Annotated in this window: 58 protein-coding genes and 1 tRNA gene; 48 read left to right on the top strand and 11 right to left on the bottom strand. The window is 64.0% G+C overall.

The features are described from left to right. Window positions 1-493 precede the first annotated feature (493 nt). Window positions 494-802 carry a GIY-YIG nuclease family protein gene (locus C7435_RS00305; protein ID WP_121209599.1) on the top strand — a complete coding sequence of 103 codons (309 nt, stop codon included), beginning with the start codon at window positions 494-496 and terminating at the stop codon, window positions 800-802. Window positions 803-1,005: 203 nt separating this feature from the next. Here C7435_RS00305 and C7435_RS00300 read toward each other — a convergent pair whose 3' ends face one another. After that, a complete protein-coding gene (locus C7435_RS00300; protein ID WP_121209598.1) occupies window positions 1,006-1,410 on the bottom strand; it encodes a hypothetical protein in 405 nt (134 codons plus the stop codon). A gap of 20 nt (window positions 1,411-1,430) precedes the next feature. Next, window positions 1,431-2,600, bottom strand: coding sequence for an acetylornithine deacetylase (argE, locus tag C7435_RS00295; RefSeq protein WP_075188506.1), 1,170 nt, complete (start codon window positions 2,598-2,600; stop codon window positions 1,431-1,433). Window positions 2,601-2,728: 128 nt separating this feature from the next. On the opposite strand from argE, the gene C7435_RS00290 reads away from it, so the two are divergent. After that, window positions 2,729-4,231 (top strand): TadE/TadG family type IV pilus assembly protein, encoded by a 1,503-nt coding sequence (locus tag C7435_RS00290; RefSeq protein ID WP_121209597.1) that lies wholly within the window; start codon window positions 2,729-2,731, stop codon window positions 4,229-4,231. Between the two features lie 93 nt (window positions 4,232-4,324). Continuing rightward, entirely contained in the window at window positions 4,325-5,884 is a 1,560-nt protein-coding gene (locus C7435_RS00285; RefSeq protein ID WP_075188504.1) for a vWA domain-containing protein, read from the top strand. 43 nt (window positions 5,885-5,927) lie between these two features. Here C7435_RS00285 and C7435_RS17225 read toward each other — a convergent pair whose 3' ends face one another. The 3 genes from C7435_RS17225 to C7435_RS00270 all read right to left on the bottom strand — a co-directional run bounded on the left by C7435_RS17225 (window position 5,928) and on the right by C7435_RS00270 (window position 11,466). Then, window positions 5,928-6,632, bottom strand: coding sequence for an FKBP-type peptidyl-prolyl cis-trans isomerase (locus C7435_RS17225; protein WP_233350635.1), 705 nt, complete (start codon window positions 6,630-6,632; stop codon window positions 5,928-5,930). A 24-nt stretch (window positions 6,633-6,656) separates the two neighbouring features. Next, on the bottom strand, window positions 6,657-9,521 hold the full coding sequence (locus C7435_RS00275) for a M16 family metallopeptidase (protein WP_121209596.1): 2,865 nt from the start codon (window positions 9,519-9,521) through the stop codon (window positions 6,657-6,659). 85 nt (window positions 9,522-9,606) lie between these two features. After that, on the bottom strand, window positions 9,607-11,466 hold the full coding sequence (locus tag C7435_RS00270) for an ABC transporter ATP-binding protein (protein ID WP_121209595.1): 1,860 nt from the start codon (window positions 11,464-11,466) through the stop codon (window positions 9,607-9,609). A 240-nt stretch (window positions 11,467-11,706) separates the two neighbouring features. Between C7435_RS00270 and C7435_RS00265 the strand changes: the two genes are divergently transcribed. After that, complete coding sequence (locus C7435_RS00265; RefSeq protein ID WP_147422583.1) at window positions 11,707-15,141, top strand: PAS domain-containing protein; 3,435 nt, start codon at window positions 11,707-11,709, stop codon at window positions 15,139-15,141. 12 nt (window positions 15,142-15,153) lie between these two features. On the opposite strand, the gene C7435_RS00260 is transcribed toward C7435_RS00265, so the two are convergent. From C7435_RS00260 to C7435_RS00250, 3 genes are read right to left on the bottom strand one after another with little or no spacing between them, the layout of a single operon-like run. Beyond that, entirely contained in the window at window positions 15,154-16,389 is a 1,236-nt protein-coding gene (locus C7435_RS00260; RefSeq protein WP_075188500.1) for an ABC transporter permease, read from the bottom strand. After that, a complete protein-coding gene (locus tag C7435_RS00255) occupies window positions 16,386-17,066 on the bottom strand; it encodes an ABC transporter ATP-binding protein (RefSeq protein WP_075188499.1) in 681 nt (226 codons plus the stop codon). Before C7435_RS00255 ends, C7435_RS00260 begins: the two co-directional genes overlap by 4 nt. Next, complete coding sequence (locus C7435_RS00250) at window positions 17,066-18,547, bottom strand: efflux RND transporter periplasmic adaptor subunit (RefSeq protein WP_170150286.1); 1,482 nt, start codon at window positions 18,545-18,547, stop codon at window positions 17,066-17,068. The genes C7435_RS00255 and C7435_RS00250 overlap by 1 nt, the downstream gene beginning before the upstream one ends. A gap of 182 nt (window positions 18,548-18,729) precedes the next feature. On the opposite strand from C7435_RS00250, the gene C7435_RS00245 reads away from it, so the two are divergent. From C7435_RS00245 to C7435_RS00225, 5 genes are all read left to right on the top strand, one after another. Then, on the top strand, window positions 18,730-19,047 hold the full coding sequence (locus tag C7435_RS00245) for a hypothetical protein (RefSeq protein ID WP_121209592.1): 318 nt from the start codon (window positions 18,730-18,732) through the stop codon (window positions 19,045-19,047). Window positions 19,048-19,051: 4 nt separating this feature from the next. Next, window positions 19,052-20,101: a helix-turn-helix domain-containing protein gene (locus C7435_RS00240; protein ID WP_121209591.1), complete on the top strand. Its 1,050-nt coding sequence runs from the start codon at window positions 19,052-19,054 to the stop codon at window positions 20,099-20,101. Between the two features lie 83 nt (window positions 20,102-20,184). After that, entirely contained in the window at window positions 20,185-20,712 is a 528-nt protein-coding gene (locus tag C7435_RS00235) for a hypothetical protein (RefSeq protein ID WP_121209590.1), read from the top strand. An 89-nt stretch (window positions 20,713-20,801) separates the two neighbouring features. Next, entirely contained in the window at window positions 20,802-21,149 is a 348-nt protein-coding gene (locus C7435_RS00230) for a zinc ribbon domain-containing protein YjdM (protein WP_075188497.1), read from the top strand. A 109-nt stretch (window positions 21,150-21,258) separates the two neighbouring features. After that, a complete protein-coding gene (locus tag C7435_RS00225; RefSeq protein ID WP_121209589.1) occupies window positions 21,259-23,991 on the top strand; it encodes a M16 family metallopeptidase in 2,733 nt (910 codons plus the stop codon). A gap of 89 nt (window positions 23,992-24,080) precedes the next feature. Here the strand turns inward: C7435_RS00225 and C7435_RS00220 are convergent, their stop codons facing one another. The 3 genes from C7435_RS00220 to C7435_RS00210 form a co-directional block, all read right to left on the bottom strand. Beyond that, the gene (locus C7435_RS00220) at window positions 24,081-24,443 is read right to left on the bottom strand and encodes a hypothetical protein (RefSeq protein ID WP_147422582.1); all 363 of its coding nucleotides are present in this window, start codon (window positions 24,441-24,443) and stop codon (window positions 24,081-24,083) included. A gap of 509 nt (window positions 24,444-24,952) precedes the next feature. Continuing rightward, a complete protein-coding gene (locus C7435_RS17375) occupies window positions 24,953-25,246 on the bottom strand; it encodes a TM2 domain-containing protein (protein ID WP_407658332.1) in 294 nt (97 codons plus the stop codon). A gap of 95 nt (window positions 25,247-25,341) precedes the next feature. Further along, complete coding sequence (locus C7435_RS00210; protein ID WP_121209587.1) at window positions 25,342-25,968, bottom strand: helix-turn-helix transcriptional regulator; 627 nt, start codon at window positions 25,966-25,968, stop codon at window positions 25,342-25,344. A gap of 24 nt (window positions 25,969-25,992) precedes the next feature. Here C7435_RS00210 and C7435_RS17370 point away from each other — a divergent pair, with 24 nt between their 5' ends. From C7435_RS17370 to C7435_RS00005, 39 genes are all read left to right on the top strand, one after another. Continuing rightward, the gene (locus C7435_RS17370; RefSeq protein ID WP_407658326.1) at window positions 25,993-26,346 is read left to right on the top strand and encodes a BcepMu_gp16 family phage-derived protein; all 354 of its coding nucleotides are present in this window, start codon (window positions 25,993-25,995) and stop codon (window positions 26,344-26,346) included. Beyond that, window positions 26,339-28,270, top strand: coding sequence for a transposase domain-containing protein (locus C7435_RS00200; RefSeq protein ID WP_121209585.1), 1,932 nt, complete (start codon window positions 26,339-26,341; stop codon window positions 28,268-28,270). Before C7435_RS17370 ends, C7435_RS00200 begins: the two co-directional genes overlap by 8 nt. 81 nt (window positions 28,271-28,351) lie before the next feature. Next, window positions 28,352-29,329, top strand: a complete 978-nt coding sequence (locus C7435_RS00195) for an AAA family ATPase (protein WP_121209584.1) — start codon at window positions 28,352-28,354, stop codon at window positions 29,327-29,329. Next, window positions 29,329-29,673 carry a DEAD/DEAH box helicase family protein gene (locus C7435_RS00190; protein ID WP_121209583.1) on the top strand — a complete coding sequence of 115 codons (345 nt, stop codon included), beginning with the start codon at window positions 29,329-29,331 and terminating at the stop codon, window positions 29,671-29,673. Before C7435_RS00195 ends, C7435_RS00190 begins: the two co-directional genes overlap by 1 nt. After that, the gene (locus tag C7435_RS00185; protein ID WP_147422581.1) at window positions 29,658-29,936 is read left to right on the top strand and encodes a hypothetical protein; all 279 of its coding nucleotides are present in this window, start codon (window positions 29,658-29,660) and stop codon (window positions 29,934-29,936) included. Before C7435_RS00190 ends, C7435_RS00185 begins: the two co-directional genes overlap by 16 nt. After that, window positions 29,936-30,265, top strand: coding sequence for a hypothetical protein (locus C7435_RS00180; RefSeq protein ID WP_147422580.1), 330 nt, complete (start codon window positions 29,936-29,938; stop codon window positions 30,263-30,265). Before C7435_RS00185 ends, C7435_RS00180 begins: the two co-directional genes overlap by 1 nt. Before the next feature lie 14 nt (window positions 30,266-30,279). Next, on the top strand, window positions 30,280-30,942 hold the full coding sequence (locus tag C7435_RS00175; protein WP_121209580.1) for a DUF3164 family protein: 663 nt from the start codon (window positions 30,280-30,282) through the stop codon (window positions 30,940-30,942). Further along, entirely contained in the window at window positions 30,939-31,487 is a 549-nt protein-coding gene (locus tag C7435_RS00170) for a hypothetical protein (RefSeq protein WP_121209579.1), read from the top strand. The genes C7435_RS00175 and C7435_RS00170 overlap by 4 nt, the downstream gene beginning before the upstream one ends. Next, window positions 31,484-31,786: a hypothetical protein gene (locus C7435_RS00165; RefSeq protein WP_121209578.1), complete on the top strand. Its 303-nt coding sequence runs from the start codon at window positions 31,484-31,486 to the stop codon at window positions 31,784-31,786. Before C7435_RS00170 ends, C7435_RS00165 begins: the two co-directional genes overlap by 4 nt. Window positions 31,787-31,991: 205 nt before the next feature. Continuing rightward, on the top strand, window positions 31,992-32,663 hold the full coding sequence (locus tag C7435_RS00160; RefSeq protein ID WP_121209577.1) for a gp16 family protein: 672 nt from the start codon (window positions 31,992-31,994) through the stop codon (window positions 32,661-32,663). 219 nt (window positions 32,664-32,882) lie between these two features. Beyond that, window positions 32,883-33,239, top strand: coding sequence for a helix-turn-helix domain containing protein (locus C7435_RS00150; RefSeq protein WP_121209575.1), 357 nt, complete (start codon window positions 32,883-32,885; stop codon window positions 33,237-33,239). A gap of 132 nt (window positions 33,240-33,371) precedes the next feature. After that, window positions 33,372-34,133 carry a lysozyme family protein gene (locus tag C7435_RS00145; protein WP_121209574.1) on the top strand — a complete coding sequence of 254 codons (762 nt, stop codon included), beginning with the start codon at window positions 33,372-33,374 and terminating at the stop codon, window positions 34,131-34,133. Between the two features lie 79 nt (window positions 34,134-34,212). Then, window positions 34,213-34,437, top strand: coding sequence for a TraR/DksA C4-type zinc finger protein (locus C7435_RS00140; protein ID WP_121209573.1), 225 nt, complete (start codon window positions 34,213-34,215; stop codon window positions 34,435-34,437). After that, window positions 34,425-34,745: a DUF2730 family protein gene (locus C7435_RS00135; RefSeq protein ID WP_121209572.1), complete on the top strand. Its 321-nt coding sequence runs from the start codon at window positions 34,425-34,427 to the stop codon at window positions 34,743-34,745. Before C7435_RS00140 ends, C7435_RS00135 begins: the two co-directional genes overlap by 13 nt. A 1-nt stretch (window position 34,746) precedes the next feature. Continuing rightward, entirely contained in the window at window positions 34,747-35,043 is a 297-nt protein-coding gene (locus C7435_RS00130) for a VpaChn25_0724 family phage protein (protein WP_121209571.1), read from the top strand. 2 nt (window positions 35,044-35,045) lie between these two features. Beyond that, window positions 35,046-35,642: a DUF3486 family protein gene (locus C7435_RS00125; protein ID WP_121209570.1), complete on the top strand. Its 597-nt coding sequence runs from the start codon at window positions 35,046-35,048 to the stop codon at window positions 35,640-35,642. Then, entirely contained in the window at window positions 35,639-37,255 is a 1,617-nt protein-coding gene (locus tag C7435_RS00120) for a hypothetical protein (RefSeq protein WP_199288350.1), read from the top strand. The genes C7435_RS00125 and C7435_RS00120 overlap by 4 nt, the downstream gene beginning before the upstream one ends. Next, a complete protein-coding gene (locus tag C7435_RS00115; RefSeq protein ID WP_233350634.1) occupies window positions 37,248-39,332 on the top strand; it encodes a phage portal protein in 2,085 nt (694 codons plus the stop codon). Before C7435_RS00120 ends, C7435_RS00115 begins: the two co-directional genes overlap by 8 nt. Window positions 39,333-39,335: 3 nt before the next feature. Continuing rightward, a complete protein-coding gene (locus tag C7435_RS00110; protein ID WP_121209569.1) occupies window positions 39,336-40,085 on the top strand; it encodes an HK97 family phage prohead protease in 750 nt (249 codons plus the stop codon). A gap of 38 nt (window positions 40,086-40,123) precedes the next feature. Continuing rightward, window positions 40,124-40,187, top strand: a tRNA-OTHER gene (locus C7435_RS00105). A gap of 514 nt (window positions 40,188-40,701) precedes the next feature. Then, window positions 40,702-42,030 carry a phage major capsid protein gene (locus C7435_RS00100; protein ID WP_121209568.1) on the top strand — a complete coding sequence of 443 codons (1,329 nt, stop codon included), beginning with the start codon at window positions 40,702-40,704 and terminating at the stop codon, window positions 42,028-42,030. Between the two features lie 137 nt (window positions 42,031-42,167). Next, a complete protein-coding gene (locus C7435_RS00095) occupies window positions 42,168-42,431 on the top strand; it encodes a hypothetical protein (protein WP_121209567.1) in 264 nt (87 codons plus the stop codon). A 9-nt stretch (window positions 42,432-42,440) separates the two neighbouring features. Beyond that, on the top strand, window positions 42,441-42,953 hold the full coding sequence (locus C7435_RS00090; protein WP_121209566.1) for a hypothetical protein: 513 nt from the start codon (window positions 42,441-42,443) through the stop codon (window positions 42,951-42,953). A gap of 10 nt (window positions 42,954-42,963) precedes the next feature. Then, on the top strand, window positions 42,964-43,533 hold the full coding sequence (locus C7435_RS00085) for a hypothetical protein (protein ID WP_121209565.1): 570 nt from the start codon (window positions 42,964-42,966) through the stop codon (window positions 43,531-43,533). A 112-nt stretch (window positions 43,534-43,645) separates the two neighbouring features. Further along, on the top strand, window positions 43,646-43,858 hold the full coding sequence (locus C7435_RS00080) for a hypothetical protein (protein ID WP_121209564.1): 213 nt from the start codon (window positions 43,646-43,648) through the stop codon (window positions 43,856-43,858). Next, complete coding sequence (locus tag C7435_RS00075) at window positions 43,858-44,187, top strand: hypothetical protein (protein ID WP_121209563.1); 330 nt, start codon at window positions 43,858-43,860, stop codon at window positions 44,185-44,187. Before C7435_RS00080 ends, C7435_RS00075 begins: the two co-directional genes overlap by 1 nt. Before the next feature lies 1 nt (window position 44,188). After that, a complete protein-coding gene (locus C7435_RS00070) occupies window positions 44,189-44,533 on the top strand; it encodes a hypothetical protein (protein ID WP_121209562.1) in 345 nt (114 codons plus the stop codon). Further along, window positions 44,533-44,721 carry a hypothetical protein gene (locus C7435_RS00065; RefSeq protein ID WP_121209561.1) on the top strand — a complete coding sequence of 63 codons (189 nt, stop codon included), beginning with the start codon at window positions 44,533-44,535 and terminating at the stop codon, window positions 44,719-44,721. The genes C7435_RS00070 and C7435_RS00065 overlap by 1 nt, the downstream gene beginning before the upstream one ends. 147 nt (window positions 44,722-44,868) lie before the next feature. Next, a complete protein-coding gene (locus tag C7435_RS00060) occupies window positions 44,869-45,675 on the top strand; it encodes a DNA adenine methylase (RefSeq protein WP_121209560.1) in 807 nt (268 codons plus the stop codon). A 2-nt stretch (window positions 45,676-45,677) separates the two neighbouring features. Further along, window positions 45,678-46,103, top strand: a complete 426-nt coding sequence (locus tag C7435_RS00055) for a phage morphogenesis protein (RefSeq protein ID WP_121209559.1) — start codon at window positions 45,678-45,680, stop codon at window positions 46,101-46,103. A gap of 118 nt (window positions 46,104-46,221) precedes the next feature. Next, entirely contained in the window at window positions 46,222-46,647 is a 426-nt protein-coding gene (gp17, locus tag C7435_RS00050) for a tail completion protein gp17 (protein WP_121209558.1), read from the top strand. After that, entirely contained in the window at window positions 46,648-47,259 is a 612-nt protein-coding gene (locus C7435_RS00045; protein WP_075188590.1) for a hypothetical protein, read from the top strand. 198 nt (window positions 47,260-47,457) lie between these two features. Further along, entirely contained in the window at window positions 47,458-47,901 is a 444-nt protein-coding gene (locus C7435_RS00035) for a hypothetical protein (RefSeq protein ID WP_121209556.1), read from the top strand. A gap of 14 nt (window positions 47,902-47,915) precedes the next feature. Further along, window positions 47,916-48,149, top strand: a complete 234-nt coding sequence (locus C7435_RS00030; RefSeq protein ID WP_075188592.1) for a hypothetical protein — start codon at window positions 47,916-47,918, stop codon at window positions 48,147-48,149. Further along, on the top strand, window positions 48,142-50,301 hold the full coding sequence (locus tag C7435_RS00025) for a phage tail length tape measure family protein (RefSeq protein ID WP_170150284.1): 2,160 nt from the start codon (window positions 48,142-48,144) through the stop codon (window positions 50,299-50,301). The genes C7435_RS00030 and C7435_RS00025 overlap by 8 nt, the downstream gene beginning before the upstream one ends. Next, the gene (locus tag C7435_RS00020; protein ID WP_121209554.1) at window positions 50,298-50,888 is read left to right on the top strand and encodes a hypothetical protein; all 591 of its coding nucleotides are present in this window, start codon (window positions 50,298-50,300) and stop codon (window positions 50,886-50,888) included. Before C7435_RS00025 ends, C7435_RS00020 begins: the two co-directional genes overlap by 4 nt. Then, on the top strand, window positions 50,888-51,532 hold the full coding sequence (locus C7435_RS00015; RefSeq protein WP_121209553.1) for a hypothetical protein: 645 nt from the start codon (window positions 50,888-50,890) through the stop codon (window positions 51,530-51,532). The genes C7435_RS00020 and C7435_RS00015 overlap by 1 nt, the downstream gene beginning before the upstream one ends. Beyond that, window positions 51,529-51,954: a DUF6950 family protein gene (locus C7435_RS00010; RefSeq protein WP_121209552.1), complete on the top strand. Its 426-nt coding sequence runs from the start codon at window positions 51,529-51,531 to the stop codon at window positions 51,952-51,954. Before C7435_RS00015 ends, C7435_RS00010 begins: the two co-directional genes overlap by 4 nt. After that, the coding region (locus C7435_RS00005; RefSeq protein WP_121209551.1) for a hypothetical protein at window positions 51,947-55,896 on the top strand (3,950 nt) is incomplete at its 3' end. The genes C7435_RS00010 and C7435_RS00005, both read left to right, overlap by 8 nt.

Below are 55,896 nucleotides of genomic sequence, written 5' to 3'. Positions count from 1 at the left end.
TTTGTGCGCGCGCGACCCTCTACCGTCATCCTGACGAAAGTCAGGACCCAGACCGGCGCGATTCCATCAAACGGTCCGCCATCTGCCCGAGACATAAATCCGCCTTCACGCCGGCGAACACCACCACCTGGCCCCACCGCCCCACTGGGTCCTGACGTGCGTCAGGATGACGGTGTTTGCTGAGCCATAATGTTGTGAAGGCGTGACATCGGTCACAGCCTGCCGCCACCGCCAGCCGTCATCCTGACGAAAGTCAGGACCCAGACCGGCACGATTCCATCAAACGGTCCGCCATCTACCCGAGACATAAATCCGCCTTCACGCCGGCGAACACCACCACCTGGCGGCACCGCCCCACTGGGTCCTGACGTGCGTCAGGATGACGGTGATTTGTGAGCCATAATGTTGTGAAGGCGTGACATCGGTCACAGTTTGCCGACACCACCAGCCGTCATCCTGACGAAAGTCAGGACCCAGACCGGCTGAGGCTTGGATGGCGAAACACCCCTGTGTCTACATACTGGCGAGCCAGCGAAACGGAACGCTTTACATCGGTGTCACCGGCAATATCGCCATGCGGGTGATGCTGCATCGCGACGGCAAGGGTTCTGCCTTCACGCGCAAATATGGGGTCCACCGACTGGTCTGGTACGAGTTTCACGAAGATTTCGGCTTCGCCATTGAGCGTGAAAAGCGCCTGAAAAACTGGCGGCGGTCTTGGAAGCTCGAATTGATCGAAGCCACCAATCCGGACTGGGATGATCTCTACGACACCATCCAGATGTGGGCACCGATGGATTGAGATTGCCGCCCTTTTGATCCCGAGCCTTCCCACACACCGCCATTCCGTCAAAATCCGGACGCCAGGCCAACCGCCCCACTGGGTCCTGACGTGCGTCAGGATGACGGTTGTGGAATGGCCCCCGAGAAACATGCGCCCCCCGAATTGGGTCGGGCTCTAGTACGAAAACGGCGCCTCACGGGGCCCGGATTTTCGGGCTCGGCCTAACGGGCCTGTACCACCGACTGCAGCAGCCAAGCCAACGCTTCCGGTTCGGTGTCGAAGACCGCGAAAGCGTGATGCTCGTCCTTGTGGGGCAATTGCTCCCAGACCTGGATGATCGGCGAGTTCCAGCGCGCCGGGATGACCCAGGCTTCTCGCGTTCCCCGGCCGCGGATATCACGGGTCGCATCCATATAGGGCATGGCGACCTTGAGATATTTCTGCAGGGTCAGGGCGCTCAGATCGGCATCAATATCGAGATGCGTCAGGATACGGCGCGAGTCGGCCCATTGCGGCTCACCGATTATCTCCCGATCCGACTTCAGGATCTCTTCCATATCGACCCGGCCTTCGAACCGGATCCGGAAGGCATTGATCTCCGTGTCAAAGGTGTAACGGTAACTCATGGCTGTCCCCGGCCGCGATGTCAGGCCTCCATTTTCCGCACCATTTTCTCAAGAAATTCACAACAGGCGGCCAGCTGATCGATCGCCACGAACTCGTCCGGCTGATGTGCCTGGTTGATCGAACCGGGGCCGCAGACAACGACGGAAAGACCCGCCGCCTGGAACTGGCCGGCCTCGGTGCCGTAGGAGACCACGCGGGTGGAATTGTCGCCGGTGAGCTGGCGGGCAAGGCGCTCGGCAGCCCCGTCATTTTCCGGCGCGAAGGCGGGCACGTCGGAACGCACCGTGATCTCGATCGCGGCGTCCGGTGCGGATTGTCTCATCGCCGCCTCGATCCCGGCCGCCCGCTCCCGCAGACCGTCGGCAATTGCGTGCGGGTCGTCCCACGGGCAGGGCCGCATCAGCGTGCCGAACTCACACTCGAGCGCCAGGATATTGAGTGCCGTTCCGCCCTTGATCTCGCCAATGGTCAGCGTGCCATGGGGCGGGTTGAACGGGCTGTCGGCCGGGGCCGACGCCTCCATTTTTCCAGCCTCATCGACCAGGTACTGCATCAGCGGCACCGCATGGGTGATGGCACAGGCGCCATCGCGGACCAGTGAGGAATGGGCTTCGCGGCCACGCACTGTCACGGTCAGCGAGAACAGGCCCTTATGGGCGGTGACGACTTGCATGTCGGTAGGCTCGCCCACCACGACCATGGCGGGTTTGACCGGGCCCTCCATGATCCGGTCGATCAGCGCCGGCGCACCGAGACACCCGACCTCCTCGTCAAAGGAAAGCGCGATATGGATCGGCGTCTTGAGGCTTGCCGCGGCGATTTTCGGGGCCAGCGCCAAAATGCAGGCGGAGAAGCCCTTCATGTCGCAGGTGCCGCGACCATAGAGCCGGCCATCACCCTTGTCGGTCAGCACCCAGGGATCGGACGTCCAGGGCTGGCCATCGACCGGCACCACATCGGTATGACCGGACAGGACGACACCGCCATCGACCGCCGGCCCGAAACGGGCATGCAGGTTGGCCTTGGTGCCGTCTTCATTGGGGATGCGCTCGCAGACCGCGCCGAGGGCCAGGAGCTTGGCCTCGACATGGTCGATCAGCGGCAGGTTGGAATTGCGCGAGGTGGTGTCGAAAGCGACGAGATCGCGCAGTTCGGCGATGGCGGTATCGAGATGGGCAGAAGCGGGCATGGGAACAATCTGATCCGTATTTGGCTGACAGTGTTATGAGGTTTTTTACAGCGTTATCAAACACCGCTCCGCTTGTCCGGCCTGCTGGTTCACCCTGTCCCTTGCTCACAATGGGACCAGACCGCGACATGTTGCGACACTTCTTCAGACGCCTCGGCGACTTCCCGCGCAATCGCCGCGGCAATATCGCGATACTATTCTCGCTCCTGCTGGTCCCGATCACCGTCCTGTCCGGCGGGGCGGTGGACATCAACCAGGCGCTCAATGCCCGCGCCCGCCTGTCACGCGCGCTCGACGCGGCGGCGCTGGCGGTCGGCGTGCGCACTTCGATCAGCGAGAATGAAGCGACCGCCCTGGCCCTCGATTTCGTCGATGCGAATTATCCCGACCGCGAGATCGGCGCGATCCAGAACCTCACCGTCCATCTCGACCAGGACAATGACCGCGTCACCGTGCGCGCCGAAAGCCGGGTCGAGACGATCATTCTCGGCCTGATCGGCATTGAACACATCACCGTGCACTGGGAGAGCGAGGTGCAACGCGCCCGGTCTTCGCTGGAACTGGTGATGGTGCTCGACAATACCGGCTCGATGGGCGGCTCGAAAATCTCCAGCCTGCGCTCGGCCGGCCTGCTCCTGACCGACATCCTGTTTGACGGCGCCGATGCCGACCGGCTGAAGATCGGACTGGTCCCCTTCTCGGCGACGGTGAATGTCGGCACCCAATATGACCGCGCCTGGTGGCTGGATCCGGACGCGCAGTCACCCCTGCATTCGGAGAATTTCGACCCGTCGGCCAATCGCTGGGACCTCTATGACAGTATACAGAACCGCGCGTGGGAAGGCTGTGTCGAGGCACGCGCCATCCCGCATGATGTCGAGGACACATTGCCCACAACGTCCGACCCGCAGACGCTCTTCCTCCCCTATTTTGCCCCGGACGAGTCCAATTACGCCAATAATGCCAGCTATTCGAACTCCTATCTCAATGACGGGATGGGTGGCTCGAATGAGCGGGCGCGGATGCGCAACACGCCAAAATACACCAACGCCTCGATCAATTCGTCGAGCCGCGGCCCGCAATGGGGCTGCACCGCACGCCCGATCACGCCACTGACCAATCAACGCTCGACCATCGACGACGCGATCGAGGACATGATCGCCAACGGCACGACCAATATCCCGATCGGGGTCAGCTGGGGCGTGCGGGTCCTGTCGCCCGGCATGCCGTTCACCGAGGGCGTCGGCTTCGACGAGGACGACACGATCAAGGCGATGGTGGTGCTGACCGATGGCGAGAATTATCTCGATGGCCGGAACAATCCGAACTATTCGAACTATTCCGGCTATGGCTTCATGCGCGACGGACGGCTGGGCATCCAGTCGCGCTCGGACAATACGATCCGCAACGCGCTGGACGACCGCACCGAAGCGGCCTGCGAATACGCCAAATCACTCGGCATCCGCGTCTATACGATCACCTTCCAGGTCTCGTCGAGTTCGACCCGCGACATGATGCGCGACTGCGCCACCCACCCCAGCCTGTATTATGACAGCCCGTCCGACACCGCCCTGCGCTCGGCCTTCGAGATGATCGCCGGCGATCTCACCAATCTGCGCCTGTCGAGATAGGTCCGGGATTAACCACTGAATAACCGTGCCTTATAACGCCCCCTTAATCCCGATCCGATAAGATTTTAGCGAATTCTGTATTGGATCCCTGCGATGCCTTTCCAAGGCCTGTTCAACCATTGCTCCCGCTTCTGCCGCGAAACGCGCGGCAATGTCGCGACGATTTTTGCGCTGTCCCTGGTCCCGGTTGCCCTGCTGTCGGGCGGCGCGGTTGATCTCAGCCAGTCGATGAATGCCCGCTCGCGCCTCGCCCAGGCGCTCGATGCGGCGGCACTTGCTGTCGGGGTCAACACCTCGCTGTCGAATGCCCAGGCAACGCAGATCGCCAATGATTTCATCGCCGCCAATTATCCCGGCCGCGAGCTTGGCGTGGTCCAGAACATCAATGTCAGTGTCGATGATGTCACCGACACGGTCACCGTGACGGGCGAGGCCCGGGTCCAGACCACCATGCTCGGCATGGCGGGGATCGATTACATCACTGTGCACTGGGAGAGCGAAGTCCAGCGCGCCCGCCAGCGCCTTGAACTGGTCATGGTGCTCGACAATACGGGCTCGATGGGCGGCTCCAAGATCCGCAATCTTCGCGACAGCGCCGAGCTTCTCACCGAAATCCTGTTTGACGCCGCCGATGAGCCCGAGGACGTCAAGATCGGCCTCGTCCCCTTTGCGGCGACGGTGAATGTCGGCACGAATTACGAGCGCGCCTGGTGGCTCGACCCGCTGGCGGCCTCGCCGCTCCACGCCGAATGGGCCGGCGGCAGCACCGTCGAGGTCGAGACCTGCACCGGTCGGGGCCGACGGCGGCGATGCACCACCGAAGAAGTCCTGATCAATCATTGGGACTTGTTTGACGATCTGCGGAACACCGAATGGGAGGGCTGCGTCGAAGCGCGCGCCATCCCGATGGACATTGACGACACCCCGCCATCGGTCGGCAATCCGGAAACGCTCTTTGTGCCCTTCTTCGCCCCCGACGAGCCGGACAATGACCGGGACTACAGCAATGACTATTTGGACGATGGCATTACATCCAGCCTGTTGGGTCGCCTGATCAACCTGCTGAAGTATGACAATGGCCGCCCCAGCGGTGGCGGTCCGAACAGCGCCTGCACGACCACACCGATCACGCCCCTGACCTCGAACCGCTCCCGCCTGCTGAACGCCATCGACGACATGGAGGCGAACGGCACCACCAATATCCCGCAAGGCGTGGGCTGGGGCATTCGTGTCCTGTCACCGCAGGAACCCTTCACCGAGGGCACTGCCTATGATGATCGCGAAATCATCAAGGCGATGGTGATCCTGACCGACGGCGACAATGTCATGACCGGCCGGTCAACCGATCTGCGGTCGGACTACTCGGCCTATGGCTTCTCGGCGCATGGCCGGCTCGGCACGACCTCGTCGAGCAGCAGCACGTTGGGCAACCGCCTCGATGACCGTCTGGAGGACGCCTGTGATTATGCCAAGGCCCAGGGCATCCGCGTCTACACGATAACCTTCCAGGTCAATTCCAGCTCGACCCGTGACCTGATGCGCGGCTGTGCCAGCAATCCGAGCCTGTATTTCGACTCGCCCTCATCGGAGGCGCTGGAAGATGCCTTCGAAATGATTGCCGGTGACCTGACAAACCTGCGCCTGTCGCGGTAGGCGACAGGCGGCAGGCCGTTTCAGTCAAATTCCGGACGCCGGATCAGCCCGGCAGGTCGAGCAATTCCAGCTCGAAGACCAGCGCCATGTTGGGGCCGATCGGGCCGCCCGGCGTACCGCGCATGCCATAGGCCAGGTCGGGATGGATGAAGAGTTCCCAGCGCTCGCCGACCCGCATCAGCGGCAGGGCTTCGACCCAGCCGGCGATCAGGCGGTCGGACGGGAAGGTGGCGGGCTCGCCGCGCGTCCACGAGCTGTCGAACTCTTCGCCATTGAGCAATTGCCCGCGATAATTGACGGTCACCATGTCGCCGCGCATCGGGCTGGCGCCGTCGTCGGAGGCGGTACGGATGCGGAAAGCCAGTCCCGACGGCAGCTGGAACACACACGGTTCGCTGACGATATTGCCGAGATAGTCTTCGGCCAGGGCGCCATTGGCGGCCGGATCGGTTGCATCTTCGGGCAGATCGGCAAGCGGAATGGTGACGCCGTCATCGACCGGACACGCACGGGCAGAATCGACAACCAGTTGGCGGGCGATCAGCTGGTCCAGATTGGGCACAACCCGTTCGGCCAGTGCGAGGCGGGCGCGCAGCGCGGCTTCATCGCCGGTCGCAATCGTGTCGGCATTGGTGGATTGAGTGGTCATGGTCTCGCTTGAATTGGCATTGGAAGACGACGCGGCCGGGTCGGAACAGGCCGACAGCGCCAGGGCGCAGCAGGTCGCGGCAAGGGCAAAACGGGTCATGAAATCTGTCCTGTCAGCTGGATGTTATTCGGCGTCGCGCGGCAGGATGGTGACACGCCAGCTGCGCTCGGGCGAGAGGTAGGTGGCAGCCAGCTCGACAAGTTGAGCCTGCGTCACGGCCTCATAGTCGGTTCGGATCGTGCGAATCCGGTCAAGGCGCTCGGGATGGGTCCAGGACTGGGACAGCCAGCTCATCCAGGCGGCATTGTTTTCCATCGCATTCTCGATCTGCTCGAGCATCGGGCGGCGCGCCCGCAGGACTTCGTCCTCGCTGATCGCACCGGAGGCGAGGTCCGCCGCCAACTCATTGATCGCGGCATAGGTCTGGTCGACGGTCTCGATGCGGACATCGGCACCGACATAGAGATAGCCATAGTCGGGATAGACATCCGACTCCGACGCCGCGTTGGAGGCCGAATAGGTCAGTCCTTCGCGTTCGCGCAGGCGTTCGGTCAGCTTGAGATCAAACACCGCATTGAGCAGGGCCATGGCGCGGGTCCGGGCCGGATCACTGTCGTCAAAGGTCGGCCAGTAGACATTGGCGCGGGCCTGATCGGCCGGACCGTTATGGTGCAACACGACCGGGTCGGCGACGGCATCCGGGAAGACGATGGTGCGGGCCTCGTCATAATCGGGCCAGCTGCCGGCCCGGGCCGGCAAGGCGCCCAGCGTCGGGGCGAGCGCCTCGATGAGCGCCGCCTCGGAGACATCACCCACAATGGTCACTTCGATCGGCGCCTGCTCCAGGGCCGGCGACAGGAAGGCCTCGATCGCCGCCATGTCGACACCGGCGACCTGTTCCGGATCGGGCAGGCCGTAGCGTTCATCACCGGAGCGAATCAGACGCGACACTTCCGCCGACATCACGCCGCCCGGCGTGGAATAGGAATTGCGGCGGATTTCCGGAATCACGGCACGGAACTGGTCCAGCCCTTCCTGACGCCAACCCGGATCAGTGATGAAGGCCGTCAGCAGGTCCATCTGGATGCGCAGATCCCCCGGCGTGGTCGCCGTGTTGAAGCTGAAACTGTCATCCCCGACATTGAAACTGTAGCCGATATTTCGACCGGCCAGCACGCGGCCGAGATCGTCGGCGGAATGCGCGCCCAGACCGGACGCGGTGAAGACGGAGCCGGCAATGATATCAACCGCCGGCATCGCCCGCGGCTCTAGCTCGCCGCGACCGAAATCGAGACGGACCCGCACGGTGCGGTCTTCGAAATCGGTCGGCTTGAAGGTCACCGCAACGCCGTTTTCAAACTGCAGGCGGACCAGCCCAAGATCGGCGATTTCCTCGCGCGAGGCGATGACGCCGGCGGCGCCGAAATCGGTATAGGCAAAGCTCAGTGCGCCGTGATCTTCCGGTGCCTCGACGGGTTCGGCGGCACTGGCCTGCCAGGTTTCGATCAGACGGGATTGGGCATCCTCCATCTCGATCGAGGTGGCGAGGAAAAGCAGCGGCTCGACACCGTCCCATCGGGTCCGGAAAGTGGCACTGACCGCCTCCGGCGTTACCTGCGGCAAGCTTGCCTCAAACCGCTCGAGCATGGATTGCGGCGTGGTCAACACCTGATCGGAACGCCAGCTCGACCAGATCTGGTCGGACAGGTTGGCGGTCTGCCGCGTCCCGGCCTGCTCAGCCGCATCGCGCAGGCCGGTGTGCATGTTCGCGATCTGCTCGTCCAGCTCGGCCTGCGTGAAGCCATGCTCCAGCGCCCGACGCAATTCCTGCTCGACGGTGGTGACCCCCTCTTCCCAGCGATCCGGCCGCACAATGGCCAGTACGGAGGCGCGATCGGCAACGCCGAAATCCGTGCCGCGATTGGCCGCTGCCTGGATCAGGGGTGAGTTGCCGGAACTGGTCAGGGTCGCGAAACGACGCCCCAGAATGGCATCGCCGATATTGGCCAGATTATTGTCGAAGCGGGTGGCCGCACTGTCCAGCACCGGCTGGTGCGGCCGCACGGCGTCGACGGTGAAGATGGTGTAGAGTTCGGGATCATGGAAATAGCCGGCCGAAATCGGGCGGTCGGCGCTCACCGAACCGATATCGGGATCAGCCCGCGGATCCTCGATCCCGGCCCAGTCGGCAAAGCCGGCTTCGATCCGGGCAACCACCGCCTCCGGGTCGATATCGCCAACCACGACCACCATGCCCCGCTCGGGCGTGTAGAAATTCTCGTAATAATCGACGAAACGCTCGCGCTGTGCCGTCTCAACCACTTCGGTCGTTCCGATGGCATCGCGGTCGGGAACCAGCGTGTCGGGCAGGCGGAAGCGCCACAGCGCGTTGTTCCAGCGCCGGATCGGCGTGTTGCGGACACGCTCCTCGGACAGGACAACGCCGCGCTCGCGGTCAATCGCGTCCGGATCGAGCAGCAATTCACTCGCCGTCTGACGCATCAGGAAGAGCGCGGTGTCCAGCGCGTCTTCGCCGGCATCGGGCAGGTCGAGCTGATAACCGACGGTCTCATAGCCGGTGAAGGCATTGGTATCGGGGCCGAACTGCAGACCATGGCGCTCCAGCAGCGGCACCATCTCGCCCTCGGGCACCTCGGTCGAGCCGTTGAAAGCCATGTGTTCGATGAAGTGTGCCAGACCGCGCTGGTCATCGGCCTCGCCGAGCGAGCCCATATTGAAGACCATGCGGACCGAGGCGACATTGGGCGGCGTCTGGTTGGCCCGGACCGCATAACGCAGGCCATTGTCGAGCTGGCCGTAAATGATGTCCGGGTCGGCCGGAAGATCGGTGACGTCGTGCACGAAGGCATAGTCGGTGGGAAGGTCGACAGCACCGACCGGATCCTCCCGGGCCGGCTGACAGGCAGCCAGTCCGAACGTCAGCGCCAGCGCCGCAATGCCCAGTCTCCAACCACGTCCAACCGTCATCACATCTCTCCCAAGGCTCTGTGTTCGATCCGGAACCTAGTGGCCACGGAGCGGCTGTCGAGTGAATTAGCGGCAAGCCGGCCGATCAGCCCGAGACGCGCTCGAAAGGATCATGCTCGGCGACCCAGTGACCATCGGCAATTTCAACCAATTGCGGGCGATACTGCTCGGCGTCCGGATCGTCCACCAACCGCGATTTCATGAAGCGCAGCTGGGCCCGCGTGTCCATCGGCGACGGCAATTCGCCGTCCAGTTTGACGCGAACCCGCGCCTTCTCGACGACAGGGTCCGGAACCGGCACGGCCGAGATCAGCGCCTGGGTGTAGGGGTGGCGGGCGTCTTCATAGATCTGGTCACGATCAGCCAGTTCAACGACCCGGCCGAGATAGAGCACCATCACCCGGTGCGAGATCTCGCGCACCACCGAAAGGTCGTGCGAGATGAAGATCATCGACAGGTCCATCTCCTGCTGCAGCTTGATCAGAAGCTCGACAATCTGGGCCTGGATCGACACGTCAAGCGCCGACACGGCCTCGTCGCAGATCACCAGCTTGGGACGCAGGATCATGGCGCGGGCAATGCCGACCCGCTGGTTCTGGCCGCCGGACAGCTCGTGCGGATAGCGGTTGATCATGTTCGGGTCGAGACCGACCTTCTCCATCATCTCCTTGACCATCACCTCGCGTTCCTTGCGCCGCATCGACTTGCGGAAGGTCAGCATCGGCTCCTCGATCGAGGCACCGATCGTCATCCGCGGATCGAGCGAGGCGAGCGGGTCCTGGAAAACGATCTGGAAATCCTCGCGGGATTTGCGCAGCGCGTCGCGCTTGAGACCGAGCAGATCGCGGCCGATCCACGACACGGTCCCTTCCTGGGCGGGAACCAGGCGCAGCACGGCGCGGGCCAGGGTCGACTTGCCGCACCCGGATTCGCCGACAACACCCAGCGTTTCACCGGGCTGGAGATCAAAGCTGATCCCGTCGACCGCACGCAGCGTCTTGTAGGTCGGGCGAAGTCCGCCGGAGACCTGGATCGGGAATTGGACCTTCACATTGTCGACCGACAGCAGCGGATCGGCATCGGCATCGCCGGCAACCGGTTTCAACGCCGTGTGGCCCGGCCGGTCAGGACGGTCCAGGCGTGGCATCGCGTCGAGCAGCATGCGGGTATAGTCGTGTTGCGGATTGGCGAAGATATCCTCGATCTTGCCGCCTTCGACATAGACGCCATGCTTCATCACCTGGGCACGATCGGCCATGCGGGCGACGACCCCCATGTCGTGGGTGATCAGGGCCAGGGCGGCGCCGGTCTCACGCTTCAGCTCATCCATGATATCGAGCACTTCGGCCTGAACAGTCACATCAAGCGCCGTGGTCGGCTCGTCGCAGATCAGCAGGTCCGGCTCGCACAGCATCGACATGGCGATCATGACACGCTGGCGCATGCCGCCGGACAGCTCGTGCGGATATTGCGCGAGGCGGCGCTTGGCTTCGGGAATACGAACCCGGTTGAGCCATTCCAAAGTCCGCGCCTCGGCCGCCTTGCCGCGCATTTTCATGTGAATGCCCAGAACTTCCTGCATCTGGTCGCCGACCGTCATGTGCGGCGTCAGCGAGGTCAGCGGGTCCTGGAAAATCATCGTCATCGAGCGGCCGCGAACGCGATTGAGTTTGCTGGCCGACAGGCCGAGAATCTCGGCATCACGGTATTTGATCGAGCCGGTCGCCTTGCCGTTGGAGGCCAGAAGCCCCATCGCGGCCAGGAAAGTCTGGCTCTTGCCGGAACCCGACTCGCCGACCACCGCGAGGCATTCGCCGGCATTGATTTCCAGGGAAACGCCCTGGACGGCCTCGACCACCCCGTCCGGGGTCTGGAAATCGACATTGAGATCGGACACCCGAAGGATCGGCGCCGAACCGGACGTGTGCTCTTGCGTCTTGGGCACAATAATACTCCCCAAATACTCGGTGACGGAGGAGCATATCGACACAATGGCGCAAGGCCAGCCTCGTTCTCATGCCCAACTGCCCGTGACGTGCAATGTCTTTGCGTGGCGGCCCGCCTGCGCAAATGCTAAGTTTCCGCCAAATCAGTCCTTTTCAATCCGCACCGGACGCGCGCAAACTGCCGGACCGGCGTCGGGGATGTTGTGACCGATGACACGCAGCGTGGGAGCAGCGCCACCATGACCGCAAGGTCGTCCGACATGCAACGCGCCCTGTTCGCCAGTTCACCACTGGCCATCCTGGAACTGGACGCTCGCGGCGCCATTTCCGCCGTCAATGCCGCGGCCTCCGACCTGCTCGGCTATGACCGGGCCGACCTGTCGGGCAAGCGGGCACAGATCGTCTTTGCCGATGCCCGCACCTATGACCGGCTTGAAAACGAGCATTTCAACATTCCCGACGGCATGACCGAGGGCCGGTTCACGGCACGATACCGCACCCGAAACAGCCGCGTATTCGATGGCGAGACCGTGGCGGTGCGGGCTGCCGGCCAAGGGGCTTACGGCACGGGCACTCTGCTCTTCATCCGCGACGTCACGGCCGAATTGTCACTGAAAGCCAAGCTCGAAGCGAGCGACATCCAGCTGCGCGCGGCGCTCGCTTCGGCGAATGAGGGCGCGTTTTCGCTCAACCTGGTCACCCGGCTCGGCTCGACGCGCGGCTTCATCAATGAATTCCTCGGCATCATCAGCGCCGACGCCACGATCTCGCTTGAACGTTGGCTCGAGATCACGGCGCCGGAGGATCGCGAGCGGCTGTCGCATGCGATCGAGACACTGCGCACCCACCCGACCCAGTCACTCGATATTGTCTTCAAGGCCCAGCGCGCCGACGGCGAATGGCGCTGGCTGCACATGCGCGGCAAGGTCACCGAATTCACCCGCGAAGGTCATGCCCTCCGGATCTCCGGCGTGGTCGCAGACACGACCGAGCGACAGGCGTTGGAGGACAAGCTCGCGGCGCGTGAGCGGCAATTGGCGGACGCCATCGAGTCGGGCTCGAGCGGCGTTTGGGAGATGGACCCGGTCAATCGCCGCGTCACGCCAATCGGTCCGATCCGGGCGATGTTGGGCCTGGATGACGAGCCACAGGAAATCGACTCAAAAACCTGGCTCGACAGCATTCACAAGGATGACCGGGCCGAGATGACGCGCCAGGTCCAAGGTCTTGCCGATGGCAGTCGTGACATGCTGGAGGCAGAGTATCGACTGTGGGATGCCCGCACCGACAGCTGGACCTGGCTGCGATCCCGCGGCAGCGTCAAGGCCGACAGCGGGAACCGGGTTGCCGCCGGCGTCCTGGTCGACATCACCGAGCGCAAACTGCTGGAACGCAAGCTGGTCGAGACCGAACGCCTGATGCGCGAAGGCCTCGAAGGCGCCAATGACGGCGCCTGGAGCCTCGACATTGAACGCGGGCAGCTGCGCATTTCCGGCCTGCTGTCCCGCCTGCTCGAGCGGGAGGACGGCAGCACGGTCTCACTCGACGACTGGTTCGCCCTCCTGCCCACCGATGCCGAGCCGATCGCCCGCGGCCGTTTCGGTCGCTTCACCGGACAAACACGCGACGAACCGAGCGCCGGCGCCAGTCACAGCCTTGGTCGGTTCCGCGTCATCGGCCCGGACAGTTCGGAAGTCTGGTTGCAGTCACGCGGCCGGATCGTCGAATGGACGTCGGATGGCCGCGCCGCGCGTGCTGCCGGCATCGTCAGCAATATCACCGAGGAACGCCGGCTCGAACGCGCCCTCGCCGAGAGCGACCGGCGCTTGCGCGAAGCCCTTGTGGCGGCCGGTGAAGGCGCCTGGCGGATGAATCTGAAGACCCGGGTCGCCGAAGTCAGTGCCATCATCGCCGCCATGATGGGTCTGCCAGCAGGCGATGCCCGCGTCACCTATGACGATTGGGAAGAACGCATCCACCGCGACGATCTTGATCTCGCCCGCGACGCTTTCAGGGCCCTGCGAACCGGCGAGCGCGACTCGATCGATATCGTCCTGCGCTATCAATCCGAGGCCGCCGGCTGGATCCGCATCCATAATCGTGGCCGCATCTCCGAGCGCGACAAGGACGGTCTGCCCTCGGTGGCGACCGGATTCGTTGCCGATATCTCCGAACGCCTGTCGACGCAGGAAGCACTGGCGGATCGTGAACAACAACTCTTCCAGGCGGTCACGGCGGCGGCCCTGGGGACCTGGCGCATCGACCTTGTCGCTCGCACGATCAATCTGCGCGGCACCATTGTTGCTGAACTGTTCGGCACCGATGAAGCCCGCACGATATCGCTGACGGAATGGCGCGAACGCATCCACCCGGCCGACATGGCGGGTGTCGATGCGGCGATTGCCCATATTCTCGCGACCGACAATGTGCAGGCCGACGACCAATATCGTCTGCGCGACTGGAATGGCGATTATGTCTGGCACCGCTCGACCGGCCGCATCGTCGAGCGGGCCGGTGACGGCAAGGCCATCGCCGCGTCCGGGGTGCTGTGGAATATCGATGCCACCCGGCGCCTGGAAACCATGATGAGCGAGGAGCGTGCCCGCTTCGAACGCATCTACCGCGCCACGCCGGCCATGATGCACACCATCGACAATGACGGGTTCATCGTCGAGGTCAGCGATTTCTGGCTGACCCATCTCGGTTACAAACGAGCTGAGGTGATCGGTCGCAAATCAGTGGACTTCCTCGACCCGGAATCGCGCAAACGTGCCGTCGAGGTGGAGCTGCCGAAACTGTTCCGCGTCGGCGAGAACATCAACACACCCTATCGCTTCATCCGCAAGACGGGCGAGCCGATCGATGTCCTGTTGTCGTCCTTCCTGGAGCGGGATTCCGAAGGCAAGCCGCTGCGCAGCTATGCCATTCTCACCGACGTGTCGGAGCTGCGCGCCATCAATGAACAGCTGGAACGCACCAATCGCGAGCTCGACCGTTTCGCCACGGTCGCCTCGCACGATCTGCAGGAGCCGCTGCGCAAGGTCGCAGCCTTCTCCTCGCTGGTGAAGCGGCGCTATTCCGACAAGCTGGATGAAGATGGCGTGCGCAGTCTCGACTTCCTCGCCGATGCCGCCCAGCGCATGCAGCGTCTGATCAACGAGCTCCTGTCCTACTCCAAACTGTCGAGCCAGCCCCTGAACCTCGCCACCGTCGATACCGGTGCGCTGGTCAATGAAATTACCGACCAGCTGGAAACTGCGATCACCGAGAACAAGGCCCGGATCACGGCCCGGGAGCTGCCGGTGATCGAGTCCGACCGCGTGCTGCTGACCCAGATCCTTCAAAACCTGATCTCGAACGCCGTCAAATATCGCGGCGACGCGGATCCGGAGATTTCGCTGTCAGCCCGCGAAACCGAAACCGGTTGGTGCTTCACCGTCGCCGACAACGGTATCGGGCTGGACATGCGTTTTGCCGAAAAGATTTTCGCGCCCTTCCAGCGCCTGCACACGCGCGAACAGTATGAAGGCACCGGCATCGGCCTTGCCGTGGTGCGTCAGGCGGTCGAACGCCTCGGCGGGACGATCCGCGTCGAGTCGGAACCGGAGAAGGGCGCCCGCTTCATCTTCGACCTGCCGAACACGCCCCCCAAACCACGCGGCGATACCAGCTGACGCCGGTCCGGGTCATTCGAAGCGCAGCGCGTCGATCGGGTTGAGGCGCGAAGCGCGATGGGCCGGATAAAGGCCGAAGAAGACACCGACAAAGGCCGATGCGCCGATGGCGATGGCCACAATCACCGGGTCAATCGCGATCTCGAGCTGGCCGACCTCGGCATAGATCAGCGTCCCGCCAACCCCGACCACCAGTCCGGCCAGGCCACCGATCACGCACAGCACGATGCTCTCGATCAGGAATTGGTTGCGGACATCGGCGCGACGCGCCCCGACAGCCAGGCGCAAGCCGATCTCGCGGGTGCGCTCGGTCACCGAGACCAGCATGATATTCATGATCCCGATGCCGCCGACCAGCAGCACAATCCCGGCCCCCACCGCGAGCAGCAGGCCGAGCTGGCTCTCGGTTTCATTGCGGGCTCGGATGAATTCGGCCAGCGAACCGACCGCGAAATCATCCTCGGCGCCGGGCTGGATATCGCGGCGGATGCGCAGGAGATCCTCAATGTCGGCGATCACGCGGGAGGTCGATTCCCCCGGCGCGATATCGGCATAGATGGTGGACACCGCGTCGCGCACCGTCACGCTCATGCCGGCGCCGAAGCGCTGGCGCACGGTTGAGAGCGGTGCGAACACAACATCGTCCTGGTCCTGCCCCCAAGAACTCTCGCCCTTGGCCGCGAGCGTACCAATGACTTCAAACGGCTGGGCACCGATACGGATGGACTGGCCGATCGGGTTGGCGCCGTCGAACAGCTCTTCGATAATGGTCTGGCCGACTAGGACATAGCGCCGGCCCGCGATATCCTCGGCGCCGGAGAAAGCTCGCCCCTCATCGATGATCCAGCCGCGGGCGGTGAAATAGTCCGGGTTCACGCCCTGGATACGCGAGGTCCAGTTGATGCCGCCGAACACGAGGGTGGTGCTTGCGGAGACTTCGCCGGACACGCCGGACAGGCCGGCAACCTCTTCGCGGATGGCCAGCACATCGCCATCGGTCAACGGATCGGCGGAGCCGGCACCGCCGCGGCGGCCGCCGAACGTGGACGAGCCGGGCCGGATGATCAGGAGATTGGCGCCAAAACTGGCGATTTGCGCCTCGACCGCCTGCTTCGTTCCCTCGCTGATCGAGACCAGCACGATCACCGAGGCGACGCCGATGATGACGCCGAGCATGGCCAGCGCACTGCGCAGGGCGTTGATACGCAAGGCCGTCAGTGCGACCCGCAGTGAAGCAAAGGCATTCATGAGCGATCCTCCACGATGACACCGTCCCGAAACACGATCTGGCGGCGGGCATGATCGGCCACTTCCTGCTCGTGAGTCACGAGGATAACCGTGATGCCCTCGCGGTTGAGCTGGTCGAAGATCGCCATGATGTCCTCGGACGTCTTGGTGTCGAGCGCGCCGGTCGGCTCATCGGCGAGCAGGATTTTCGGATCATTGACCAATGCCCGGGCGATGGCGACGCGCTGTTGCTGACCGCCGGATAATTGCGCCGGATGATGGTCGGTCCGGTCACCCAACCCGACCTGTTGCAACCGCTTCATGGCCCGGGCCACCCGTTCGCCATGTGGCAGGCCGGAATAGATCAGCGGCAGGCCGGCATTCTCGACGGCGCTGGTCCGCGGCAGAAGATTGAATTGCTGGAAGACGAAGCCGATCGTGCGATTGCGAAAGCGCGACACCGCGTCCGGCCCCAGCGCCCGCACATTCTCGCCGGCAATCCGCAACTCGCCCGAGCTTGGCTGGTCGAGCGCTCCGAGCAGGTTCATCAGGGTCGATTTGCCGGATCCGGACGTCCCCATGATGGCGACATATTCGCCCGCTTCGATATCGAGCGAGACCCCGTTGAGGGCGTGCACGACCTGATCGCCCATTGTGTAGGTCTTGACCAGATCGCGGCATTCGATCAGCGCCGGCATTACTCGCGAACCTCGCGGGCCCGCGTGATGATGGCGTCGCCGGCCTCCAGTTCACCGCCGACCACTTCGGTCTGCTGGGTGTCATTGATGCCGACGCGGATACGCCGCTCAACCAGCATACCATCCGCCTCGAGCACCCAGACCGTCACGGAGCGGGTTTCGCGCGCTTCGCGCTGGATGTCGCGATAGCGGGCCATTTGCTCCGGTGTGAAAACACCCTGCAGCTCGCGCATGATCTCCGCTTGGGCGGCTTCGCGGTCCGGCGCCTCGCCGGCCTGGGCCGCCGCGGCCATGCGACCGAAAACCTGACGGAAAATGGCACCGGCCCGTTCGACCTGATCCGGGGTGAGTTCGAGCTGGTCAGCCATCTGGCCCATCGGATTGCCACCGCGGCCGCCACCGGGGCCACCGCGACCGGCCCCACCCCGTCCGCCGCCGCCGGCGCCACCGGCCTCAACCGGTCGGGTCCGGCTTTCCAGGGCCGGCGAGGGACGGAAACGCAGGGCCGAATTGGGCACGGTCAGCACGTCGGTGCGCTCGCCGGTGATGATGTCCATATTCGCCGTCATGCCGGGCAGCAGGCGCTGGCCCGGATTGGCGGCCGAGATCACCACCGTGTAGGTGACCACATTGTTGAGGGTTTGCGGTGCCAGGCGTATCTGGTCGACGACGCCGGTCAGGTCGAGACCCGGATAGGCATCAACCGTGAAGGAGACCGGCTGCCCCTCGGCGATCTGGCCGATATCGGCCTCGTCGACCTGGGCATCGATCTGCACCTGGCCCAAATCCTGGGCGATGGTGAACAGGGTCGGGGCCGACAGGCTGGCCGCCACCGTCTGGCCTTCATCGACGGCGCGATCAACGACGATGCCATTGATCGGCGCCCGGATCGTGGTGCGTTCGAGATCAATCTGAACGCCTTCCAGGGTGGCGTCACGCTGCGCCAGCACCGCTTGTGCGTTGCGTATCTGGGCGTCGGATACGGCGAGATTGGCCTGCGCCGCCTCGTGTGCGGTCAGGGCGTTTTCGAGCGCGGCCTGGGCCGAGATACCGCGGTCGAACAGCGCCTGGATACGATCATATTCCTGTTGCGCGGAGCGCGCATTGGCTTCGGCGGTCAGGCGGTTGGCGCGCTGCAGGGCCAGTGTCGCGGCGGCCGTGGCGCGATTGGCCTCGGCCTCCCGGATACGCGTCTGGTAGGTCTCCGGATTGAGCTGGGCGATGACCTGCCCGGCCTCGACGGTGTCGTTGAAATCGACATAGAGCGCTTCGATCTGGCCGGACAGCTGCGAGCCGACCTCGACCGTGACCAGTGCCCGTACGGCACCCGAGGCCGAGACGATGCGGCGCACCTCGCCCTCGCTGACCGTTTCTGTCTCGATCACCATCTCGCCGGCGGCCTGTGACCCCTGCGACATCCACCACCAGCCGGCCGCAGCCAGCACTACAAGACCGATCACACCGATCCAAATCCGCTTCATCGACATCATTCCCGTCAACCTGCCCCCGAGCCTGTCCCTGTTGTGACACGAACGGGCCACCCCGATCCGTCGCGCCTGCCGCAGCCATTCGCATCATGTGCAGCGGGCCACAGCGTTCATTGCGCATGTAGCGCGCGACGGGTGTAAAGGCTAATGAGGAATGTGCGCCGGAGTGACCCCACATGTTCGAAGACATCCAGGCCCTGCTCGACCTGCCCGGCATGGGCTTGGCCTTGAAGATCGCGCCGCTTGTCTGGGCGGTGATCTGGATCTTCCTGACGGTGTCGCTGTGGCGCGGCGGTTTTGTCGACCTCGTCGAGAAACTCAACCGCCCACGCTGGGCCGGGCCGGAACGGGTCCGCGCCGTCATGATGATGCCGCTGCGCGCCATGATGCTGGCCCTCGTCGCCGCACTGGCCGCCACCGTGACCACGCTCGGCATCGGTTTCAATGTCGGCGTGGTGATGGGTGTGGTCCAGGCGATCCAGGGCGGAGGCTGACGCGATGAGCCTGATCGCGGCGGTGCAGTTGCTGGCGGCGTATCATGCCGGCGTGCTGACTGCCTATCTCCTGCTCCGCCGCATCTCGCCAAGCCTTGCCCTTCTATGCCTCGCCTTCGCTGCACACATGCTGGCCAACCTGGTCACCGAACAGGCGCAATTGCCGCCACAGGCCAATATCACCAGCGCCTTCGGCCTGCTTTACGGGCCGGGCCTGTGGCTGTTCGTACGTGGGCTTTGCTATCGCCAGGCGCGGCCTAGCTGGCGCGACCTGGTTCACCTGATGCCGGCCCTGACCGTGATCATCATCCGGCCGTCCGATCCGTGGCCGCAGCTGGCCGGATTGCCGCTGCTGATCGGCTATCTCGTCGCCACCTTCCTGGCCTTGCGCGAACACGGACTGCTGACCCGACAGGTTCGCGCCGATGACGATCGGGTCAGCCTGCGCTGGGTCGGTCATGCCTTTTACGCCTTCGTGGCCATCGCCATCTTCGACATTGCCCGCTCCACCTTCCCGGCGGGGCTGTCGGTGTTCGATGATGCCGGGCTGGCGCTGGTCCTTGTCGCTGTAACAGCACTTTTGACTGTGCTCGCCTGGCGCACCCGCAGTCATGTCCGCGACCGGGGGGCCCTGTCGCCGCGCGGACTGGACGCCGGTCGGGCCGGAGCAGCCTCAAAGCCGGACGATGCCGACGCGCTGGCCGATTTCGCCCGCATCGACGACATCGTGCGCCGTCAGGAATTATGGCGTGAGCCGCGCCTGTCGCTGGCCGATATCGCCCGCATCGCCGGCGGCAATACGCGGGATGTGTCGCGCGCGGTGAATGCCGGCAGCGGCGGCAGTTTCTCCGCCTATGTGAACGGGCTGCGGATCGATGCGGTCGACGCAATGATGGCCGACCCCGCCCGCGCCGGCGACACGCTCCTGGCGCTCGCTTTCGAGGCCGGATTCAATTCCAAATCGGCCTTCAACCGCTTCTACCGGGAACAGCGCGGCGAGACCCCGAGCCGGTCCTTCGCGCGGGCCGGACAGGCGCGCGAAGCCGACGCCTGACGTCCCATATCCTGATCCGGGACGACCCGTGTCGAACCGATGGGCAGGACGGGGGTTCATCAAAACGAGTGAAGGACCCCGCCATGACACACCACCCCGCCCTTGCCATCGCGCTGATCACCTGCGCCGCCCTGAGCGCCGGCGCCCACGCCGAAAGCCCGACCGCAACCGGACCGGAACGCGCACCCGCTGCCGCCCTGTTCGGTCAGGACCTGGAGACCCTCCAGCCGCTGCTCGATGCTGCCTGCGACACGGTCACCCTTCGGGAGTTGCCGCTCGAACAAATGCCGATCGCCCGGACCAGTCACATCCAGGCCGATTGCACCGGTCTCGATCATGCCGGCGCGCCACGCGAGGCTGAATTCGTCTTCGCCGATGACGCGCTCGCCTTCGTCTGGGTGCTGACCGAAGCCGAGGAGGCAGTTGGGTTGCGGGCTGCGCTGGAAGCCGCTCATGGCATGCCGAGCCACGACCTGCCGATGGCGACGGCCTTCACCCAATCCCACCTCGCCCTGCGCCATGACACGCCGGAACTTCTGTATTACGGGGCACATGTCGCGCCGATATATCAGGGCTGGTTCGACCAGATGGCGGCGCAGTCGGATCAATAGGCTCTGCGATTGGCGACTGGACGGATGAGGGGCGGGCGCGTTTAACAGACGCACTGCCCTCTCCCGGACCGCTGCCGAGGACGCCTGCCATGGCCGAACTCCCGCCCTGCCCGCAATGCGACTGTCAATGGACCTATGAGGACGGGGCGCTGCTGGTCTGTCCGGAATGTGCCCATGAATGGTCGGCCGATGCGCCGGCCAATGCGGGCGATGGCGAGGCGACGAAGGTCTGGCGCGATGCCAATGGCGCCGAGCTGGCCGATGGCGACACCGTCACCGTGATCAAGGATCTCAAGATCAAGGGCACGAGCCAGGTCGTGAAAGTCGGAACCAAGGTCAAGAATATCCGGCTCGTCGACGGCGATCACGATATCGACTGCCGCATCGACGGTGTCGGCCAGATGGGGTTGAAGACCGAGTTCGTGAAGAAGGCCTGAGTCGGGCAAGCATGCCCGGGGCGCCGTGTCCATTACAGGAAATTTAGTTAAACTCCACGCCCTGCAGCGTCACGTTGTGCACAACACGAAGCAGAGGTGGGAGACATTCATGCCACGCATTCTTGCGGTGACCCTCGCGGCGGCCCTGTCATGGACAGGACTGGCCAGCGCCCAGGTCCCGGACGTCGACATTCCATTTGAACAATTCGAACTCGAGAACGGCCTGACCGTTGTTGTCCATGAGGACCGCAAGGCACCGATCGTCGCGGTCTCGATCTGGTATGGTGTCGGATCCGGCGCCGAGCCGGAGGGCCGGACCGGCTTTGCCCACCTGTTCGAACACCTGATGTTCAACGGGTCGGAAAACTATAATGACGAGTATTTCGGTCCGTTCGAACAGGTCGGTGCAACCGGCATGAACGGCACCACCTGGTTCGACCGCACCAATTATTTCCAGACCGTGCCGACGCCAGCCCTTGAAATGGCGCTGTGGATGGAATCCGACCGGATGACCCACATGCTTGGCGCCATTGACCAGGAGCGTCTCGACGAGCAGCGCGGCGTGGTCCAGAACGAGAAGCGCCAGGGCGACAACCAGCCCTATGGGATGGTCGAGTATTCCCAGCTGCGCGCCCTCTTCCCGGAAGGCCATCCCTACGCCCACTCCACGATCGGGTCGATGGACGATCTGGACGCCGCCTCGCTGGACGATGTGCGTGAATGGTTCCTGCAATATTACGGCGCCACCAATGCCGTCCTGGTCCTGGCTGGCGACATCAATGCCGAAGAAGCCCGTCCCCTGGTCGAGCGCTATTTCGGTGACGCCCCGGTCGGACCACCGCTGAATCGCATCAATGAGTGGATCCCGGAGCGCCGCTACGACACCACCGAAGTGCTCTATGACGACGTGCCGCAAGCGCGCATATACCGCACCTGGGTCGTGCCCGGCCGCATCACCGAGCAGCGCAATGACCTGCAACTCTTCGCCACCGTACTCGGCGGCGGACGCACCTCGCGCCTGTATCAGGACTTCGTCTTCGGTCGCCAGGTTGCAACCCGGGCCGTCGCCTATGTTGAAGCCCATCAGCTGGCCAGCCAGTTCCATATCGAAGTCACACTCAATCCGGGTGAGGACGTCGAAGCGGCTTCGGCCCGGATCGACGAAATCGTCGCCGAACTGCTCGCCGAAGGTCCAACCGATGACGAGCTGGCCGCCGCCCGCACCCGCATCAATGCCGGTGTCGTGCGCGGTCTGGAACAGATTGGCGGCTTTGGCGGCAAGGCCGTCACCCTCGCCGAAGGCGCGCTCTATGCCGGTGATCCCGGCTTCTGGCGCACCCAGCTGGAGCGTCTCAACAATGCCGACGCCGACCAGGTCACCGCGACGGCCAATGACTGGCTGACCACCGGCTCGCATGAAATCACCGTGTTGCCGTTTGGCCAGTATGCCAGCGTTGAAACCGATGCCGACCGCTCGGCCCTGCCGGTGGTCGACTCGACACCGGAACTGGTCTGGCCGTCGGTTGAGACCGCCGAACTGTCGAACGGTGTCGATATCGTCTTTGTGCGCCGCGACGCCGTCCCGGTGGTCGAGATGCAGATGGTCTTCGATGCCGGCTATGCAGCCGACAGTGTCGAAGGCGGTCAATTGGGTCTCGCCAGCTTCACCATGAACATGCTGGATGAAGGCGCCGGCCGGATGGATGCCACCGACATTGCCGCACGGGCCGAAAGCCTGGGCGCCAATCTCAACACGGGTGCCGGCCTGGACACCTCCTCGGTGACCCTGTCGGCCCTCACTTCGAACCTGCGACCGTCGGTCGAGCTGATGGCCACGGTCATCACCGATCCCAGCTTCCGGGACGAGGACATCGACCGGGTCCGCGCCCAGACGCTGAACGGCATCCAGCAGGAAATGGCCAATCCGATCGCCATCGCCCTGCGCATGCTGCCGCCGGAAATGTTCGGCGAGGGCCACGCCTATTCGGTGCCCTTCACCGGATCGGGCACACCGGAAGCGGTCACCGGCTTCACGCGTGCTGACCTTCTGGCCCATCAGCAAGCCTGGTTGCGTCCGGACAACGCCACCCTGTTCATTGTCGGCGATACGACACTGGACGAGGTGACGCCGATCCTCGAGCGGGCCTTCCGTGGCTGGCGCGCACCCGACGCGCCGCTGCCGCAGAAAAACCTGACCGAGGCCAGCAATGCCGACGGCGCCCGTGTGATCATCATTGATCGCCCGAACTCGCCGCAATCGCTGATCCTGGCCGGCCTGATCGGCCCGTCCGGCTCAGTCGACAACCCGGAAGTCTACGCGGCCATGAATGACGCCATCGGCGGCTCCTTCACCGCCCGGGTCAACATGAACCTGCGTGAGGACAAGGGTTGGTCCTACGGTGCCCAGACCCTGCTCTGGGGTGCCCGCGGCCAGCGGCCCTGGATGGTCTATGCGCCGGTCCAGACCGACCGCACTTCGGACTCGCTCGCCGAACTCCTGCGCGAGTTTGACGAGTTCACCTCGACCAACCCGGCCACGGCCGAGGAGCTGCAGCGGTCCGTCAACAACTCGACCCGCTCGCTGCCGGGTCAGTTCGAGACCTCGGCTGCGGTTCGCAACTCGCTGGCCAACAGCGCCAATCTGGGCCGGGACTGGAACTATCCGGCCACGATCACCGCGCGTTATCACGCGCTCGATCTGGAGACAGTCCGCGCTGCGGCCCAGGAAGTCGTTCACCCCGAACAGCTGGTCTGGCTGATCATCGGCGATGCCGCCGAGATCGAAGCCGGTATCCGGGCCCTCGACATGGGTGAGGTGGAAGTCCGCCGCATGGGTCAGTAACCCGTCGGCCACGGCTCACACCCGTTCCACAAATGAGGCGGGCGCCGGAGACATCTCCGGCGCCCGTTTTCATGCCATCGGCCGCCAGATCAGCCGCGTATGATGTGACGGGTCAGCCGTCCTTGCCGGACCTGGGTGCGAAAGCGGGCCTCGTGCAGCGTCGTGCCATAGGCGAGGCCGGCATCGACATCCCAGCACCCGGCCGACACGGTGAAGCGATAGGACCGTCCCGGCGGGATGGTCACGCCCGAGGGCAGGCGATTGAGGCCATAGCTCATCGCCGAGCAATCCGAGATCAACACCGCTGTCAGCGTATGACGCGAGCCATTCGATATCTCGAGCACACCGGTCGGCTCACCCGGCCGGACCAGCGGCCCGCCGGTTATCGTATTGCAGGCCGCGACCAGCCCGACACACGCCACTATCAAGAATGCCCGCAACCACCGCATCACGTCCTCCCCTGTTCAAGACGGGCGGATTATCGGTTGTTGTGTGACGTAGGGTTTGTCAATTAGGCGGGATTATCCGGGGACTTCGGGGCGCATGCGGTTCGCCGCGTAATATCAATGGGATCGAGCGGGGACAAGCAGAGAAGGACGGGAACTCGTCGTGACGCCGTGATTGGCGAAAAAGTTGGTCATCAGCGGCGAAGCCGAATAGCGCTCGGTGAGCCTTCAAAACAACGATTTGCCCCGGAGAAATCGTTCAAATCCTAGGCCTACAAAGCTTTCAAGGCGTTTTAGAGTTGCAGAGAACCGCCATTTCCGCGCACGGCCGAGTTTACCGGAAATGGGTCGCCAGGTTACCACGGATTACTAGGAGCCAGATTCGTCAGATAGCCAATGCCAATAGGCAATTCCGGGCAAATGGTTGTGATGGCAACGAGTAAACTGATAGCCGCCGGAGTGACGGCCATCAGGGTCCATTCGAGCGGTGTTAAAACGCGCTTCCAAGGATCGAATTACGCGCTTTGAGCCGAAGGCTGCCGAGCGCTGTTCATCATGGAAAAGTCTGACTGGAGGCGTGCCCGAAGCCGGTTGTTGTCCGTTTTGATCATCCCAGAAATCAGGAAGGCATCCACGACCCACCACACGAACCCAGGGACAATGAATAAGACCCACGCGAGTATCATCAGGAGGGCAGTGCCAGGGCGGCCAAGGTAGAACCTGTGGGCGCCGAAAACGCCCAAGAAGAACCAGAGCAGAAATGCAGTGCCGCTGCTCTTGCTCTCAGCCGCTACGCGAGTGTCGATCATCATATATTGTTCTGGTGTCACCGTTATTCCCCTTCTCTTCATTCAAGGCATTGAGGGCGTCTGACTATGCCAACGCCCAGCGAGATATGCAATTTTTAGTCGCGATCCGGCATCTTGCTAGTGCTCGCCAAGTCCGCCAGCAACACAGCGATATACTCAGGGTCAATCTTGTAGATGCGGACCAGATTGACGAGATGACTCAAGACTTGCTGCGGTGGTGCCCATTGAATTGCCTCACAGGCGTTCGAGACGATCATGTTCGCCCATGCTAGCTCGCCCTGGTGTCGCTGGTTCCGTTCGCGTTGCCGAGCCTCCGCCTCCTTCGCAGCCTCGGTGCCTCTGAATGCAAATCGGATCACGAGATCCGCCCTGGCACGCAGTTTATCGTCAATATTATCGTCCCTTGAGACACTGACGATCGTCGCGGCCAACTCTGGCACCAGCTCCCGCGAGGCCTCCAACTCTGCTTCCGCAGTGACGACGGCGGCCAACGCTTCGCTCTCAGCGATTCCTGTTGATGCCCCCTGGCGCGACCCCGTGACCACAAAGAGCACATCAGCTCCAACCTCACCAAGAGACTGAAGCGCAGCGGCCGACGGAAACGTGGCGCCCTTTTCCCATTCTATAAGGGTGCGTTTGGACACACCAGCGGCTCGCGCGAATGCCTCTTGGCTCATGCCAAGACGGCCGCGTTCGTCTTTGAGCCTGCTCCCAATGGACATAAATCATCACCTATTCGCGTTGACATGTGCAGCAAACGTCATCAGAGTGCAGATAACTGCACCATTGAGCAATCGTATCGCATTATGTCGCCCAACCCAATGAATTCTCCTGCCACGCGAGCTGACGCCAGAGCGGCGTTTGATTACGCCGGTGTGAGCATCCGCCAATTCGCCCAAGATTTGGGCGTGGACCCGGCGACGGTTCACCGGGTTCTGAACGGTGAAAGCGCGTGTACACGAGGCAATAGCCACCGAGTGGCCGTTGTTCTCGGATTAAAGCGTGGCGTCGTAGCACCGGCCGATTCGGACGCCGCGACTCTGCTATCGACGGCGCGCGATCTCATGTCCCAGGACAGGAGGTCGGATCAGCATGCGTGAGTGGTTCACTGTCTCCGACGTGTTGGAGCTGGACGTGTCGAACGCGACCGTGACGACCAAGGTGGGCTGGAACAAGCTCATCGTGCGTTCGGGCTGGCGAGACCTTGAAGGCAAGGCGCGGCAGGGCAAGCGCGGATGGGAATACCACATCTCGCTTTGGCCGGAGGCCGTGCGCGGCGCGCTGATGCGCTCGGAAGCCCAAGCGATGATCCGCACGCAATCCCTTGTGACCGAAGCCGAGACGCGCACCGGAGCGCTGTGGGACACGTTCAATCGATCCTCACAGACCAATCGCGACATGGCCGCCGACCGGCTGGCCGCCGTCGAGGCTGTCATTGCGCGCGTCAAGGGTGGCGCCACAAAAGGCGACGCTATAGCGGAGCAGGCTATGGCCTCGTCCGTGTCGGCCCGATCATTGAGCCGGTGGTGGGCATCGGTTCGGGACGTGCCACATCAAGACTGGCTTCCGACGCTGGCGCCTGGCTACCGGCCGACGGCGCAGTTTGGGCCATGTCATCCCGAGGCGCTCGCCACGATCAAGGCCGACTTCCTGCGGCCGGAGAAGCCCAGCTTCAACGCCTGTTTCCGCCGCTTGAAGAAACTGGCCGAAGCCAAAGGCTGGTCGCCCATTCCATCGAGCCGCGCCATGCGCCGGCGTCTTGCGGCCGAGGTCGAGCAGAGCGTGGTGGCGACCCGCCGCGAAGGCCGGGAAATCGCCAAGGCGCTCTATCCCGCGCAGCTGCGCGTGAAGGACGGTCTGCACGCGATGCAGGTGGTGAACATGGACGGCCACCGCTTTGACGTGATGGTGAAGAAGCCGGATGGCAAGGTCTTCCGCCCGGTCCTGACCGCCCTGCAGGACGTCTACTCCGGCAAGTTCGTCGGCTGGCGGATCGATGAGACCGAGAACAAGGTCGCGGTGCGGCTCGCCATCGGCGACATGATCGAACGGTTTGGCATCCCGGAACACATCGTCCTGGACAACGGTCGATCGTTTGCCTCGAAGTGGATCACGGGCGGGCAAAAGAGCCGCTTCCGCTTCAAGATCCGTGATGACGAGCCGGACGGGCTTCTCACCCTGCTGGGCGTCAAGGTTCACTGGGCCAAGCCGTATTCCGGCCAGTCCAAACCGATCGAGCGGGCGTTCCGCGACCTCTGCGACGACATCGCGCGCCATCCCATGTTTCATGGCGCCTATACCGGCAATAGCCCGACAACCAAGCCCGACAACTACGGCGCGCGTGCTGTTGATTATGAGACTTTCCGCCGCGCGGCCCATGGCTGCCTGCTGGAGCACAACGCGCGCACCGGGCGCAATACTAGCACCACACGCGGCCGCAGCTTCGACGAGACGTTCGAGGCGTCAATGAATGAGCCGGCGACGGTCGTTCGCCGCGCCGCGCCGGCACAGCGCGCCCTGTGGCTGCTGATGGCGGAAGCCATCACCGCCCGCAAGCCATCCGGCGAGATTCATCTGATGGGCAACCGGTACTGGTCAGAGGCGATGGTCGAGCACGCCGGCAAGAAGGTCTGTGTCCGGTTCGATCCGGACGATTTGGCCCGCCCGGTCGAAGTGTTCGCCATGGATGGCGTCAAACTTTGCGACGCCCAGGCGGTCGAAGCGGTCAACTTCCTCGATGCCGAGGCCGCCGGACGCCATGAACGGGCGCGCCGCGACTTCCTGAGGAAGCAAAGAGAGCTGGCCAAAATGCACGTGACGATGACGCCGGAAGAGTTGGCGCGTCTCTACGCGCCGCCCTCCGCCGACACACCTGATGACCCGATTTATCCGGCCGTGACGCGCCTGGCGTCCGCCGATCAACGCCCCGTGCCGAATGAAGACCGGGCGGAATGGACTGATGAGGACGAGGCCGCCTTCGTGAACGTGGTCGGAATGATGACCCGGCGACTGGCGAGCGACTGACGAAATTCCCTCCGGCGTCCAGGCACGGACGCCGGAGGGCTGAACGGCGAAAGCCATCCATAGCAAGACGGAGAGACGTACATGGTAGATACTTCAATCACAACCACCCCGGTGGCGATCGCCGACCGAGAGGGTTGGGCCGACCTGGTCAAACGTGTGAATGATTTGGCCGACGCACGCGGCTGGTCGAAGGCTGAGGTGTCGCGCCGCAGCGGCATTGCCCAGGGCACGCTCAGCCAATACCTCAGCGGCAAGTACGCCGGCAGCTATGAGGCGATCAGCGGGAAAATCCGCAACTGGCTCGACCAGGCCGACGCGGTCGAGGAATTGGCGGCGAGCGTACCCGTCTCGCCGGACTTTCTTGATCTCGGTTTCGCCCAGTCTGTCATGTCGACACTGGCGATCGCGCAAGTGATGCCGGCGATGGTGATGATTACGGCCGACGCCGGCAACGGCAAGACGATGGCGGCCCGCCGCTATGTCGAGACGCGGGCCAACACCTTCCTCGTCACCATGACACCGCACACGCGGTCGATCCACAACATGCTGGCCGAGATCGCGGCGGAGATTGGCGTTGAAGAGAAATCCTCCGGCAAGCTGGTCCGGGCGATCGGCAAGCGCGTTGAACGGGTCGGCGACGGCACCCTCCTGATCATCGACGAAGCGCAGAACCTGTCAGACGAGGCGATCAACCAGCTGCGGTGCTTCGTCGACAACTACCGCTGCGGCATCGCCCTGGTCGGCAACCGCGAGACCTATGGGCGTTTCGCGAGCTGGGGCCAAGGCGACCAGTACGGCCAGTTGCGCCGCCGCGTTTTCCGCCGCATTCGCCGTGACAAGCCGAGCAAGGAAGACTTGACCGCCTTCGTATCGGCTTGGGGCGTCACTGACCCGAAGCAGGTGGAGTTCCTGACCGGTGTCGGCCTCAAGCCGGGCGCGCTCGGACAGATCGACATGACGATCAAGCTTGCCCGGCTGACCGCCGAAGGGCGCGGCCGCGCCGTCACGCTCGCCGACCTCAAGTCGGCCTGGGCCAATCGCGACGTGGAGACTGCGTGATGGCTGACGGCATGACACACATGATGTCGGACCGCATCGCCATGGTTCGCGACGACATCGACAAGCTTCAGCGCTTGGCGCTGGAATTGGAGAACGAGGTCTCCAAGCTCAGGTGGAACGAAAAGGCTCGCGAAGAGCGGGTTGTCGAGCCTGGCGACCAGGCTGTTGCGTCCGGGAGCGTGACCGGGCTCGATTTGACGATCGAGGCCGCAATCCGGGCCGGCCGTCGGCTGTCTGAGGACGTGAATACCCACAACGAGGCCGCGTCGATCCAAAGCGTGATCGCAGCGCTGCTCGCCCTCTCCGCAGCCTGGCAGGAGGGACCGTCATGCACGAAGGCATAAGCCATCTTGGCACGAACAGCGCCGTCGAGCCGGTGCCTGCCGGCTCGGTTTGGGGCGTCGATGTCATGAGCAATCCGGCCATCCCGGAAGGCGTGATTTGCGTCGTGCCATCCGGCGCGACCCTGACAGATCGACGCGTCCGGATATCGGCGATCGATCCGTGCTTCCTGCCGGCCGCGCGCCGCCTGGCCTTCCAGTTGGCAGCAATGCGGGACGGCAAGCCCGGCTTCCATTTTTCCCTACCTGACGAGGAGGTCCTCTGATGGTTCACGACGTGGAAATTCACACTGCGGAGTCCGGCGTAATGGCGATGTCCACGCGGCTCGACCGATGGGCCGAAGTGGAAAACCGGCATGCCCTGCAGTGCGGCAAGTCCTGGGCACTGGCGATCCCGGTTCTGGTCAATTCCCTCATTCCCGACGGCGTCTTTTGCGTCGTTCCCAAAGGCGGCGACCTTCGTGACCCGGACGTGAAGGTCGGTGCGATCAGCGACCTTCACAGGAAGGCCGCTGAGGGGTTCGCCAACATGCTCCGCGCCTATCAGGCCGACCGGCGCGCCAGCATTCCATTCAACAGATTTCACATGCAATAAAAGGAATTGTTCTGATGTCGCAACTCAACACACTGCCCGCGCCCGGCGAGACCATCGTGAATGGCAGCCGCTATATGCGCGACGCGAAGGGCAGCCTGGTCCCGGTCGAGGCGATCAAGCCTGCTCACAAGCTGGAAGACGAGATGCTCCGCAAGATCATGGGGCATGCCCGCGATTTGTCGGCGCAAATTGCCCGATTCCGCGGGCACACCTTCACTGACCTGGGCGAGTTCGACGCGCTGCTGGAGCAGGAATACGGCTCTACGCGCGGCGGCAAGAAGGGCAACCGGACCTATCAGAGCTTTGACGGCCTGATGAAAGTCTCGGTCTCGGTCGCCGACCACATCGACTTCGGCCCGCAGTTGCAGATCGCCAAGCAGCTGATTGACGAGTGCCTGAATGAATGGGCGGCGGACAGCCGGCCGGAGCTTCGCGCCATCGTGACGCGGGCTTTCAACACTGACCGGCCCGACCAGGTCAATCGCGGCGAGATTTTCATGCTGCTGCGCCTGGCGATCGAGGACCCTCGCTGGCTGCGGGCGATGGAAGCGATCCGGGAAGCGATGCGCGTGACCGGGTCCAAGACCTACCTGCGCTTCTATCAGCGCCCGGCGCCAGACGCGCCCTGGGAAGCAGTGACGATCGACATGGCCAAGGCGAAAGGCGGTGCGTCATGACTCCTCAAGAACGCGCCATCGAGAGCTGCGCCGGCCATGTGGTGCAGACCGATCAGTCTACCTGCTTTCGCTTCTCGACACCGGACCAGCAGCCATACTGGTTCTTTGTGTGCTGGGTACCGGGTCATGTGTTCATCGGCGGTGACATAGGGAGCATCACCTTTGTCCACTACCATGCTTTCCAGTCCATGCGCTCCGCCATGGATTGGCTGTCGGGCGACGACGACACCTACCAGCTCGGGAAGACTGACGTCCAGATGGTGCTGGATGTCGATCAGACCCGCGCTCAAGTGAAGGAGTTTGAGCGGGAAGCCGAAGAGTATGGCGAGCCAACAGGCGGCTTCGCCGAGCTTCTGGATCAGATCGTCGCAGGCAACGAGCACGCGATTCCAGCGGCCCTTGCGGAGGCAGAATGTGTCAGTGATTACTACGGCACCGAAGACTATGGCTGGAAGCCCCGCTTCCAGCTCGCCTGTGCCCGTCTTGCGGCCAAGGCCTGGCTTACCGCCAATCCGGCCTGCGTTGATGAGCGGGGGGCGTCATGAGCACTCCCGATTACACCGTCCAGACGGCGGGGCGTCACCAATACGCCGTGTTCAACGGTCGCGGCGAGCGGGTATCCGGCCTCTATGACTGCCGGCAGGAAGCGATCACACGGGCCGACAGCCTGATCCGCAAAGGACGTCGCAGCGAGCGGCCCTGTCTGACCTGCGAGCGCCCCTTCATGTCGGACGGCCCACACAATCGCATGTGTGACCCCTGTCGCCGCGATGCAGCCGGCAAGGCCTATCTGGGCGATCCGTCGATGACCCACATCACCACCGGCGGAGGGCTGTCGTCATGACAACGAAGCGTCACGGCAGAAGATCGGGCGCCCGCACGCTGTGCCCGATCTGTGGCCGCCGCCTGCGCGGCAAGAAGGGGCTGAAAATGCACATGGAGGCCGAGCACCCGTCCGACTTCGTTGGCGGGGCGGTATCGGCATCGTCCGTCGGTGTCAGCGAGCAAGGCCCGGAGTTTGTCATCCCACAATCAAGGGGGCGGGACTCATGAGCGCGATCGCCGCCATGCACGTGGCTAAGAAGCAGCTCGGCCTGGACGAGGACAGCTATCGCAGCGTCCTCCAACAGGTCACCGGCAAGACGTCTGCCAAGGACATGTCCGAGGGCGACCGGCACCGTGTGCTGGCCCGCTTCCGCGAGATGGGCTTCGGGACGGGTTCAACGGCCCGTAAAGGGGGGCTTGAAGGGCCTTACGCGAAGAAGCTGCAGGCGCTCTGGATCGCGGGCTGGAACCTTGGTCTGGTCCGCGACCGGAAGGACTCGGCGCTTGTCGCCTTCGTCCGGCGGCAAACCGGCATCGACCATGTCCGCTTCCTGCACGAACCGGACGATGCGGCCAAGGCGATTGAAGCGCTCAAGGCGTGGATGGCGCGCGAGGCCGGGGTGGAATGGAACCCCGGCCGGCATGCCGAAGCTTGGGCGTGCCGACCCGGCTATCGGATCGCCTTGGCGCAATTCGCCATCCTGAAACAGGAGATGGCGAAGAACATGCCGACATATGTGCCGACGCAGGCCGATCTGACCGCTCGCAATCAGACGCTGACGCTGTGGATGCAATCGCGCAAGTACGGGACGCCCGCCACGGTGATCGACACCGAATGGCACGCCGTCATGAACGAGCTGGGGCGATTGCTCCGCGACTTGAAGCGAGCGGCCTGACCATGGCCAGCGGCGCGCCCCTTCTGACATGGCGTCAGGACGTGCCGTTGGCAGCGATAGCCGCAGACCGGACGGCCTTGATGGACCGGATCAAGCGGCTTCCCCCAATGAGCCACAAGCGCGTCGAGCTGATCGCCCGCCTGAAGGCTCTCACGGCCGAGGCCTTGCGCCTTGAAACGAGAACGCCGGCACCTGTCGGCAGAGAAGTGAGCTGAGAGCATGAGAGACGCCGAACAAGTCCCGGCCAATCTGCAGCCTTATGTCGATGCCCTGGGCGCGGAGGAAGCCGAACGCTTCTTTCTCGCCCTTGGTGGGTCGGACATCTACTTGCCAATCAAATCGAGTCCGCGCAGCCTTGCGGCTCGCACGATCGGAGCTGACCGGGTGGAGAAGCTTGCGGACGCGATGGGCGCGGGATACTACAAAGTTCCGTTGGCCCGACAATGGATTGCCCGGTCGATGGAAGCACGCGGCGCGAGCTATGCCGAGATCGCCCGCACGGTTCGCGCCGATGTCGCGACCGTGCGCAAATGGCTCGGCCCTCGCGAGACCCACCAACAACCCCAACTTTTCTAGCCGGGCCTTGCCCGCGCATCCGCGCGTATGAACGCGGATCGCTGTAGCTGCCAGATTTGCCACCGTATCGCCCTCCTTCGGCCCAGCTGGCCGGGGAGGGTTTCGGCAACAAGGCAGGGACGGCCTCCAGCAATGTCTGAAATCTTCACGCTTTACCGACCGTTGCTGGACCTGATCGGTCGCTCCGAAGGGACCGACCGACGCGAGGGCTATAACGAGACCCTCGGTTATGGCCGCTATACGAGCGGTGACCGCTTTCTTTGCGGCATGACCCTGGACGAGATCGACAACCTCCAGACGTCCATGCTCGGCCACCCCGACAACAAGTGGCAGTCGTCCGCGCTCGGGCGCTATCAGATCGTCCGCACGACGCTGCGGGCGCTTCGGCGTGATCATGGCCTGAACGGCTCGGACCTTTTCGACAACTTCATGCAGGATCGCCTGGCCGTTCAGCTCTTGATCGGGCGTGGCATGGACCGTTTCCTCGCCAAGACCCTCTCCGAGAATGACTTCGTCAATGCCCTGGCACGCGAATGGGCGAGCCTGCCGACGATGGCCGGCGTGGGATATTATGGCGGCCAGAACGCGCACGTCAGCGTTGATGATGTGCGCGCGGCCCTGGCCGAGTGCCGGCGACGGTTCGGTGCGGGCGCGTTCGCCGAAGGCTCGCCGCCTGTCGAGCCTGTGGAGACCAAGGGCGATGTCGCGGTCGCCGGAGTAGTCGGGACGGTCGGTGCGGCGGGTTTGGTAGCGGCGGGCGCAATCGCGCCGGTATCGACACCGACGTCGATTGCCGATCCGGTGCAGGGTTATGGCCTTGCGTTTGCGGGTATCGCGGCCGGTCTGGTCCTTATCGCTATTGCGGTCCTCATCGTGCGGAGGCGCCGCACCTGATGCGACTGGACGCTGTGATTGCCTTACCCTCAACCGCCTCGCGCGACAAGTTTTGTCACCCACTCAAGGGGAGAGTGTGATGGGGCCGAGCGACGCCGAAATCGAACGCGCCGAGGCGAAGGTCGCTGCCGAACGTGACCTTGCCGTCCGACGCATCAGCGCCGCCCTTGATGGCGATGGCTGTGATGACTGCAAGAATTGCGGGGAGGCGATTTCGCCAGCCCGGCGCGCTGCCTATCCGGCCGCGAAGAATTGCCTTGATTGTGCGCAGGACGGGGAGAATGCACGCCGATGGATGAGGTGAAGGGATGGGCTGGCGTTCTCGCCACGCTGCTGTCGATCGGGTCGATTGTCTACACGTGGCTCACCGCGACCGGCCGCGCCAACGGGGCGAAACTGGACGAACACGGCGCCGCCCTGGCCGACCACGACCGGCGTATCCAGGCCGTGGAAGTCGAGCTGAAACATCTGCCAACCAAGGAAGATGTGGCCGAGGTCAAGCTCGCGATCAGCGAATTGAATGGTCGGCTGGGCCGGATTGAAGAAAGCGGCCAGGGAACGAGCCGCGCGGTTCGCCGAATTGAGGAATACCTGCTGAAGGAGCGTGGGTGAAATGGCATTCGAAGAGCACCTGGTCGAAGACGCACGCCTTGTCATTCTCAAGGAATTGGCGAGCCAGAACGACAACAGGTTGAGCGAGACCATGCTCGGCCATGTGCTGCAGATTTTCGGCCACACCCGCTCACGCGAGTGGGTGCGGGCGCAACTGCGCAAGCTCGAAGAGATGGGCGCGGTCAAGCTGACTGAAGTCGGCACCGTTGTGGTTGCGGATCTGGCGCAGGCCGGGCTGGACCATGTCGAGCGTCGGGCCTTCCTCGACTTTGTCCGCCGCCCCGGCCTGGAGGCCTGATCATGGCCCGCCGCAGCCGCACCAAGAGGCAGCGCCGTCAAGGTCGTGGCCGGCTATCGACGCTGGACCTGCTGCCCGATGAAGCCGATGGCGACATCCTGTGGCTGAACGAGGAGCTGCGCGAAGGTCGCCGCCTGCAGATCGACCTGCTCGAGGAGTTCAACGCGCGCCTCGCGGACAAAGGCATCGGCTCGATCAGCAAGAGCGCCTTTTCCCGATACTCGGTGCGCAAGGCCACCCAGTTTCGCCAGTTGGACGAGACGCGCCGGATCTCGGTCGAGTTGGCTGACATGCTGGGCGTCGACAGCTCGGACAAGATGACAATCGCCCTGTCCGAGATGCTGAAGATGGCGGCGTTCCGGATCGCCGAGGGCGGCAATCTGGGCACCAAGGACGTGATGGAGCTGGCACGGGCGACACAGTCCCTGACCAGCGCGCAGAAGGCGTCGGCCGACTATCGCCGCCAGCTGCAGGATGAGTTCAATGAGCGCGTCGAGGATGGCGCTGATCGCGCCGAAGTGATTGCGCGCGAAGCTGGCCTGTCGGCCGACCGGATCGCCCAGCTGCGGCGTGAGTTCCTCGGAGTTCGCGCTTCATGAGCGAGCCGCCAACCATCGACCAGGACGTTCCGCGCTCGCCGATTGATGACGTTTTTCCCGGCATGATGCCGCCAGAGGGACTGGACCCGTTGGCCGACGGCATCCTGATGGAACACCAGCGCGCCTGGATAGCCGATCAATCGCCGCTCAAGCTCGGCGAGAAGGGACGCCGGACAGGCATCACCTTTGCCGAAGCTCTGGACTCAACGCTGATCGCCATGGCGGCGAAAAGTGCAGGCGGTGATCACACCTATTACGTCGGCGACACGAAGGACAAGGGTCTGGAGTTTGTGGCGGTCGCCGCCCGGTTCGCAAAGACCGTGGCCAAAGAGCTGCTGGACGTTGAGGAGTTTGTCTTCACGGATGTGCAAGAGGACGGGTCCAGCAAGGACATCGCCGCCTATCGCATCCGCTTCGCGTCTGGCAACCAGATCGTCGGCCTGTCCAGCAACCCGGCCAATATTCGCGGCCTTCAAGGGCGCGTCGTGATCGATGAGGCAGCGTTTCACCGCAACGTCGCGGCCGTGATTGACGCGTGCAACGCCCTGCTGATTTGGGGCGGCACGATCCGGATCATCTCAACGCACAACGGTGCCCTCAACCCGTTCAATGAGCTGATCAAGGAAATTCACCAGGGCCTCTACGACTACTCGATTCATCGCATCACGTTCGACGATGCGGTTGCGAACGGGCTGTATGAACGTGTCTGCCTGGTGCGCGGTTGGGAGGCGTCGCCGGAGGGCAAGGAAGAATGGTATCGCCGCGTCCGGAAGGCTTACGGCAGCCGGGCAGAGGCGATGCGCGAGGAGCTGGACGCGATTCCGCGCGAAGGCGACGGCGTACTGTTGCCGCTGGCATGGATCGAAGCCTGCAGTACGGCCGAATACAAGGTCGTGCGGTGGGAGCCACCCTTTGAGGGCTTCGTTGACATGCCCGAAGCCGCCCGTCGCGGCGAGATGGCCGTCTTCCTCAACGAGCAGGTTGCGCCGGCGCTGGACCGCTTCCGCGACCAGGGCCTGACGTGGCATCTCGGTGGCGACTTCGCCATGCGCCAGGATCGAAGCTCCTACCCGATCGGCTTCGTCGGCCAGGATCTGAAACGTCATGTTCCGCTGATCCTGGAGCTGCGCACTTGTCCCTACGACCAGCAAAAGCAGGCCCTGTTCTGGCTCGTCCAGTATGTCGGCGCGTTCGCGTCCGGCGTGCTGGATGCCAACGGCAACGGCATGGTGCTCGCCCAGGAGGCCCGGCAGAAATTCGGGCCGAGCCGCATCGTCGAGCTGATGCCGTCCGATGAGTGGCTGCGCGAATACACGCCGCGCTTCCGGGCCGCCTTCGAAGACAAGACCATTCTGCTGCCGGCCGACCTCGATGTCCGCAACGACCTACGGCAATTCAAGATCGTCGGCGGCGTTGCGAAGATCCCGCGCCATGTTCGCACCGAAGGCTCGGACGGTGGCAAACGCCACGCGGACTCGGCGGTGGCGACCCTCAACTTCTTCGCGGCGACGTTCGGCGGCGATGCGCCCCGCTGGCGGCCTCTGACCGAGGCCGGCGAGATGCAGCCAGGCCGCGCCAACCCTGAAGCGAATTGGATACCGCTCGATGCTTAAAGCTCTCAAAGCCGCTTTCGACGCGACCCTGTCGCTGATGCGGCATGTGCCCGACACCGGAGCTGGTCCGATTCGCCTGATGCGTCGAACCAGGATCGACTACCGCAAAGAGGTCGGAGACGGGCTGGACGCCTCGGTGTTCACGGCGCCCGTGCAATGGATCGCGCGGGCCTTGCCGGAGGCGCGGCTGACCGTGAAGCGGACACGCCGCGATGGCGTCGAGGAGGATCTCGCCGATCACGACCTGGTCAAACTCGTGGCGAACCCAAACCCGTTCTACGGTGACATGGCGCTGTGGATGGCGACGATCTTCTCCTTCTGTTTTGACGGCAATGCCTATTGGGTGAAGCTGCGCAACCGGGCCGGTCGGCCGGTGCAGCTCTGGTACGTGCCTCACTGGATGATCGAGCCGTTGGGGTCGCGCGACGGATTGAGCTTTCTGACCCACTACAAATACACGCCCGGCAGCGGGCTGGAGCCGATCATTATCGCGCCGGACGATGTCGTGCATTTTCGCCATGGCATCAATCCCAGCAATCCGCGCAAGGGCCTGTCGCCGATCGGCGGCGTGCTGCGCGAGATCTTCATGGATCTCGAAGCGAGCAACTTCGTCGCGGCACTCCTGCGCAATATGGGCGTGCCGGGCGTGGTGATCGCACCGAAGGCCGGCGCCCTGCCGACGGCCGAGGATGTCGAGGCCACCAAAGTCTGGTTCAAGCAGTCCTTCGGCGGTGACAAGCGCGGTGACCCGCTGGTTATGGGCGCGCCGACCGATGTTCACCAGTTCGGCTTCAACCCACAGCAGATGAACATGGACGGCGCGCGTGACGTGGCCGAAGAGCGGATCTGCGCCGCCCTGGGCGTGCCGGCCGCTGTCGTCGGGTTCGGCGCCGGCCTGCAACAGACAAAAGTCGGCGCGACCATGGAGTCGCTGCTCAAACTCGCCTGGCACAATGGCGTGCTGCCGTATTGCCGAATGCTGGCAGACGAGCTGAGCCGGTCGCTACTGCCGGACTTCGGCAATACGGTCGGTCTGCGGGTCACGCACGACACATCGGAAGTGATCGCCCTGGCTGACCACGAAGACCGCGAGACGGAGCGGTGGGCGAAGCGGGTGAACAGCGGCGCCGCCCTGGTGTCGGAAGCCCGCGAGGCCTGGGGCCTGCCGGTGGACGATACGCATCGCATCTATCTGCGCCCGATGGCCGTTCTGGAAGTTCCGGCCGGCGCACCGCCCCGCGCGCTCGCCCCGCCAAAAGCACAGGGCGAAAAGGCTCGCGCCAGCGCGCAGGCGATGGAACGGGCGTCTGCCTATGCCCGTATCATCGCCCGCGCAGAGAAGGGTCAGATCGCCAAGGTCGAGGGCTTGCTCAAAGCCTTCTTCGTGGGTCTTGGCGAGGCCGTCCGAGAGGCCGCGCAACCCTTCCTCGACGCCGATCCGACCATTGCCAAGGCCCGCCCGGCCGACGGTGAGAAAGCCGACGAGCTGTTGATCGAGCAGATCCTCGAAGCTCTGGGCATTCCGGCCCACGAGACCACTTTCCGGCGACTGCTCGAGCGGCACTTCCTGGAAGTCGCGCGAACGATTGCCGAGGCCGGCGAGCTGGCCGGCCTGTCCGGGCGTCTGCCCGATCCGGTGGCGCGGGCGATCGTGGCGGCCGGTGGTCGCCGGGCAGGCCTTATCGACATCTCGGACCAGACGCGCCGAGCGCTGTACGAGGCGCTTGCCGAAGGCCGCGCCGCTGGCGAAGGCGTGACTCAGCTGGTCGCCCGCATTGCCGGCGAGGTTGAAGCCGGGCCGTGGGGCTCGGCCGAGACGCGGGCACGGACGATTGCCCGCACGGAAACCAAGTACGCCCAGAACATTTCGACGATCGAGCGCGGCCGCGCTGCCGGCGTCGAACAATTCATGGTGATCGACGGCCGTCTCGGGCCGGGCCGGTCACTGCCCAGCCACATGGCCCGCAACGGCTCGATCGTCAGCGCGACAGAAGCGCGTGAGATGGCCGACGCGGAGCATCCCAACGGAACCCTGTCCTTTGCGCCGCACTTCGGCTTGGACGATGAGGAGGACTGACCCATGAAAACCGAGATCAAGAGCCTGATTGTCGAGAAGATGGACGACGCGGGCCATGGCTTGGCCCGAATTGCAACCCTGTCGGCGGTCGACTACGACGGCGACGCCTATGAGGAGGGTGCGTTCGGATGGAAGGAAGGCGGCCAATGGGTGCCGATCCTTCCGGCCCACAATAGAAAGGCCCTGCCGCTCGGCAAGGCGCGAGTCTACGAGGACAAGGGGGTTGCGTTCGCCGAGTTGCACCTCAACCTCGACACGGCCGATGGCCGGGACTGGCACTCTCACCTCAAGTTTGATTTGGCCAAAGGTGTGCCGTCGCAGGAATGGTCCTACGGCTATGGCGTGATGGATGCCCGCCAGGAGCTTCGCGGCGGCGAGGTTGTGCGTGTCCTAAAGAAGCTGGACGTTCACGAGGTCTCGCCAGTGGTTCGCGGTGCCGGCGCGGGCACCGGCACCTTGGGCATGAAGTCACGCGGCACCTTCGCCGATCAGATCGACCAAGCCATCGCGGATCTCGATGACCTGGTCGAGCGCGCCGAGGGCGTGAAGGCGGCGCGTGAGGGAGACGGGCGCCAGCTCGGCGCCGAGCGTCTCGCCCAGTTGGGCGAGTTGAAGGCCCGGCTTGAAGCGGTGCTGGAGACCGGCCGAGCCGATCCGGACGATGCCGAGGCCAAGGCCCGTGCCGAGGGTGAGCGGCTGGCGGCCGCGTTCGAAACACGGGATGCGTTCAGGCGCTGGGCGCGCACTCTATAGTTCGAGACGCGGAGGGCGCGGGTTCGAATCCCGCCCGATTGGTAGCTCAGCCTGGTAGAGCACCGCGAACCCGAGACGCCGGTTCGATCCCGGTCAGACAAGTCGGCTTCATGCCCCGGCGCATGCGTCCCTTGGCGCTGTCTGTAGCTCAATTGGTAGAGCGCGGTTTGAGGTTGGCGGGCGGCGCCAGGTTGATCACCGACGTCGCCCCGCCACCGATCCATACTCCCGTGACTTTCCTTCATTTTGCGCGCTGCGATTCTGGCGGGCACAGAGCGCCTTGGCTGGCCGTGCGGCGGCGCTGGTACATTCCAAGCCCTGAATCGCGGCCCAGCGCGTTCAAAGTGCCTATTTAGGGCCAATCTTGGGCCGCCTTGTCGGTGCGAATTCACTTCGGCGTGCCGGCAAGCTGGATTCCGCGGTAAATATCGGCCAGAACGGTTGGCACCGGATCTCGGCAGCTCACTGCCCCGCGCGGCTGCGCGGATAGGTCCGAACCTCCCCTCCCAATAGCTTTGCTCTCGACCTGAACGGGCCGCGCCGGCTGCACCCGTCATTCACCGCTATCTGACAGGCCGCGCGGGCTGCGGCGACCAATCAACGGGAGTATTGACCCATGACCACCCTCACTGCCGCCCGCGACAAGTTCGCCGCCCTTCAGGCGTCGCTCGGCACCGTCTTCACCGAAGCCAAGACCAGCGATGGTCAGTACGACTTCCAGAAAGTCGCCAAGGAGACGCTTCAGGCCTCGCTTGGCATGGACGCGAAAGCGCATTCGACGATCGACGTCGTCAAGCGCATCAATGAGAAGAATGCCGAGCTGGACGAGGCGGCCACCGCAGTCGAGGCGCTGGAGGCGGCCGAGAAAGCGGCCTCTTCGCATTCGGACCGTGAAAAGGCGGTGCGCGGCCTGCCAATGCCTGGCGGCGACAAGGCCCGGTCCGACTCCGCTGTCCAGCAGCTCAAGGCCCTGGGCGATATGGTCTCGGACGAGAAGGCCTATCGCGATTGGGTCGAGCGTGGCGCGCCGGACGGCATTACCCTGCAGTTCGACGAGTATCTGCCGTCCGACATGCTGGCCAAGGGTCTGTCGATCAACACGATCGGCTCCAAGGCTGCGATGACCACGTCGGCCGGTTGGGCACCGGAAAGCGTCCGCCTGCCGGGTTTTGTCGAGGCAGCAACGCGTCCGGTCCAGCTCCTGGACATCGTCCCAATGGCCCGGACGGGTCAGGCGGCGATTCCGTACATGGAAGAAACCACCCGTAACCACGGCGCTGCAGAGGTGGCCGAGGGTGGCGACTATGGCGAGGCCGAGTTCGTTCTCACCGAAAAGAACGGCACGATCGTGAAGATCGGCACGAGCATCCCGGTCACCGACGAGCAGCTTGAGGACGTCGATCAGTCGCAATCCTACATCAACTCGCGCCTGGTGTTCGGCATCCGTCAACGGCTCGACGGCCAGATCCTCGTCGGCAACGGCACTACGCCGAACATGCGCGGCCTCAAGAATACCGTCGGCATCCAGACGCAGGCGAAGGGCGCCGATCCGGTTCCGGACGTCTTCTACAAGGCCATGACCAAGATCCGCGTCACTGGCCGGGCGATCCCGACCCATCACGTCATCAACCCGACTGACTGGCAGGGCGTGCGTCTGATGCGCACCGCCGACGGCGTCTACATCTGGGGCAATCCGAGCGAAGCCGGGCCGGAACGCCTTTGGGGTCTGCCGGTTGTCCAGTGCGACGCCGATGCAGCCGGCACGGGCTATGTCGGGGCATTCAACCCCGCTTTCGTCTCGCTCTTCGAGCGGCGCGGTGTTGACGTCCAGGTCGGCTTTGTCGGCTCGCAGTTCACCAAGGGTCAGCGGACGATCCGGGCCGATACGCGGATGGGCATCGTCTTCTTCCGACCCGCCGCCTTCTGCTCCTGCACCGGCCTCTAGACCGGCTTGCTGGCGGGCGCGACCCCGGTCGCGCCCGCTTCACCTCATACCCAGCGAGAGGGGCGTCCGGTACGGCCAAGGCTCCCGGCGCAAGGCCTTCAGGGCGCGCCCCATTCTCCTGCCCATGGGAGGGCTTGATGACCACCATTTCCGGATTTTCGGTTCCAACCGGCTGCTGCCTCATTCCTGGCGGCGCAGCTGGCGAACACGCGGTCCAAGGCAATCTTACGCCGGGCGACACTTTGCTGTCGGTTGAACATATCGTCGACGGCTCGCCGCCAACGCGCACTGACCGCACCGCCGAGTTTTCCATCCACGCCACCAAGGCCGGGGTCGTTGAGAATACGACCACCGACACGACCGGGGACTTTCTGCACGTCCTTTGGGCGATGAGCGAATAGGAGCTGATCATGAAAGCCACTGCACGCCTGTATTTGACCGCCGCCAAAAACGCCCTGGTCGCCGAGGGCCACAAGGATGCGGCCTTCCTCTACGCCGCGCCGGACGATGAAATCCCCGATTCCGCGGCCGAGCGCTTCGGCCTGGTTGACGGGGCTGTGGGTAGGCAGGGCGGCAAATCCGCCCCGGTCCGCCCGAACAAGGACAAGAAGCCCGACGGCGACAAGTCGAAGGAGCCGGACGGGGACAAGTCTGGCGGCCCGGCGATCGACGATCTCACCGAGCTGAAGGGTGTCGGTGCGGCGACGGCCAAGGCGCTCGTCGCAGCCGGTATCGACAATTTCGGCGCCCTTGCAGCCATCGACCCGGCCTCACCGCCGGAGCTGGAAACCAACGCAAGCGCCAATGATTGGGTGTCCTGGACGACGCAAGCGCGAGCCATTGTGGCGGCTGGCGCACCTGATGAGCCGCCCGCCAGTGCGCAGGGTGGCCTGAAGATCAACAAGCTCGAAAACGCCGGCTGAGGACGGTTCAATGGCCCTTCTGGATCGTGTGAAAGAACGCACCGGGTCGGACCTGTCGGATACCGAGCTGCAGGCGATGATCGACGGCGTCACGGCCGAGATTGTCGCCCGTTTCGGTCCGGCCGGGCCGATCGCGCTTGAAATGGCCGACCCGACTGATCCGGAGGCGCGCACGCTCAAGACGCTGCGCCTGGCGCGTCCGATCGATGACGGCGAGGCGATCACCGTCACGGAGTCGGATCCGGCCGATACGGGGCTGGCGGCCACCGACATCGAGCTGGACGCGACGGACTATCGCATTTTGCACGGCGGTCGAACCTTGCAGCGCCTCACCGGCGGCCCGAACGGGCGCAGCCATTGGGCGCCACTAGTGACGATCACCTACACGCCGATCGGCGAAGCGGCCGCGCGTGACGAGGCGGTGATCAAGCTGGTCCAGCTCGACCTGTCCTATCGTGGCGGGCTGAAGTCGGAACGCGCCGGCGACCACTCATTCACGCTGTCTGGCAATATTGCGACCGAGCGTGAGCAAATCCTTGAGAGCCTGGCGCAGCGGCGCGGCGGCTTTCTCCTGGCTTGAGGCAAAAGATGCACCCGCTTTCCTTTTTTCTGGTCGCCCTGCTGGCCTTCGTCTCTTGTGGTCTCGCCATCGCGCTGTTGACGCTTGGCCGACGCAGTGAAGGCGGATCGTGATGTTACCGATCCTGTTGATCCTGGGCGCCGCATTCCTTGTCCTGTGGCTCTTTCTCTCCGGCCTGCCGAACTGGCTGTGGCGTCGAATCCCTGAAGGCGGGCGCCGGCTTATCGGCAATGCGTTGTCCTCAGCGTTAGCAGCGCTGATCCTGATTATCGGCGCTGCAATCTGGTTGTTGTCGTGGTTCCCGATTTCGATGCGGGGTGGGTGATGTCGGCGGTTGTTTATCTGTCGGAAGACAAGGTCGTTGCCGGACGCCGGATCGACGGCGATGAGGACGCGAACGGCCTGCTGCAGCAATTGCGCAACAAGACCGGCCGGGACTGGATTGTTCGTGTCCATGTTCATGCTGGCCGCAGGCCTTTGTTCGGGGCCAGCGCGACTACCCGCCATTACGACCTCTGCCTGCCGTGCGGCGGTGAATGGCAGGTACTCAATCTGTGCACGAAGTCGGGCGGGTCGCTGTTCGATGATGACGGCAATAGCCGCGAGCACGTCATGAACTACATGCTCGGCCTGCTGGCCGGGCTGGAGAGCTGACATGATTTCCGGTCGTCTCGTGCATTTGGCCGATGTCGAACGCAACCAGGCGGTCGGCAAGGATGACTGGGGCGACGATGTCGCGCCGGACTTCATCGCGCTGGCCACGGTGAGGTGCTGGGCCTGGTCAACTTCAACCCGCGAAGTTGTCGATGGCGACAAGACTGCCCTGATCGAGGACATGCGCATCATGTTCGCCCTGGGAGCCGACGTGAATGAGGGCGACGAGATTGCCCGGATCACCAACCGGCGCGACGTCGTGATCTTCGCCGGCCGCTTTCGTGTCGAAGGACAGGTCCAGCACAAACACACCCACCTTGAAGCCGCCTTGAAGAGGGTCGCCTGATGCGCGTGAAGATCGGCGATGACTGGTTCGACAGCGACCACCAACCGATTTGCATCGAGCTGTCGGAAGCCGAGGTCAACTGGGTCGACCGGTTCCTGGTCAATGCCGAGGGCGCGCCCCAGCGCAAGTTCGCCTGCTTCCCCGATGATTGGGGCACGTCAGAGGAGATGCTCGCCTGGATGGACTAGGCGCAGACTGGTCAGCGGATGGCCGAGGCGAATGTCTCGGCAGCGGGGTTGCAGATTGGCGTCAGCGCCCCACCAAGCACCGGAGATACTTCATCCGCCGCCCCTTGCGGGGCGCAGGGTGATTTTCACGATTCCGGAAGGATTGGAATGACACCTGACAGTATGCGGCCGGTACGGCCGACCCGAACACCGTCCGCCTATATCGGCGGCAAGCGCAACCTGGCCAAGCGGATCTGCGCCATGATCGCCGCGACGCCTCACGCGACATATGTCGAGCCGTTTGTGGGGATGGGCGGCATATTCCTGCGCCGTACGAGCGCGCCGGCCGGTGAGGTCATCAACGACTTCTCCGGTGATGTGGCCAACCTGTTTCGCATCCTGCAGCGCCACTACCCGCAATTCATGGACACGCTGCGCTTTCAGGTGACCAGCCGACGTGAGTTCGAACGGCTCCAGGCCTGCGACCCGGCGACCCTCACGGATCTGGAACGGGCCGCGCGATTCCTCTACCTCCAGCGGGTGGCCTTCGGCGGCAAGGTGGCCGGACGAAATTTCGGCGTGAGCGTCGGCCGGGGTGTCCGGTTCAACCTCAACACGCTCGCGCCATTGCTTGAGGAGGTGCATGAACGCCTGGCCGGTGTGGTGATCGAGAACCTGCCCTGGCAGGCGTTGATCGAGCGCTATGATCGCGCCGACACACTCTTCTATCTCGACCCGCCGTACTGGGGGAATGAAGAGGATTATGGCGCCGGCATGTTCGGGCGAGACGAGTTCGCCGAGTTGGCCGACCGGCTGGCGTCAATCAAGGGCCGGTTCATCCTGTCGATCAACGACCGGCCGGAGATCCGCACGCTCTTCGCTAGCTTCAACATCGAGACGGCGACGGTCAACTATTCGATATCCGGTGGCGCGGGCCGACCGGCCGGCGAGCTGGTCATCCAGTCGAAAGGATAAGCATGGCGACCTCCCAGGATCTGCAATGGTTCGGCGATGCCGTCACGTCGAAGATGCGCCAGGCGCAGATCCTCGGGGTCAACAAGACGATGGGCAGTGCGGCCGCGCGCGCCAAGTTGAACCATGCCTGGCAAAACCGGACCGGTGTGCTGGAAGGCGGCATCGACATCACCGACTACGCGGCCAGGGAAGAGTCTGGCGTGCGCGGCACTTGGGGCGTTCGGGATGTCGTCTACGCCCGCATCCATGAGCTGGGCGGCATCATCAAGCCAAAGAATGGTGCCGCCCTGACCATCCCGCAGTCCGATGGAAGCGTGCGCCTAGTCAGTCAGGTCAAGATCCCGGCGCGGCCCTATCTGCGCCCGGCGGCCGACGCAGAATATCCCAAGCTCGCCCTCAACATCCGCAAAGCCTATGAACGCCTCTAGGTGGTCGCCCCTTGACCGGGTGGCGCGCGCCAGAGATTGTGGCCCGGCCTTCCCGATATAGTTCGCCCGCGCAGCCGCGCCGATATTTCAGGCCGTGACTGATGCCTAGTCTCGCGGCATGGCTGAAGACGTGGACATCATCGGCGCCGTGACGGCGGTCTTGAAGGCGGATGCCCCGGTGGCAGCCGTTCTTACCACGCGCGTGTTCGGCGGCGAGCTGCCGCCAGATGAGGCCCGGCACATGCCCCGCCCCGCCGTAGTCATCCGACCATCGGGCGGCGTGTCCAGCGCCCAGGGCAGCAATGTCCAGCACGACACCCAACGCTTTGACCTGGTCGCCTATGGCGCGACGCCCTCAAAGGCGGATTCGCTGCGGCGCAAATGCCGGCGCGCGCTGACCAATGTCGAGCGTCTGACGGTCGCCGGCGCCCTCATCCACTGGATTCAGCCGGCGGGCGGGTTTTCGAGCGGCCGCGATGGCGACGCCGACTGGCCCTACGCCTTCCAATCTTTCCAGATCTATCACGCCCTCAACGAGGTTTAGATGAACACCGCACCGTTTGAAATCATCGCCGGGCCGATCGAGGCCTATATCGCGCCGGTCGGCACGGCCTTTCCCGCCATCGATGCCGCGCCAGCGGGTCCGTGGGCGCTGATTGGCGCGACGGGCTCGGAGAATTACGACGAGCAGGGCGTGAAAATTGCCCACAGTCAGGACGTGAAGGCGTTCAAGTCGCTCGGCCTGACGGGTGCCAAGAAAGCCTTTCGCGAGAATGAGGGGCTGACGGTCGGCTTTACCTTGTTCGACCTGCAGCTGGAGCAATATTCGCTCGCGCTGGCCGGCACCACCGTTGCCACCACGGCGGCCGGCGTCGGGACGGCCGGCTCAAAGGCGCTGCCCTTTTATCGCGGGCATGACGTGGCGCTTCACGCGCTGCTCCTGCGCGGCGCGTACTCGCCCTATGGCGATGCCATGAACCTGCAATACCAGATGCCGGTCTGCTACCTCAACTCCTCGCCCGAACCCGTCTTCAAGAAGGGTGATCCGGCCGGATTGGCGTTCGAATACATGGCGCTTGTCGACCCAAGCGCTGCGACGGCCGCCGCGCGCTTTGGCCAGCTGGTGATTCAGCACCAAGCCCCACTGGAAGAGTAATGCCCGGGCCGCATATCGACCCCGCAGCACTGGCGGCAGAGCACCGACAACTGGACAGCGCGGCGGCGGAACACAAGCGCGCCGCGCGGCGACACAAGGACGGCCTGAAGGCGGTTCGAACGCGCCAGGCCGAGATCGAGCGGGTCTGCGCCCGTCTTGGCATTCAACTGACCGAACACCCCGGCGAAGGAGGTATCCATGGCCGACGAAGCAATCCTCAGTCTTGAACCCATCAAGCGTGACTTCATCAGGATCAATGGCGAAGACTTCGAGATCTACGCGCCCGACGAATTGTCGGTCGAGGCGTGCCAGGAGATCACTCGCGATGGCGCGCTGATCGGGGAGCTTTCCGCCAAGCATGACAGGGCTAGCCACAGGAAGATGGCCAAGCTGATCGATGAGGTTGCGCACCGTGCCTTCGTCGAGATCCCCGATGAGGTGTTCGACAAGATCCCCGGCTTTCAGCGAATGCAGATCGTGTCGGTTTTTACCGGGCTTCTGCTGCGTCAAGCGACCGGGCTGGCAGGAGCGACAGCGAGGGCGGTGAGCGGATTGGCTGGGGTGAAGCCATCATCCGGCTCCAGCGGTTCTTTGGCGGGTCTCCCGACTGGTGGTGGCGCCGCGCGCCCGTCCGGCACGTAAAGGCCTATTTCACCATGCTTACCCGTCTGCAAGCCGAAGAGACGCTGCGGTCCGTCCAGGCGCAAGCCCTGGGCAGCGGCCTGCTGGAGAAGGGCGATTTTCACCGCTCGATCGCGCGCCTTGAGCGGGCCGCTTACGGCCGCCCGGTCCGCGCGGCGCAGGCATCGCCGGCCGCGCTGCAAGCGATGGGCATTGGCGTGACGGTTGTGCCGCCGGTTCAAGGGGCGAAGGAGGCGCATGATGGCTGAGCGCCTTGGTGTTGCCCTTCTGGATCTGCGGACCAATGACGCCGGCCTCGCGAGCGGTATGCGCAACGCCAAGGCCGGTGCCCAAAGCGTGCAAGCCTCGTTCAACGAGACTTCGGCGAAGGCGGCGCTGACGACCGCGCGCATCGAGCAGCTGACCGGCGTAACCGGTGGCCTTCGGCGTAGCGCCACCGACATCACGGCCTATGGCAGCGCGCTGGATGATATGCGGGCGCGCTATAATCCGGTCTATGCGGCAATCCGGCAGTACCGGCAGGCCCAGACAGAGGTGCGCCAGGCACACGCTGTCGGCGCGATATCGGCCGATGAGATGTCAGCGGCGATCAGCCGGGAGCGGCAACAGGCGCTGGCCTCGATCGCCGCCCTGCGCGGCCGCGCCAGCGCGATGGACCAGCTGGGCCGGTCGACCCGCAATACGGCCATGCAGCAACGCCTGTTGATGTTCCAAATGAACGACGTCTTCACGACGTTGGCGATGGGCATGAACCCCTTGATGGTGCTGATCCAGCAAGGGCCACAGATCTCGCAGATTTACGGGCCGGGTGAAGGCGGCGCGGCGCGTGCCTTCCGCGAAATGGGCGACATGCTGACCAGCGCGGTCGCAAAATTCTGGCCGTTTATCGCGGTTACAGGAATCGCCGCAGCCGGCATCGCCGGCATGACCGCCGCGATAGACGACACGACCAAGTATTCCGTCACCATGGGCGATGTCATGATCGCCGCTTTCCAGACGATAGGCGATGGCGTCCTGACCTTCATTCAGCCCGCGTTGGACGTGCTGGGCGGAGTTTTCCGGCAAGTTTGGGACGGGATCGTGGAAGGGACACGGATCGTCGGGAATGTGCTGATCAACGGTTTCCGTTTGGTGGTCCTGCGCGTTGCAACTGAGGCGCGGTCGGTGGCCGTTGTTTGGGGTACTGCTCTCCGATTGATTGCTGACAATTGGAGCCGTCTGCCAGCGGTTATCGGCGATGTCGTTCTTTCGGCCGCGAACCGCACGATCTCCGGCATCGAGTCGATGGTGAATGGCGCAATCGACCGCATCAACGCCCTGATCGAGATGCTGCCCGATTGGGTCGAGATCGACACGCTTGGGCAAGTGTCTATGGGGCGACTGGTCAATCCTTTTACGGGCATGGCCGACGCCCTGAAGGAAGACCTTGTGGGGCTGCCGGGTGAGATCGGCCGGGAGATCGCGACGGTTCTGCAGGAGGCAGCGGCCGAGGCCACCGACATCGTGCAATCCGATCCGATGGGCGACTTCTATCGAGGCACGCGCGACCGGGCGGTTGCCCGCGCTCGCGATCGGGCCAATGCCCGCGAAGGTGACAGTGAGCGGGCGGTGGAAAACCCCTATCGCAATCTTGTTCGCGGTGCCCGCGAATTCATCGCCGCGCAAGAGGTCGAGCGACAGGCGATGTCGCTGACCGACCAGGCCGCTGCGGCGCTGCGCTATGAGCACGACCTTCTGAACCAGGCGATGCGGGCCAACATCAAATTGACGCCGGCCCAGCGTGAGGAGATCGAAGCGTTGGCGCGCGAGATGGCGAGTGCCGAGCACGAGACCGACGCCTTGCGCGAACGGATCGATTTTCTCCGGACCCAGACGCGCAGCTTTGTCGAAGACATGCGTGAAGGTATGCGCCAGGGGATGACCGTCTGGGAGGCCTTCGGCAGCGCCGTCGAGCGCGTGATCAGCCGCTTGGTCGACCGGTCGCTCGACCAATTGGTCGACGCCATCTTCCAGACGCGCGATGCCATGGCCTCGACAGGAGCTGGCGCGGGTGGTGGCGGCGGGATTGGCGGGTTCATCTCACAGGTGTTCGCTGGTTTCTTTGCGAACGGCGGCATGATCCCGGCCGGCCAATTCGGCATCGTCGGCGAAGCTGGTCCAGAGCCGGTGATCGGCACGTCCCAAGGCGCCAAGGTTCTGCCGAACTCGGCGCTGCGCTCGATGGGCAATGGCCGGCAAAACAGCGGCTTTCTCGTCACCGTGGACAAGAGCAAATATTTCGACACCGCCGTGCGCAAGGTTTCAGAACCCATCGCCGCCCAAGCAGCCGGCGGCGCGTACTCGATGTCGCAGGCAGTGGCCGAGAAGCGGTCCTATGACCAGTCGCGGAGGCTTGGATGACCCTGGATCTTCCGGCAGATCTCGATATCGCCAGCATCACGCCCTATCCGATCACCGCCCGGCGCGAACAAAAGCCTGTGTTCGGTGGCCCGGTTTCACGGGTCAAGCGCATGGGGACCCGCTGGGCCATCTCTTATCAGCTGTTGCCGCACAGCTATCTCGAAGCGATGGACCTGACGGATCTGGAGGATGAGGACGAGCGTGTCTCCGCGCCGATCCCGCAACCTGGTCTCGATGTCGGAAATCCTGGCAATCCGGTCATCGATGGCGCTGGGCAGACTGGCAACAGCTACGCCGTTCGCGGACTGACCGTCGGCTATACGATCCGCAAGGGCCAATGGATGCCCGTGATCGTCGGCGGCAAGCGTTTCCTCTACCGCGCACGCGCGGCAGTGACGGCGGACGGAACCGGTCGGGCGGTTGTTCCGGTCCGCCCGATGATCCGCTCGGCCGCGCTGGATGGTGCTACGGCCGAGCTGGCAGATCCACGCATTGAAGGCTTTGTGACACTGCCTCAAGATGCGTTCAAAGCCAGCGCACCCGTCATGGTTTCCGGCCTCTCCTTCACGATCGAGGAGACCGATTGATGGACGCGCTTCTCAAAGCGGCCTGGTCGAACGCGATATCGACCCATTTTACCGCAGTCGAGATCGAATTGCCCGACGCGGCGCTTCGCCTGGTTGATGGCGGAATGGTGGCTTTCGAGGTCGATGGCGAAGCCCAGAGCTTTACGTCCCGCGACGTGACCTATGGCGTCCTGGGTGGCGTTGACACGATCACAGACGGTGTCGCGACCACGGCCGTTTCCGCGCAAATCACGCTCATTCCGTCCTCGGACGGGGCCGTTGCGGCGCTGGCCGCGCCGGCCGCGCAAGGATCGCAAGTGCGGGTCTGGCAAGGCGCTGTTGATCCCGAAACCGGGCAGGCCATCGGCGTTCCGGAGCGTTTGTTCATCGGCAGTCTGGACTTCGCCAACCTCAAGGTCGGCGAAGCGAACCGGCAAGTGATCCTGCAATGTGGATCAGATGACGAGCTGCAACTGGAGCCGACGGCGCATCAACGTCTGTCGCACGCGTTTCATATCTCCGTTTGGCCAGGCGAGTATGGCTTGATCCATATCCCGAAGGTTGCCGGCAAGGTTTTTTGGCGAGTCGCAGAACCGCGTAAGAGCATCGCCAGCGGTTCAGGCGGTGGTGGGAATGTCACCAATGGTGGGGTGGTGGTCCGATGAGCCATCAAGCCAAACGTCAGCGCGCTGCCCAAGCGGCGCTCGACACCTTTTTCGGCCGACCGCAGACGTGGGGCCGACATGACTGTGCCAAGCTGGTCGGCTTCACCCTGCATCAACTCGGCGTCGGTTTGCCGTTGATGAAAGGCGTTCGTTATCGTTCGGAAGCTGGGGCGATACGGGCGCTGCGCAGGCTGGACTTGCCGGGCCTGGCAGAGGGTGTTGATCAAGCCGGACTGACACGTATCGCGCCGGCGCGGGCCTGGCTGGCGGATATCGTCGCGCTGCCAGCACCGGAGCCGTTTGGCGCCTCGCTGATGATCAATGTGGGCAATGGCCGACTGCTGGGCCTGAATGATGGCCATTTCGTCGTCCTTCAACCGACCCAGTATCTAGCCGCGTGGCGGGTACCGGTCGATGGCTGATCCGTTCTCAGCAGCCATCGGCGCCGTGGTGACCTATGTCGGCGGGGCCTTCGCAGCGTCTGCTGCCGGCACGGCCACGCTGGCCCAGGCGGCAACGGTTTTCGCCGTGACGACCTCGGTCAACATCGGTGTCGCCGCGATCATGGCGCCGCAGGTCGGTGCGGGCGGATCTCCGACTGAATGGGCGGCCGACCCGGACGCCGCAATCCCGTTCGTGATGGGTAAGCGCGGTGTGGCGGGCAAGATCGTCCACCGCGACACCTGGGGTTCGGACAATCGTTATCAGTCGCTGGTGACAGTTTACTCCGGCGCAGGTCCGATCAAGAGCTTTGGCACCTTCCGCGCCGACGGCGAGGTGTGCTCGTTCAGCGGGCCTTATGGTCGCCAGACGACCGGGACGTGGAAGGATATCTTCTGGCGCGACCTGCGCCTTGGCACACAGCCAGACACGGCGCTTCAAACACCCGGCCAGCTGAGCGATCCGACGATAGGCGGCGCGCCGATGCCGCAATGGAATTCGTCGCATCGGATTTCCGGCAAGGCGTGCTCGATGATCACGGCCGCGATGGATGCCAAGCGCGAGCGGTGGCCCGCCGATCTGCCCAAGGTCGTCCAGGACATTGAGGGCATCTTCGGCTACGACGCGCGCGAGGACTCCACCTATCCTGGCGGTGCCGGCAGCTGCCGGGCCGATGACCCGACGACATGGGTCTACACGAGGAATGGCGCGGTCGGCGCGCTGACCTTCGCCCTCGGTCTTCGCGAGAATGGCCAGCTGGTTGGCGGGTTGGGCATGGCACCATCGCGCATCGATGTCGCGGCCTTCGTCGAGTTGGCCAACGTCGCGGATGCCAATGGCTGGACAATGTCGGCCGCGTGGACCTCGGCCGATGACAAACACCAGACCTTGCTGGCTTTCCTACAATCAGCCGGTGGCATGTACGCACAGAATGGCGGGTTGCTGTCATGCGTCACGCGGGGCGCACCCAAGACATCGGTCGCGACGATTTCGGCTCGCGACACGGCGGGCCCGGTCGAGATTTCCGCTGCCGCGTCCCGCCTCAGCCGCATCAACACGATTGTCCCGAAGTGCGTCCAGGAGGCACAGGACTGGGAGATGGTGCCGATCGATGAGGTGACGGTCGCGGCTTACCAGACCGAGGATCGCGGCAAGCGCGTGCGCGGCATCGAATACGTCTTTGTTGATAATAGCGTGCAAGCCTCGCAGCTCGCGGTCTATGACATCTGCGACAGCCGTGAAGGCATCACCGGACGCATCCCGCTGAAATCTTATATGCGTGAGCTGAAGGCGGGTGACGCCTTCACGATCGACGAGCCGGAATTCGTCCTGGACGGCTTGAAGTGCCTCGTCCTCAAGCGCGACTTTGACCCGCTCACGTCCGTGGTCACGCTCACCTTCAGATCCGAGACAGACTCGAAGCACCCGTTCGCGCTCGGCCTCGACCCAACGCCACCGGCACCGCCGAGCCTGACACCGGCCGACCCGTACACCTTCCCGCAACCGCCTGAAGCTGATTGGGTTGCCACGCCGATCACGATTGACGGCGAGAATGGTGAAACGCAGCCGGCAGTAGAGGTCGCCGGTGAAGTCACAACGCCAGGCGTCCGGTTGGTCGAAGTGACCTATCGCTATCGCATCGGCGACGGCGCAGGGGGATGGCAGGCGTTCACGGCCTGGACGGTATGGGGATACATTGACCCAGCCGAAGGCCGAGCGGTGCTTGAAGGTATCCCCCCTGGCGCTCAAGTCGAGACCCGTGTTGCCTACATCTCCCAAAGCGGAGTGAGGTCGACGGACGCCCGCGCGCTTGCGGCGGTGACGGTGTCGGGCGAGATAATCGCGACAGGTAGCGTCAATGTCGGGGTCGGGCTGGGTTCGCGCCCGGCCGCCGCCGTCCTCGCCGACGTAGACGCCGCGCTCGACGGCCTGGCGCAAGAGGTGATCGACCGCATCGACGGTGATGAGGGCTTGGGCGTCTCGCTTGACGAGGCCAATGCACGGCTGGATCTGGCGCGGGCGGATATCGACCACGAGCGGCGCCGTCTGTCTTCGACCCTTGCGCAGATGTTGGCCGGGTTTACCGGCCTGGTCTCGGAGGTCGAGTTCCGCGCCGACGAAACCGAAACCGCCTTCGTCCAGATCGAGGGCGCGGTTGTCCGATTGGGCAATGCCGAGGCTGCGATCATTGCGGAAAACACCGCGTGGACGGACGCGGTTGCGGCCGAGGCGGCGGCTCGGCTGCTGCTCACGGCACGCATGGACGTGGTTGAAGGCGAGGCGAGCGACAATGCCGACGCGGTGGCAGCCGTTGCGGCCGACCTGGCGACAGAAGAGACCACACGGGCGAGCGAGACCGGCGCCAATGCGGGTGACATCGTCACGCTGGATGGTCGCATGACCAATGCCGAGGGTGATATCCTCGCCCGCGCGACCAATGATCGGGTCAATGAAGTCGAGGTTGATGCGACCGAAGGCCTGCGCGCGGCGTCGCGGGGGCTGGACAGCTTGACGGCGCAAGTCCTGGCCGGCTTCGCGGGCTATGTTGCCGAGCGCGAGGTGCGCGCCGCCGAAACCGAGGCAGCCTTCGTGGAGATCGAGGGGGCGGTTGTCCGGTTGGGCAATGCCGAAGCCGCGATCATCGCGGAAAACACCGCGTGGACGGACGCGGTTGCGGCCGAGGCGGCGGCTCGGTTGCTGCTCGCTGCCCGCATGGACGTGGTTGAAGGTGAGGCGAGCGACAATGCCGACGCGGTGGCGGCAGTCGCGGCCGATCTGGCGACGGAAGAGACCACGCGGGCATCCGAGACCGGCGCCAATGCGGGTGACATCGTCACGCTCGAAGGTCGCATGACCAATGCCGAGGGTGATATCCTCACCCGCGCGACCAATGATCGGGTCAATGAAGTCGAGGTTGATGCGACCGAAGGTCTGCGCGCGGCGTCGCGGGGGCTGGACAGCTTGACGGCACAAGTGCTGGCCGGTTTTGCGGGCTATGCTGCCGAGCGCGAGGTGCGCGCCGACGAAACCGAGGCAGCCTTCGTGGAGATCGAGGGCGCGGTTGTCCGGCTGGGCAATGCCGAGGCGGCCATCATTGCGGAAAACACCGCGTGGACGGATGGGGTGGCGGTCAACGCGGCCGCCATTGTCGCGCTCGATGCGCGCCAGACGAATGCCGAGGAGGATATCCTCGCGCGTGCCACCATTGCCCGCGTTAATGAAGTCGAGCTGAACGCAGAGACCGCGCTTTCGGACTCTGAGGACCTTATCTACGCCGCGATTGGGGACAACGCGTCGGGGGTGTCTGTCAACGCTGCTGCACTGGTCGATGTGAACGGCCGACTGGAAGCGACCTATGGGTTCACGCTGGATGTGGGCGGCAAGATCAACGGCATGCAGGCGCATTCCGATGGCGAGACAGCGACAGCAAACTTCGCCTTCGACTTCCTTGTAATCGAGGGTGAAGAGCGTTTCACGTTTGACACCGAAACCGGCGTGCTGGGCGCGCCCGGTCTGGCTGTTGATACTATCGTCGCGGAGACGGTTACGGCGCGCTCCATCGTTAATGGGCAGCTTGGTACGCGCTCGGCCGTTTATCTTGATGAGTTTGACTTCGTGTCGCTGGCCTCTGGCACGGTCAACCAGGAGAGTCATTTTCACACCCTGACCCTGACCACTGAAGCGATACCGGTGAAGCCGGGGTCGTTGCTCGAAGTCTCCATCGGATACGAGATTTCGGTCGAGTCCAACTCCTATGAATACTTCCGTTTCAAAGACGCGATCAGCCTGCTCGTGACCCGGTCAGATGATACGGTTGTTGAGTTCACCCCAACCACTTGGCGGGACAGCTTTCATATCCACACGGCGACAACGAATACCGGCAGTGGCCCGAATGTGGGTAATCCCTATCCAATTGAAGATCA

This window comes from Maricaulis maris, assembly GCF_003634045.1.
Taxonomy (GTDB): Bacteria; Pseudomonadota; Alphaproteobacteria; order Caulobacterales; family Maricaulaceae; genus Maricaulis; species Maricaulis maris.
The sequence above is the reverse complement of the archived record's forward strand: the minus strand, read 5'-3'. Positions and strand labels throughout refer to the sequence as shown.

Bases quoted from the DNA above. Each gene is read 5' to 3' on its own strand.
- C7435_RS00305 (WP_121209599.1), top strand. From the start codon at position 494: ATGGCGAAACACCCCTGTGTCTACATACTGGCGAGCCAGCGAAACGGA.
- C7435_RS00300 (WP_121209598.1), bottom strand. From the start codon at position 1,410: ATGAGTTACCGTTACACCTTTGACACGGAGATCAATGCCTTCCGGATC.
- argE (WP_075188506.1), bottom strand. From the start codon at position 2,600: ATGCCCGCTTCTGCCCATCTCGATACCGCCATCGCCGAACTGCGCGAT.
- C7435_RS00290 (WP_121209597.1), top strand. From the start codon at position 2,729: ATGTTGCGACACTTCTTCAGACGCCTCGGCGACTTCCCGCGCAATCGC.
- C7435_RS00285 (WP_075188504.1), top strand. From the start codon at position 4,325: ATGCCTTTCCAAGGCCTGTTCAACCATTGCTCCCGCTTCTGCCGCGAA.
- C7435_RS17225 (WP_233350635.1), bottom strand. From the start codon at position 6,632: ATGACCCGTTTTGCCCTTGCCGCGACCTGCTGCGCCCTGGCGCTGTCG.
- C7435_RS00275 (WP_121209596.1), bottom strand. From the start codon at position 9,521: ATGACGGTTGGACGTGGTTGGAGACTGGGCATTGCGGCGCTGGCGCTG.
- C7435_RS00265 (WP_147422583.1), top strand. From the start codon at position 11,707: ATGACCGCAAGGTCGTCCGACATGCAACGCGCCCTGTTCGCCAGTTCA.
- C7435_RS00260 (WP_075188500.1), bottom strand. From the start codon at position 16,389: ATGAATGCCTTTGCTTCACTGCGGGTCGCACTGACGGCCTTGCGTATC.
- C7435_RS00255 (WP_075188499.1), bottom strand. From the start codon at position 17,066: ATGCCGGCGCTGATCGAATGCCGCGATCTGGTCAAGACCTACACAATG.
- C7435_RS00250 (WP_170150286.1), bottom strand. From the start codon at position 18,547: ATGAAGCGGATTTGGATCGGTGTGATCGGTCTTGTAGTGCTGGCTGCG.
- C7435_RS00245 (WP_121209592.1), top strand. From the start codon at position 18,730: ATGTTCGAAGACATCCAGGCCCTGCTCGACCTGCCCGGCATGGGCTTG.
- C7435_RS00240 (WP_121209591.1), top strand. From the start codon at position 19,052: ATGAGCCTGATCGCGGCGGTGCAGTTGCTGGCGGCGTATCATGCCGGC.
- C7435_RS00235 (WP_121209590.1), top strand. From the start codon at position 20,185: ATGACACACCACCCCGCCCTTGCCATCGCGCTGATCACCTGCGCCGCC.
- C7435_RS00230 (WP_075188497.1), top strand. From the start codon at position 20,802: ATGGCCGAACTCCCGCCCTGCCCGCAATGCGACTGTCAATGGACCTAT.
- C7435_RS00225 (WP_121209589.1), top strand. From the start codon at position 21,259: ATGCCACGCATTCTTGCGGTGACCCTCGCGGCGGCCCTGTCATGGACA.
- C7435_RS17375 (WP_407658332.1), bottom strand. From the start codon at position 25,246: ATGATCGACACTCGCGTAGCGGCTGAGAGCAAGAGCAGCGGCACTGCA.
- C7435_RS00210 (WP_121209587.1), bottom strand. From the start codon at position 25,968: ATGTCCATTGGGAGCAGGCTCAAAGACGAACGCGGCCGTCTTGGCATG.
- C7435_RS17370 (WP_407658326.1), top strand. From the start codon at position 25,993: ATGTGCAGCAAACGTCATCAGAGTGCAGATAACTGCACCATTGAGCAA.
- C7435_RS00200 (WP_121209585.1), top strand. From the start codon at position 26,339: ATGCGTGAGTGGTTCACTGTCTCCGACGTGTTGGAGCTGGACGTGTCG.
- C7435_RS00195 (WP_121209584.1), top strand. From the start codon at position 28,352: ATGGTAGATACTTCAATCACAACCACCCCGGTGGCGATCGCCGACCGA.
- C7435_RS00190 (WP_121209583.1), top strand. From the start codon at position 29,329: ATGGCTGACGGCATGACACACATGATGTCGGACCGCATCGCCATGGTT.
- C7435_RS00185 (WP_147422581.1), top strand. From the start codon at position 29,658: ATGCACGAAGGCATAAGCCATCTTGGCACGAACAGCGCCGTCGAGCCG.
- C7435_RS00180 (WP_147422580.1), top strand. From the start codon at position 29,936: ATGGTTCACGACGTGGAAATTCACACTGCGGAGTCCGGCGTAATGGCG.
- C7435_RS00175 (WP_121209580.1), top strand. From the start codon at position 30,280: ATGTCGCAACTCAACACACTGCCCGCGCCCGGCGAGACCATCGTGAAT.
- C7435_RS00170 (WP_121209579.1), top strand. From the start codon at position 30,939: ATGACTCCTCAAGAACGCGCCATCGAGAGCTGCGCCGGCCATGTGGTG.
- C7435_RS00165 (WP_121209578.1), top strand. From the start codon at position 31,484: ATGAGCACTCCCGATTACACCGTCCAGACGGCGGGGCGTCACCAATAC.
- C7435_RS00160 (WP_121209577.1), top strand. From the start codon at position 31,992: ATGAGCGCGATCGCCGCCATGCACGTGGCTAAGAAGCAGCTCGGCCTG.
- C7435_RS00150 (WP_121209575.1), top strand. From the start codon at position 32,883: ATGAGAGACGCCGAACAAGTCCCGGCCAATCTGCAGCCTTATGTCGAT.
- C7435_RS00145 (WP_121209574.1), top strand. From the start codon at position 33,372: ATGTCTGAAATCTTCACGCTTTACCGACCGTTGCTGGACCTGATCGGT.
- C7435_RS00140 (WP_121209573.1), top strand. From the start codon at position 34,213: ATGGGGCCGAGCGACGCCGAAATCGAACGCGCCGAGGCGAAGGTCGCT.
- C7435_RS00135 (WP_121209572.1), top strand. From the start codon at position 34,425: ATGGATGAGGTGAAGGGATGGGCTGGCGTTCTCGCCACGCTGCTGTCG.
- C7435_RS00130 (WP_121209571.1), top strand. From the start codon at position 34,747: ATGGCATTCGAAGAGCACCTGGTCGAAGACGCACGCCTTGTCATTCTC.
- C7435_RS00125 (WP_121209570.1), top strand. From the start codon at position 35,046: ATGGCCCGCCGCAGCCGCACCAAGAGGCAGCGCCGTCAAGGTCGTGGC.
- C7435_RS00120 (WP_199288350.1), top strand. From the start codon at position 35,639: ATGAGCGAGCCGCCAACCATCGACCAGGACGTTCCGCGCTCGCCGATT.
- C7435_RS00115 (WP_233350634.1), top strand. From the start codon at position 37,248: ATGCTTAAAGCTCTCAAAGCCGCTTTCGACGCGACCCTGTCGCTGATG.
- C7435_RS00110 (WP_121209569.1), top strand. From the start codon at position 39,336: ATGAAAACCGAGATCAAGAGCCTGATTGTCGAGAAGATGGACGACGCG.
- C7435_RS00100 (WP_121209568.1), top strand. From the start codon at position 40,702: ATGACCACCCTCACTGCCGCCCGCGACAAGTTCGCCGCCCTTCAGGCG.
- C7435_RS00095 (WP_121209567.1), top strand. From the start codon at position 42,168: ATGACCACCATTTCCGGATTTTCGGTTCCAACCGGCTGCTGCCTCATT.
- C7435_RS00090 (WP_121209566.1), top strand. From the start codon at position 42,441: ATGAAAGCCACTGCACGCCTGTATTTGACCGCCGCCAAAAACGCCCTG.
- C7435_RS00085 (WP_121209565.1), top strand. From the start codon at position 42,964: ATGGCCCTTCTGGATCGTGTGAAAGAACGCACCGGGTCGGACCTGTCG.
- C7435_RS00080 (WP_121209564.1), top strand. From the start codon at position 43,646: ATGTTACCGATCCTGTTGATCCTGGGCGCCGCATTCCTTGTCCTGTGG.
- C7435_RS00075 (WP_121209563.1), top strand. From the start codon at position 43,858: ATGTCGGCGGTTGTTTATCTGTCGGAAGACAAGGTCGTTGCCGGACGC.
- C7435_RS00070 (WP_121209562.1), top strand. From the start codon at position 44,189: ATGATTTCCGGTCGTCTCGTGCATTTGGCCGATGTCGAACGCAACCAG.
- C7435_RS00065 (WP_121209561.1), top strand. From the start codon at position 44,533: ATGCGCGTGAAGATCGGCGATGACTGGTTCGACAGCGACCACCAACCG.
- C7435_RS00060 (WP_121209560.1), top strand. From the start codon at position 44,869: ATGACACCTGACAGTATGCGGCCGGTACGGCCGACCCGAACACCGTCC.
- C7435_RS00055 (WP_121209559.1), top strand. From the start codon at position 45,678: ATGGCGACCTCCCAGGATCTGCAATGGTTCGGCGATGCCGTCACGTCG.
- gp17 (WP_121209558.1), top strand. From the start codon at position 46,222: ATGGCTGAAGACGTGGACATCATCGGCGCCGTGACGGCGGTCTTGAAG.
- C7435_RS00045 (WP_075188590.1), top strand. From the start codon at position 46,648: ATGAACACCGCACCGTTTGAAATCATCGCCGGGCCGATCGAGGCCTAT.
- C7435_RS00035 (WP_121209556.1), top strand. From the start codon at position 47,458: ATGGCCGACGAAGCAATCCTCAGTCTTGAACCCATCAAGCGTGACTTC.
- C7435_RS00030 (WP_075188592.1), top strand. From the start codon at position 47,916: ATGCTTACCCGTCTGCAAGCCGAAGAGACGCTGCGGTCCGTCCAGGCG.
- C7435_RS00025 (WP_170150284.1), top strand. From the start codon at position 48,142: ATGGCTGAGCGCCTTGGTGTTGCCCTTCTGGATCTGCGGACCAATGAC.
- C7435_RS00020 (WP_121209554.1), top strand. From the start codon at position 50,298: ATGACCCTGGATCTTCCGGCAGATCTCGATATCGCCAGCATCACGCCC.
- C7435_RS00015 (WP_121209553.1), top strand. From the start codon at position 50,888: ATGGACGCGCTTCTCAAAGCGGCCTGGTCGAACGCGATATCGACCCAT.
- C7435_RS00010 (WP_121209552.1), top strand. From the start codon at position 51,529: ATGAGCCATCAAGCCAAACGTCAGCGCGCTGCCCAAGCGGCGCTCGAC.